The 57,671-nt window shown below is 65.2% G+C and carries 38 protein-coding genes (1 of these 38 running past the window's edge); 20 read left to right on the forward strand and 18 right to left on the reverse strand.

The window, feature by feature from the left end; translation table 11 throughout:
* From ACKTEK_RS12585 to aguB, 3 genes are all read right to left on the reverse strand, one after another.
* Window positions 1-442: the 5' portion of a Crp/Fnr family transcriptional regulator gene (locus ACKTEK_RS12585; protein WP_409165646.1), read on the reverse strand. 230 nt of this gene lie to the left of the window's left edge; 442 of the gene's 672 nt are visible here — the first part of the coding sequence; its start codon is at window positions 440-442; its stop codon lies off the left edge, out of view.
* 43 nt (window positions 443-485) lie between these two features.
* Window positions 486-3,965 carry an indolepyruvate ferredoxin oxidoreductase family protein gene (locus ACKTEK_RS12590; RefSeq protein WP_409165647.1) on the reverse strand — a complete coding sequence of 1,160 codons (3,480 nt, stop codon included), beginning with the start codon at window positions 3,963-3,965 and terminating at the stop codon, window positions 486-488.
* Between the two features lie 139 nt (window positions 3,966-4,104).
* Entirely contained in the window at window positions 4,105-4,980 is an 876-nt protein-coding gene (gene aguB / locus ACKTEK_RS12595) for an N-carbamoylputrescine amidase (protein ID WP_409165648.1), read from the reverse strand.
* Window positions 4,981-5,115: 135 nt separating this feature from the next.
* On the opposite strand from aguB, the gene ACKTEK_RS12600 reads away from it, so the two are divergent.
* Window positions 5,116-6,168, forward strand: a complete 1,053-nt coding sequence (locus ACKTEK_RS12600) for a mechanosensitive ion channel family protein (protein WP_409165649.1) — start codon at window positions 5,116-5,118, stop codon at window positions 6,166-6,168.
* Between the two features lie 6 nt (window positions 6,169-6,174).
* Here the strand turns inward: ACKTEK_RS12600 and ACKTEK_RS12605 are convergent, their stop codons facing one another.
* Window positions 6,175-7,206: an agmatine/peptidylarginine deiminase gene (locus tag ACKTEK_RS12605; protein WP_409165650.1), complete on the reverse strand. Its 1,032-nt coding sequence runs from the start codon at window positions 7,204-7,206 to the stop codon at window positions 6,175-6,177.
* Window positions 7,207-7,442: 236 nt separating this feature from the next.
* Between ACKTEK_RS12605 and ACKTEK_RS12610 the strand changes: the two genes are divergently transcribed.
* From ACKTEK_RS12610 to ACKTEK_RS12625, 4 genes are all read left to right on the forward strand, one after another.
* Entirely contained in the window at window positions 7,443-8,540 is a 1,098-nt protein-coding gene (locus ACKTEK_RS12610; RefSeq protein ID WP_409165651.1) for a TRAP transporter substrate-binding protein, read from the forward strand.
* Window positions 8,541-8,627: 87 nt separating this feature from the next.
* Window positions 8,628-9,632, forward strand: coding sequence for a TRAP transporter small permease subunit (locus tag ACKTEK_RS12615; protein ID WP_409165652.1), 1,005 nt, complete (start codon window positions 8,628-8,630; stop codon window positions 9,630-9,632).
* 24 nt (window positions 9,633-9,656) lie between these two features.
* Window positions 9,657-12,320 carry a TRAP transporter large permease subunit gene (locus tag ACKTEK_RS12620; protein WP_409165653.1) on the forward strand — a complete coding sequence of 888 codons (2,664 nt, stop codon included), beginning with the start codon at window positions 9,657-9,659 and terminating at the stop codon, window positions 12,318-12,320.
* A gap of 93 nt (window positions 12,321-12,413) precedes the next feature.
* Window positions 12,414-13,178 carry a gamma-glutamyl-gamma-aminobutyrate hydrolase family protein gene (locus ACKTEK_RS12625; protein ID WP_409165654.1) on the forward strand — a complete coding sequence of 255 codons (765 nt, stop codon included), beginning with the start codon at window positions 12,414-12,416 and terminating at the stop codon, window positions 13,176-13,178.
* A 12-nt stretch (window positions 13,179-13,190) separates the two neighbouring features.
* Here the strand turns inward: ACKTEK_RS12625 and ACKTEK_RS12630 are convergent, their stop codons facing one another.
* Complete coding sequence (locus ACKTEK_RS12630) at window positions 13,191-13,865, reverse strand: haloacid dehalogenase type II (RefSeq protein ID WP_409165655.1); 675 nt, start codon at window positions 13,863-13,865, stop codon at window positions 13,191-13,193.
* Window positions 13,866-13,962: 97 nt separating this feature from the next.
* Between ACKTEK_RS12630 and nthA the strand changes: the two genes are divergently transcribed.
* Genes nthA through ACKTEK_RS12650 form a run of 4 tightly spaced genes read left to right on the forward strand, consistent with a single transcriptional unit; the run spans window position 13,963 to window position 16,507 of the window.
* Window positions 13,963-14,634 carry a nitrile hydratase subunit alpha gene (nthA, locus tag ACKTEK_RS12635; protein WP_409165656.1) on the forward strand — a complete coding sequence of 224 codons (672 nt, stop codon included), beginning with the start codon at window positions 13,963-13,965 and terminating at the stop codon, window positions 14,632-14,634.
* The gene (gene nthB / locus ACKTEK_RS12640) at window positions 14,631-15,287 is read left to right on the forward strand and encodes a nitrile hydratase subunit beta (protein WP_409165657.1); all 657 of its coding nucleotides are present in this window, start codon (window positions 14,631-14,633) and stop codon (window positions 15,285-15,287) included. The genes nthA and nthB overlap by 4 nt, the downstream gene beginning before the upstream one ends.
* Complete coding sequence (locus ACKTEK_RS12645) at window positions 15,274-15,636, forward strand: nitrile hydratase accessory protein (RefSeq protein ID WP_409165658.1); 363 nt, start codon at window positions 15,274-15,276, stop codon at window positions 15,634-15,636. The genes nthB and ACKTEK_RS12645 overlap by 14 nt, the downstream gene beginning before the upstream one ends.
* Window positions 15,629-16,507: a metallophosphoesterase family protein gene (locus tag ACKTEK_RS12650; protein ID WP_409165659.1), complete on the forward strand. Its 879-nt coding sequence runs from the start codon at window positions 15,629-15,631 to the stop codon at window positions 16,505-16,507. The genes ACKTEK_RS12645 and ACKTEK_RS12650 overlap by 8 nt, the downstream gene beginning before the upstream one ends.
* 25 nt (window positions 16,508-16,532) lie before the next feature.
* Here ACKTEK_RS12650 and ACKTEK_RS12655 read toward each other — a convergent pair whose 3' ends face one another.
* From ACKTEK_RS12655 to ACKTEK_RS12665, 3 genes are all read right to left on the reverse strand, one after another.
* On the reverse strand, window positions 16,533-18,179 hold the full coding sequence (locus ACKTEK_RS12655) for a DUF1007 family protein (RefSeq protein ID WP_409165660.1): 1,647 nt from the start codon (window positions 18,177-18,179) through the stop codon (window positions 16,533-16,535).
* Window positions 18,180-18,227: 48 nt separating this feature from the next.
* Window positions 18,228-20,468 carry a heavy metal translocating P-type ATPase gene (locus ACKTEK_RS12660; protein WP_409165661.1) on the reverse strand — a complete coding sequence of 747 codons (2,241 nt, stop codon included), beginning with the start codon at window positions 20,466-20,468 and terminating at the stop codon, window positions 18,228-18,230.
* 69 nt (window positions 20,469-20,537) lie between these two features.
* Window positions 20,538-21,353: a creatininase family protein gene (locus ACKTEK_RS12665; RefSeq protein WP_409165662.1), complete on the reverse strand. Its 816-nt coding sequence runs from the start codon at window positions 21,351-21,353 to the stop codon at window positions 20,538-20,540.
* Window positions 21,354-21,446: 93 nt separating this feature from the next.
* Here ACKTEK_RS12665 and ACKTEK_RS12670 point away from each other — a divergent pair, with 93 nt between their 5' ends.
* The 3 genes from ACKTEK_RS12670 to ACKTEK_RS12680 all read left to right on the forward strand — a co-directional run bounded on the left by ACKTEK_RS12670 (window position 21,447) and on the right by ACKTEK_RS12680 (window position 23,965).
* On the forward strand, window positions 21,447-22,223 hold the full coding sequence (locus ACKTEK_RS12670; RefSeq protein ID WP_409165663.1) for an ABC transporter ATP-binding protein: 777 nt from the start codon (window positions 21,447-21,449) through the stop codon (window positions 22,221-22,223).
* Window positions 22,224-22,355: 132 nt separating this feature from the next.
* Window positions 22,356-22,769 carry a MarR family winged helix-turn-helix transcriptional regulator gene (locus ACKTEK_RS12675; RefSeq protein ID WP_409165664.1) on the forward strand — a complete coding sequence of 138 codons (414 nt, stop codon included), beginning with the start codon at window positions 22,356-22,358 and terminating at the stop codon, window positions 22,767-22,769.
* A gap of 20 nt (window positions 22,770-22,789) precedes the next feature.
* A complete protein-coding gene (locus ACKTEK_RS12680; protein ID WP_409165665.1) occupies window positions 22,790-23,965 on the forward strand; it encodes a pyridoxal phosphate-dependent aminotransferase in 1,176 nt (391 codons plus the stop codon).
* On the opposite strand, the gene ACKTEK_RS12685 is transcribed toward ACKTEK_RS12680, so the two are convergent.
* The 6 genes from ACKTEK_RS12685 to ACKTEK_RS12710 all read right to left on the reverse strand — a co-directional run bounded on the left by ACKTEK_RS12685 (window position 23,962) and on the right by ACKTEK_RS12710 (window position 31,583).
* Window positions 23,962-24,660 carry a tellurite resistance TerB family protein gene (locus ACKTEK_RS12685; protein ID WP_409165666.1) on the reverse strand — a complete coding sequence of 233 codons (699 nt, stop codon included), beginning with the start codon at window positions 24,658-24,660 and terminating at the stop codon, window positions 23,962-23,964. The genes ACKTEK_RS12680 and ACKTEK_RS12685 overlap by 4 nt on opposite strands.
* 106 nt (window positions 24,661-24,766) lie before the next feature.
* Window positions 24,767-26,377 (reverse strand): TRAP transporter large permease, encoded by a 1,611-nt coding sequence (locus ACKTEK_RS12690; RefSeq protein WP_409165667.1) that lies wholly within the window; start codon window positions 26,375-26,377, stop codon window positions 24,767-24,769.
* A gap of 5 nt (window positions 26,378-26,382) precedes the next feature.
* Window positions 26,383-27,099 (reverse strand): TRAP transporter small permease, encoded by a 717-nt coding sequence (locus ACKTEK_RS12695; protein WP_409165668.1) that lies wholly within the window; start codon window positions 27,097-27,099, stop codon window positions 26,383-26,385.
* 115 nt (window positions 27,100-27,214) lie between these two features.
* Complete coding sequence (locus ACKTEK_RS12700) at window positions 27,215-28,216, reverse strand: DctP family TRAP transporter solute-binding subunit (RefSeq protein WP_409165669.1); 1,002 nt, start codon at window positions 28,214-28,216, stop codon at window positions 27,215-27,217.
* A 224-nt stretch (window positions 28,217-28,440) separates the two neighbouring features.
* The gene (locus tag ACKTEK_RS12705; protein WP_409165670.1) at window positions 28,441-29,799 is read right to left on the reverse strand and encodes a sigma-54-dependent transcriptional regulator; all 1,359 of its coding nucleotides are present in this window, start codon (window positions 29,797-29,799) and stop codon (window positions 28,441-28,443) included.
* Window positions 29,796-31,583 carry an ATP-binding protein gene (locus ACKTEK_RS12710; RefSeq protein ID WP_409165671.1) on the reverse strand — a complete coding sequence of 596 codons (1,788 nt, stop codon included), beginning with the start codon at window positions 31,581-31,583 and terminating at the stop codon, window positions 29,796-29,798. Before ACKTEK_RS12710 ends, ACKTEK_RS12705 begins: the two co-directional genes overlap by 4 nt.
* A gap of 81 nt (window positions 31,584-31,664) precedes the next feature.
* Between ACKTEK_RS12710 and ACKTEK_RS12715 the strand changes: the two genes are divergently transcribed.
* Entirely contained in the window at window positions 31,665-32,291 is a 627-nt protein-coding gene (locus ACKTEK_RS12715) for a class I SAM-dependent methyltransferase (protein WP_409165672.1), read from the forward strand.
* Window position 32,292: 1 nt separating this feature from the next.
* Here the strand turns inward: ACKTEK_RS12715 and ACKTEK_RS12720 are convergent, their stop codons facing one another.
* Complete coding sequence (locus tag ACKTEK_RS12720) at window positions 32,293-35,790, reverse strand: TIR domain-containing protein (protein WP_409165673.1); 3,498 nt, start codon at window positions 35,788-35,790, stop codon at window positions 32,293-32,295.
* Window positions 35,791-35,919: 129 nt separating this feature from the next.
* Here ACKTEK_RS12720 and ACKTEK_RS12725 point away from each other — a divergent pair, with 129 nt between their 5' ends.
* The 6 genes from ACKTEK_RS12725 to ACKTEK_RS12750 all read left to right on the forward strand — a co-directional run bounded on the left by ACKTEK_RS12725 (window position 35,920) and on the right by ACKTEK_RS12750 (window position 41,425).
* Entirely contained in the window at window positions 35,920-36,960 is a 1,041-nt protein-coding gene (locus ACKTEK_RS12725) for a trans-3-hydroxy-L-proline dehydratase (protein ID WP_409165674.1), read from the forward strand.
* A gap of 85 nt (window positions 36,961-37,045) precedes the next feature.
* The gene (locus tag ACKTEK_RS12730) at window positions 37,046-38,194 is read left to right on the forward strand and encodes a trypsin-like peptidase domain-containing protein (protein ID WP_409165675.1); all 1,149 of its coding nucleotides are present in this window, start codon (window positions 37,046-37,048) and stop codon (window positions 38,192-38,194) included.
* A gap of 73 nt (window positions 38,195-38,267) precedes the next feature.
* Window positions 38,268-39,257, forward strand: a complete 990-nt coding sequence (locus ACKTEK_RS12735) for a quinone oxidoreductase family protein (protein WP_409165676.1) — start codon at window positions 38,268-38,270, stop codon at window positions 39,255-39,257.
* A 135-nt stretch (window positions 39,258-39,392) separates the two neighbouring features.
* Entirely contained in the window at window positions 39,393-40,637 is a 1,245-nt protein-coding gene (locus ACKTEK_RS12740; protein ID WP_409165677.1) for a D-amino acid dehydrogenase, read from the forward strand.
* Between the two features lie 109 nt (window positions 40,638-40,746).
* Window positions 40,747-41,100 carry a RidA family protein gene (locus ACKTEK_RS12745; RefSeq protein WP_409165678.1) on the forward strand — a complete coding sequence of 118 codons (354 nt, stop codon included), beginning with the start codon at window positions 40,747-40,749 and terminating at the stop codon, window positions 41,098-41,100.
* A gap of 142 nt (window positions 41,101-41,242) precedes the next feature.
* Window positions 41,243-41,425 (forward strand): DUF3008 family protein, encoded by a 183-nt coding sequence (locus tag ACKTEK_RS12750; protein ID WP_409165679.1) that lies wholly within the window; start codon window positions 41,243-41,245, stop codon window positions 41,423-41,425.
* Window positions 41,426-41,466: 41 nt separating this feature from the next.
* Here ACKTEK_RS12750 and ACKTEK_RS12755 read toward each other — a convergent pair whose 3' ends face one another.
* The gene (locus ACKTEK_RS12755; RefSeq protein WP_409165680.1) at window positions 41,467-41,928 is read right to left on the reverse strand and encodes a VLRF1 family aeRF1-type release factor; all 462 of its coding nucleotides are present in this window, start codon (window positions 41,926-41,928) and stop codon (window positions 41,467-41,469) included.
* Window positions 41,929-42,126: 198 nt separating this feature from the next.
* Here ACKTEK_RS12755 and ACKTEK_RS12760 point away from each other — a divergent pair, with 198 nt between their 5' ends.
* Window positions 42,127-43,122, forward strand: coding sequence for a DNA topoisomerase IB (locus ACKTEK_RS12760; protein WP_409165681.1), 996 nt, complete (start codon window positions 42,127-42,129; stop codon window positions 43,120-43,122).
* Between the two features lie 84 nt (window positions 43,123-43,206).
* Here the strand turns inward: ACKTEK_RS12760 and ACKTEK_RS12765 are convergent, their stop codons facing one another.
* Together ACKTEK_RS12765 and ACKTEK_RS12770 are read right to left on the reverse strand one after the other, a co-directional pair.
* On the reverse strand, window positions 43,207-55,995 hold the full coding sequence (locus tag ACKTEK_RS12765) for a beta strand repeat-containing protein (RefSeq protein ID WP_409166154.1): 12,789 nt from the start codon (window positions 55,993-55,995) through the stop codon (window positions 43,207-43,209).
* The gene (locus tag ACKTEK_RS12770) at window positions 55,889-57,568 is read right to left on the reverse strand and encodes a calcium-binding protein (RefSeq protein WP_409165682.1); all 1,680 of its coding nucleotides are present in this window, start codon (window positions 57,566-57,568) and stop codon (window positions 55,889-55,891) included. Before ACKTEK_RS12770 ends, ACKTEK_RS12765 begins: the two co-directional genes overlap by 107 nt.
* Window positions 57,569-57,671 lie beyond the last annotated feature (103 nt).

The following is a 57,671-nucleotide window of genomic DNA, read 5'->3' on the forward strand; positions in this document are numbered from 1 at the left end:
CATCCAGCATCCGGTCATAGCCGAGCATCCCGATGAACTGCCCGAGCCGCTCGTTGAGCTGCATCACGAGGAAGCGATTGAAGCCGGTCGAATTCTCAAACAGCCAGCGGAAGGTCGCACCGTTCATGAGCGCGACCTCGCTGTCGCGCACGGCGACGATGTCGTACTTGCGCGCCTCGTCCTTGATGATCGAGCCTTCGCCGAACCACCCGCCCGCCGGAACGCCGGAATAGCTGATCGCCTTCCCGTCGGGCGAGATGGTGGACAGCTTGCAGATGCCGCTGACGACGCCGGACCACTGGTCCATCTTGTCGCCGCGATGGCAGACATAGGCCCCGCGCTTGTAGGGGCGCACCGTGATGCCTTGCGCGGCCCGGTCCTTTTCCTCGCGCGTCAGTTGCGACGCCCAGCCCGCGATCCGCTCAAGTTCAGTCGGCGTCATGGCGTTCCAAGTGCTGGCAAGCCTGTTCGCCGTGGTTCATGCCCTACTCCGCTGCCTTCAATCCCGTGTCCGGCGTGGTGCGGAACGCGTCCATCGCCCGTGTCCATGCCGTGCGTGCACCGGCGAGGTTCTCGGCCTTGATGTGCCCGAACCCGCGCACCGCCTGCACCGCACCTGCCGCCGCAACGGCTGAGGAATGATTGCCCGCGGTGAGCGCGGATGCAATCTCGTCGACCATCGTCTCGTACTCGTCGATGAGCGCACGCTCCATGCGACGCTCCTCGGTGTAGCCGAAGACGTCCAGCGCAGTGCCGCGCAGTCCCTTGAAGCGGGCAAGCACACCGAACGCCGACCGCATCCACGGACCGAACTGCATCTTCTTCGGCTCGCCGGTGCTGGGGTCGATGCGCGCCAGTAGCGGCGGCGCGAGGTGATAGGTCAGCTTCAGGTCGCCATCGAACTGCTTGGCGAGCTGCCGTGCGAAATTGCCGTCGGTATAGAGCCGGGCGACCTCGTACTCGTCCTTGTACGACATCACCTTGAACAGCCCGCGCGCGACCGCTTCGCTCAGCGTCGTCGTGCCCGGTGCCGCAGCCTCTTCTGCCGCCCGCACCTTCGCAACACGATCGGTGAAGCGCTTTGCCCAGCCGACATTCTGGTAGGCGGTGAGGAACTCGGCGCGCCGCGCGATCATCTCGTCCAGCGTTTCCGACAGCTGCCGGATCCCGGCCGCCTCGTCGCGCGGGGTAGCCATCACTGCCTCGAAGGCCTTCGGATCGTGCGCGGCAAGGCGGCCGGCCCGGAACGCCTCGATGTTCCTGTCCACGGCCTGACCGTTGAGATGGATCGCTTCCTCCAGCGAGGAACCGGCGACCGGGATCGCCCCGATCTGGTAGGCGAAGCCCAGCATGAAGATGTTCGCCATGATGGAATCGGCGAACAGGCGCGTCGCGATGGCGTGCGCGTCGACCATGTGGACCTTGCCTTCACCGGCGCGCTGGGTGATCGCGCGCTTCAGCCGTTGCGTGGGCAGCGAGAAGTCGGCATTTCGGGTGAAGTCCCCGGGAAGCTGCTCATGGGTGTTGAGCACGACCTCGGTCTGCCCCGGATCGATGGCCGACAGCACCTTCTTGCCGCCGGCAACCACCATGTCGCAGCCAAGGATCAGGTCGGCCCCGCCGGCTGCCACACGAATGGTGGCAATGTCCTCGGGGCGCTTGGCGATGCGCAGGTGCGACATGACCGAGCCGCCTTTCTGCGCAAGACCCGCCATGTCGATGATGCCACAACCCTTGCCCTCGATATGGGACGCCATGCCGATCAGCGCGCCAATGGTGACGACGCCGGTGCCGCCGACACCGGTCACGACCATGGCGAACGGATCATCCAGCGAGGCCTGCTGCGGCTCGGGGACGGACGACACATCGATGCCGTCGAGCGTCTTGGGCGATGCCTTCTTGATCTTTGCACCCGACACGGAGACGAAGCTCGGGCAGAAGCCCTTCAGGCAGGAGAAATCCTTGTTGCACGTCGACTGGTCGATTTGCCGCTTGCGGCCGAACTCGGTTTCCACCGGCACGATGGCGACGCAGTTGGACTTCACGCCGCAATCGCCGCAGCCTTCGCAGACCAGTTCGTTGACGACCACGCGCTTGTCCGGATCGGGGAACGTGCCGCGCTTGCGGCGGCGGCGCTTCTCGGTGGCACAGGTCTGATCATAGATCATGACCGACAGGCCCTGCTCCTCGCGCAGCATCTTCTGGATTTCGTCCAGGTCGTCGCGGTGGCGGATCTGGGTGCCCTCGGGCCAGTGAACGCCGGAGGGGTACTTCTGCGGCTCGTCCGACACGATGATGACGGGCTTTGCGCCTTCTGCTGCAACCTGCGCTGCGATGTCCGGCACCGTCAGCCCGCCTTCGTGGGGCTGGCCGCCGGTCATGGCGACCGCGTCGTTGTAGAGGATCTTGTAGGTGATGTTGACGCCTGAGGCCTTGGCCGCGCGGATCGCCATGTAGCCGGAATGGTTGTAGGTGCCGTCACCGAGGTTCTGGAACACGTGGCCGCGGGTAGAGAACGGCGATTCGCCGATCCAGTTCGCGCCCTCGCCGCCCATGTGGGTGAAGCCCTCGGTCGCCCGGTCCATCCACTGCACCATGTAGCTGCAGCCGATGCCGGCATAGGCGCGGCTGCCGTCCGGCACGTGCGTCGAGGTGTTGTGCGGGCAACCGGCACAGAAATACGGAATGCGCGTCGCGACGTTGTCGGTGTCGGCAAGCGTCTTCTGGAAGGCCTTCAGCGCGGCGACGCGCTCGGCAATCTGCGGGTCGTTCGCGACCTGCAGCACGCGTTCGCCGATGGCGATGGCGATGTCGTTTGAATCCAACGCGCCCTTGGCCGGGAACAGCACGCGCTCGTTCTCGTCGCGCTTGCCCACCACGACCGGGCCGTTGTTGGTGCCGTAGAGCTGCTCCTTGATCTGCGATTCAACGAGCGAGCGCTTCTCTTCCACCACGATGATCTTGTCGAGGCCTTCGGCGAAGGCCTTCACGCCGCGCGGCTCCAGCGGCCACGGGCAACCGATCTTGTAGAGGCGGATGCCGAGGTCGGCGGCCTTCACCTCATCGATGCCGAGATCGGCCAGCGCCTGCAGCGTGTCGAGATAGGACTTGCCGAGCGAAGCAATACCAATGCTCGGCTTCGAACCGCCGCGCCAGATCACGTGGTTGATCGGGTTGGCGCGCAGGAAGGCCTGGATGGCGTCGCGCTTGTAGTCGTGCAGCCGCGCTTCCTGGTCGATGGGGTGGTCGTTCGGGCGGATGTTCAGCCCGCCTTCGGGCATCTCGAAATCGTCGGGAATGTTGAACGACACGCGGTCCAGCGCACCGTCGATGGAGGCGGTGGATTCAACCGTGTCCTTGATGCACTTGAGCGCAGCCCACACACCGGCATAGCGCGACAGCGCGTAGCCGTAGAGGCCGTAGTCGAGGATTTCCTGCACGCCGGCCGGGTTCAGCACCGGGATCATCGCATCGACGAAGGCGAACTCGGACTGGTGCGCGGTCGTGGAGGATTCGCAGGTATGGTCGTCGCCCATCAGCGCCAGCACGCCACCGTTCTTGGAAGAGCCCGCGAAGTTGGAGTGGCGGAAGACGTCGCCGGTCCGGTCAACGCCCGGACCCTTGCCGTACCAGATGCCGAAGACGCCATCGAACTTGCCTTCGCCGCGCATCTCGGCCTGCTGAGCGCCCCACAGGGCGGTCGCGGCGAGGTCCTCGTTGAGACCGGGCTGGAACAGGATGTCGGCGGGCGCAAGCACGTTCCTGGCGCGGGAGAACTGCTGGTCGAGACCGCCGAGCGGCGAGCCGCGATAGCCGGTGACGTAGCCTGCCGTGTTCAGGCCCTTGCGGCGGTCCAGCTCCTTTTGCATCAGGACGAGGCGCACCAGCGCCTGCGTGCCAGATACGAAGATGCGGTCCTTGCCCAGGTCGTACTTGTCGCCAAGGCTGACGTCGTGCTTGCCCATCTGGTTCGCTTCCCTGCCGGCGCGACTGGTCGCGTGGCCGTTGTTTGTTATGCGAACCGGGAGCGTGATCGCGCTCCCGGAACGCGTACTCTACTTAAGTTCTAATCTATCGCACCGGAAATGTCCAGTTAGGTCAGCTTTACTGACCTAACCCGTCCATGCTTGCGATCGGGCCGTAATGTTCCGGCCGGCGGTCGCGGAACAGGCCCCATGCGGCGCGGTGCGCCGCGATTTCGTCTAGGTCGAACTCCGCCGTCAGCACCGCTTCTTCCGTGCGATCTGCTTCCACGATTTTCTGCCCCTGCCAGTCGGCGATGAAGGACGAACCGTAGAAGTTCAGCTCTGTTCCGCGCTTGCCAGGCTCCGTGCCGATCCGGTTGGAGGAGACCAGCGGCATGAGGTTCGCGCCCGCATGACCGCACATCACCGTCTGCCAGTGTTTGGCGGAATCCCAGTTCGGATCGATCAGCTCGGACCCGATGGCCGTCGGGTAGAACAGGATTTCCGCGCCCTTCAGCGCCATGCAGCGCGCGGACTCCGGGAACCACTGGTCCCAGCAGATCGCCGCGCCAAGCCGCCCGAACCCGGTTTCAAACACCATGAAGCCGGTATCGCCGGGACTGAAATAGAATTTCTCCTGGTAGCCGGACCCTTGCGGAATATGGGTCTTGCGGTAGACGCCGAGCATCGACCCGTCGCCATCCACCATGGCGAGCGAATTGAAAAAGGCGTTGTTCGCCTTTTCGAAGAAGGAGACCGGCAACACCACGCCCAGCTCCTTGGCAAGCTCGCGGAACCGGTTCACCGCCGGGTTCTTGGCAACCGGCGTTGCGCGCGTGAAATGCTCCGGCAACTCGTCCTGGCAGAAGTAGTAGCCCTCGAAGAGCTCCTGGATCAGCACGACGTTGGCGCCGCGCGCGGCGGCCTCGTGCACCAGCTTCTCGGCATGTGCAATGTTGTCGTCCACGTCGTCACTGCAGGCCATCTGTGTCGCGGCCACAATTACCTTGCGCATCGTCTCTCCCGATCTGTCGTTCGCGCGTTGATCGCGAGTCGGGAACCAACCCGCGCCATCCGACCTTTACTCTAGCGTCCCCGGCGCGCGCTGCCACAGCCAAGTCGCCTTCCTCCGCACGCAAATGGAGCCGTCTTGGAACCCGTCAAAATTCTGGTCACCCAGCTCAACGCGATGGCCGCCACGACCATCGCCCTGTTGCCGCAGATTGCCATCGCGCTGATCGTCATTTTCGTAACGTGGGCGCTGGCCGCGCTGGCCGCCTCGCTCATGCGGCGCGCCACGTCGCGCATGAAGCTGCGCCCCTCGCTCGCCCGCCTCTTCCGGCTGATGGTGCGCATCGGCATCTGGGTCGTCGGCCTGATGGTGGCGGCCGTCATCATCTTCCCGACCCTGACGCCGGCCAGCATGCTCGCGGGTCTCGGCATCGGCTCGGTCGCCATCGGCTTTGCCTTCAAGGACATCTTCGAGAATTTCCTCGCTGGCATCATAATCCTGCTGCGCCGGGAGATGCGCATCGGCGACTTCATCGAGTGCGACGACATCGATGGCGTCGTGGAAGCGATCCACATCCGCGAAACCCATGTCCGCAAGACCGACGGTCAACTGGTGATCGTGCCCAATGCGACGCTGTTCAAGGAGCCACTCTACATCCTCACCGACCTGCCGCTGCGCCGTGTCACAGTCATCTGCGGCGTCGCCTACGATGAAGACGTCAACCAGTCCCGCGAGGTCATCACCGCCGCCGTGAAGGGATGCGACACCGTCGAGCAGGACAACAAGCCCATCCAGGTCTTCGCGCAGGAATTCGCGGACTCATCAATCAACTTTGAAGTCACGTGGTGGACCGGGTCGAAACCCGTGGACGTGCGCACGTCCCGCGACCAGGTGGTGTCCGCCGTCAAGCGCGCGCTGGACGAGGCGGGCATCGAGATCCCGTTCCCCTACCGCACGCTCACCTTCAAGGAGCCGCTGCCGCTGTCGCGCTCGCCGGAGGAACCCGCGGGGGGCAGCGACGTGGCGGAGGATGCCGCCGCCAGGTCGCCGAAGCAAAAGGCTCCGGCAAAACCGAAGTCCTCATCAGGCGCGAAAACGCGCACGACTGCGCAAGCCAAGTCTGGCGACAAAACCGGATCAGGCGCGACAGGCAAGCCTTCCGCGAAACCGCGCGCGACAAGAAAGAGCTGATCGAGGTCAGACCGCCGGCTGCTGCTGCGTGATGCAGTGCACGCCGCCACCGCTCTCGAAGATGCGCAGCGCGTCCACGCCAACCAGCCTGCGGCCCGGAAGCAGGCGTGACAGTGTATCGGCGGCAACCTCGTCCTGCGGGTCGTCGAACCGGCAGGCAATGATGCCGCCGTTGCAGATGTAGAAATTCACGTAGCTGAGCGACATCGGCTCGCCATCCGCGTCCTGGCGGTCGGCGGGCGCATCGATCACGACGACCTCCAGCGGTTTGCCGTGCGCATCCTTCGCAGCCCGCAGGATCGCGATGTTCTCCGCGGCCGTCTCAAAATCCGGGTGGTCGCGGTCCGGCTGGCCGTGGGCGACGACGACGCCGGGCGAGACAAAGCAGGCGAGCGTGTCGATATGTCCGTCGGTGCCCATCGACCCTTCGTCGGCAACGACCCCGCGCTTGAGCCAGATCGCATGGCGCGTGCCAAGCAGGCGATGGCACTCGGCCTCGACCTCCTGACGGTTCCAGTTTGGATTGCGGTTGACGTTCAGCTGAACGGATTCCGTCAGCAGCAATGTCCCTTCACCGTCGACATGAATGCCGCCGCCTTCGTTGACGAGGCGCGACGCAAACCGCGCCGCACCCGCCTGCTCCGCAACGAACCGCGCAACCAGCGCATCGTCGCGGGCTTCGGGAAAGGTGCGCCCGCCCCAGCCGTTGAACGTCCAGTCCACCGCGCCGAGCTTGCCCTGCGACGTGACGAAGGTCGGACCGCTGTCGCGGATCCAGCTGTCGCCGAGCGGGTGCTCGACGATATCGACCGCGTCATCGAGGTATTCGCGCGCCTGTGCTGCCTTGCCCGGCGGCGCGATCATCGTCACCGGTTCGAACTGCGACACCGCGTTCGCGGTCGCCGACCAGGCTCCGAACGCGCCAACGGGATCGTGATCGATGACGAACGGGTTGCAGGGCCACGCCATCCAGGTGCGCGCATGTGACGCCCATTCCGGCGGCATCGCGAAGCCCGTCCCAGTCGCCGAATTGCTCATCCAAAAGCCCTCCTGCACATCGTTGTGCGCCGCATCATGCTTGTTTCAAGGTCATTTCCGCAACATTGCACGAGTTGCAGGCACCGTCGCTGGAATGCTTGCGGAATTCTATGGCCACCGATAAGTTTCGGCTTCCCGCTGCACATTACCCCGGAACAAACCGGTGAATTCGCGGGGACGATCCCTCTGAATAGGGAGGGGACCGGTTGGATACACATCCATACAGAGGTGGAGAAATGAAAAGACGTGATTTTCTGAAGGGCGCTGCCGTTACGGCTTCCGCCGTTGGTGCGACGACGCTCGCCGCCCCTGCCATTGCGCAGGGCACGACCGAGATGGCGATCGTTTCGACTTGGCCGCGCGACTTCCCGGGCCTCGGCACCAGCGCCCAGCGCGCCGCCGCCCGCATCGCGGAGCTTTCCGAAGGCCGCATCAACGTGACCTACTTCGCCGCCGGCGAGAAGGTCGGTGCGTTCGACTCGCTCGACGAAGTGGCCGCCGGCAACAGCCAAGCCTATATCGGCGCCGACTATTACTGGAAGGGCAAGCACCCGGCCTGGGCATACTTCACCGCCGTGCCGTTCGGCCTCACCTACGCCGAAATTGACGCGTGGATGAAGTTCGGCGGCGGCAAGGAGCTGCACGAGGAAGTGGCCGGCCAGTTCGGCATTCACCCCATCCAGGTCGGCAATACCGGCGTGCAGATGGGCGGCTGGTTCAACAAGGAAATCGAGACCGCTGACGACCTGAAGGGTCTGAAGATGCGTATTCCGGGCCTCGGCGGCGACGTTCTCGCCAAGCTCGGTGCTTCGCCGGTTTCGCTGCCGGGCGGCCAGATCTACGAAAACCTGGTTTCCGGCTCCATCGACGCCACCGAGTGGGTCGGCCCGTGGAACGACTACTTCCTGAAGTTCTACGAAGCCGCGAAGTACTACTACTATCCGGGCATGCACGAGCCGGGCTCTCAGCTCACCATGGGCATCAATGCCGATTGGTGGGGCGGTCTGTCCAAGGCAGACCAGAACCTCATCACCGCGGCCTGCATGGAAGAAAACGCCATGCAGATGGCCGAGACCAATGCCCGCAACGGTGAGTACCTCACAAAGCTCATCGACGAGCACGGCGTTGAGCTGAAGCAGTTCAGCGACGAGGTCTACGACGCCTTCTACGAAGCTGCCGAGGAAGTCTTCGACGAGACCCGCCAGCACAGCGAACTGGCCGCGAAGGTGCACGACAACTTCGTGAACTTCCGTGCCGACGTTGGCCGCTGGATGCTCGCCGCCGAGGCGACCTACCTGCGCCAGCGCAACCGCGTTTCCGGTGTCAAGCTCTAAGAAAAGTTCGAAAAAGAACGAAGACATACGGGACGGGGCCGGCAGGCCCCGTCCCATCAGTACAATGGAGTTGGGGGGAGCACGCTCGTGACAGCGCTTGACGCGTCGGCGGATACAACGCCGTCCGGTTCCGACATGACGCCACTGGTGACCCGGCTTTTCGGCTGGATCATGCTGGCCGTCATGGTCGCTTTTGTTGCCAATGCCTATCTCACCTACTGGCTTGACCTGCCGGGCGCAAACAACGCGCTGACCGGCAACGGCGGTGCCATGGCCTTTCTCCAGGTCGGCATCTACGTGGCCATGGCCATCTTCGGCGCGCTTTACGTCATGAGCACGCGCTCGCGCACGCTGCGCGAGGATTCGGCACGCATCTCCAACATAAACGTCGTCTTCATCCGTGCCGCCTTCTGGGCCGTGCTTCTGGTGGGGCTGGCGGATGCCTTCATCTCGTTCCTGCGCGTCGAGGGCCTTCTGGAAAGCGTCTTCGGCAGCGACCTCGCCAGTGCGTTCGGGCGCTCGAACTTCCGCGGCACGTTCGTACACATGCCGCTCATCGGCATCTCGATAATCATCGCCTTCTTCACGCGCACGCTCGGCTTCTACTGGCTCGCGCTGCTCGTCGTGATGGCCGAGTTGATCATCGTCATCGGCCGCTTCATCTTTTCCTACGAGCAGGCCTTCATGGCCGACCTGGTGCGCTTCTGGTACGCAGCGCTCTTCCTCTTCGCCAGCGCCTACACTTTGCTGGAAGAAGGCCATGTGCGGGTCGACGTCTTCTATGCCGGCCTCGCCAGCCGTACCAAGGGGTGGCTGAATGCCACCGGGACCCTGATCTTCGGTATTCCGCTTTGCTGGGTCATCCTGATGATCGGCGCCGGCTCGAAGCAGTCGATCATCATCAGCCCGCTGCTCTCCTTCGAGGTGACGCAGGCCGGGTTCGGGATGTACGTCAAATACATGATGGCAGGCTTCCTCGCCGTCTTCGCCATCTCCATGCTCATTCAATTCGTGAGTTACCTGCTGGACGCGGTCGCCGACATCCGCGGCGAACCCGGCGGGCGTGACCACGAAAGCCACGCGACCGCTTAACGCGCCAGCCCGTCAGGATCTTTCATGGAACTTTTCTTCATCCTGGTTCTGATCGTAACGATGGCCTACGCGCTCGGCTCCGGCTATCCGGTCGCCTTCGCGCTTCCAGGCTCTGCGATCCTAACTATCGCGCTGGCCTCGCTGGTCGGCTATTTCGCCACCGGCAGCGTCGACGCCTATTTCACCCATGGCGGACCCGGCCAGTGGCTGAGCGCCGGCGTGACCAACTTCCGCGGCATCTACTGGGAAGCCGAACGCGATACGCTGATCGCCATTCCGCTCTTCGTGTTCATGGGCATCATGCTCCAGCGCTCGAAGATCGCCGAAGACCTTCTCGTCACCATGGCGCAGCTCTTCGGCCCGATCCCCGGTGGCCTTGGCATCTCGGTCGTCTTCGTGGGCGCGCTGCTGGCAGCCACCACCGGCATCGTCGGCGCAACGGTCGTGGCCATGGGCCTGATCTCGCTGCCGGCCATGCTGCGCAACCGCTACTCGCCCGCGCTTGCAACCGGCACCATCGCCGCATCCGGCACGCTCGGGCAGATCATCCCGCCCTCCATCGTGCTCATCATCCTGGCTGACCAGCTCGCCAGCGCCGTCGACCAGGCGAGCACCACCCGGCAGGCGCTCTACAAGGCATCCACCGGCGAAATCTCCATGCCCGCCGACTTCGCGCTGACATCCACCAGCGCGGGCGAAATGTTCCTCGGCGCTCTCGTGCCCGGCCTGCTTCTCGTTGGCCTCTACATGCTGTTCATCCTCGGTTTCGCGCTACTGAAGCCGCACATGGCACCAACCGTGCCGCGCGAAGGCGCCTATGACCGCCGCTTCGCCTGGCAGGTCTTCATCACGCTGGTGCCGCCGCTGGCGCTGATCTTCCTCGTCCTCGGCTCCATCATCATGGGCATCGCGACCGTGAACCAGGCCGGTGCCATCGGTGCCATCGGCGCCATGATCATGGCCGGCTATCGCCTGCGCGACGGCGAGAAGGGGGCCTATACGCCCGCCATCCTCGCCATCATCGCGCTGCTCGCGGTGGGCGTCGTCGTCAGCTTCCACGCCGTCAACATCAAGCGCATCACCACCAGCACCGACGTGCTGGCCCTCGTGGTCGCGCTGATCGCCGTTTCGCTGCTCCTCATCGCGATCTTCTGGAGCGGCTGGCGCACCATGAAGATCGAGGACACGCTGCGCGGCGTGATGATCGAGACCGCGAAGACGACCTCGCTGGTCTTCATCATCCTCATCGGTGCCGCCATGCTGACGGCTGCCTTCCGTGCCTTCGGCGGCGAGGACCTCGTGCGCGAGTTCCTGCAGTCGATGCCCGGCGGCTTCTGGTCGCAATTCGTCATCGTGATGCTGGTGATCTTCATCCTCGGCTTCTTCCTCGACTTCATCGAGATCGCCGTGGTCGTGGTGCCCATCGTCGCGCCGATCCTGCTGGCCGACCCGAGCGCCAACGTCACGGCCGTGTGGCTCGGCGTCATGATCGGCCTGAACATCCAGACCTCGTTCCTGACGCCGCCGTTCGGCTTCGCACTGTTCTATCTTCGCGGCGTCGCGCCCGCGACGGTGCGTACGATCGCGATGTACAAGGGCGTCATCGCCTTCATCGGCCTGCAGTTGATGGCACTCACCATTGTCGGCCTCAACCCGGCGCTGGTGAACTACCTGCCCAACCGCGTCTCTCTGCTGTCGGAAACCGCTCCGCCGCCGAAGAACCCGCGCCTGCAGGTCTGCATGGAAGAGTTCGCGGCCGAGGAATATGCCGAGAACGGCGACGAGATCGCCGCTGCCATCGAGCGCGCCCGTGCACTCGACCTCTCGCTGCTGCCCGAAGACCTCGCCGAAGATCTCACGGAGAGCTTCGACACCGCCGCCGAGGCCATCCCGCAGATGGAGGAAATCCTCGCAGCGCAGCGGGCCATCGACGACGCGACCTACGAGTACAAGCCGCTGCACCGCCAGGTTCGCGGCATCGAGCGTGACGTGCGCCGGCTGGATGCGCGTATCGAGGACCTCGAACTCGTCGTCGTGCGCTCCGGCCCCACTGGCATCTATTCCGCCGAACAGGGCGAGAATGCCAAGGAGCGGATCGCAGACCTGACCGCCCAGAAGGAAGAGCTGGAAGCTGGCATCCCGCCGGAGTGGGATGAAGCCGCCAAGCAGTTCAAGACGCTCCAGCAGGCAGACCAGCGGGCCCGCCTCGCCTATCGCCGTACCACCGACCAGGCGTACGAGCCGGTCGTGGAAGTGCTGCAGGTGATCCGTGCCGGCGATGCGCTCAAGGCACTGCGCAATGACATCGAGGCCCTTCAGGAAGCCCTCGACAAGGACACCGCCGAAGAGTTCGTCGAGAAGGTCTCGGCCGTCCGCTCGATGGTCGGTGACGTGCCCGGCGCAGGTGACGTTCGTGACCCGATCAACGAGGCCCGCAAGGCCATGCGCAGCAGCACGCCGGACAAGGAAACGGCGCGCACGGAACTGGCCAACGCTATGCAGGCGCTCGAGCGCGAGATCGCATGGCGAGAACAGGCCAGCACGGAACTGCTACCGCAGCTCGAGGTCTACAACGCAGCCATTCGCGACACGATCGGCCTGCGTGGGCTCGACCGCCTGCCGCGTGAACAGGCGCTCTACGTCGCCGGCTGCTCCTCGCATCACCGCGATGTCTCGCTGAGCTTCTAACGCAGACCTCATCCGCGTGCCCGCCGCTTGAAATGGCGGCGGGCACGCGCACATAGTCGGCGCCAGATACGCACGCACCGGGTAACCCCATCCATGACGCAAAAGCCGCTCGTCCTCGTTTCAACCGACGTCAAGGACATCGATGGCTACACGTGGCACGCAGCCCCGGTGACCTACATCTCGGCGCTCGCAGGCCAGGCTGCCGTGATGCCGCTGCTGGTGCCTTCGCTCGGCGCATCCGCCGATCTTGAATCGGCCATCGCCTGCTGTGACGGCGTGTTGCTGACAGGCTCGCGCTCCAACGTGCATCCGCCGCTCTACGGCGAGGAGGCGAGCGAAAAGCACGAGCCCTTCGACCGCGACCGCGACGCGACGACTTTCCCGCTGGCGAAGCTCGCCCTTGAAAAGGGCGTGCCGCTCTTCGCCATCTGTCGCGGCCACCAGGAGCTAAATGTGATTCTCGGCGGCACCATTGCCGGCGAGATCCAGGAGCAGGAAGGGCGCATGGACCACCGAGCGCCCCAGTCCACCGACAACGACGAGCGCTTCCGCATTGCCCATCCCGTGCGGACATGCGTCGGCGGCATGCTCCACGACATTCTCGGCACCGAAGAAGTGCGCGTGAACTCACTCCACCGGCAGGCCATCGACAAGCTGGCACCGGGGCTCGAGGTCGAGGCCACCGCCGAGGACGGCACCATCGAGGCGACCAGCGTAAAGGGCGCAAAGGCATTCGCGATGTCCGTCCAGTGGCATCCGGAATACTGGGCCGGCAGCGACGACGTTTCGCGCAAGCTGTTCGAGGCCTTCGGCGATGCGTGCCGCAAGTACCGCGCAGCCCGCATGCTGCGCGACTAGGCAAGGCTCAGCTCAACACTTCAGGAAATCGGCAACGTCGGCCAGTTGCTCGCCGCGCGCTGCGAAGCTGCCGGGCAGGCGCTCGTCCGGCTGACCGGTGCGGTTGAGCCAGATCACGTTGAATCCGAAATGCGCCGCCGCGTGCGCATCCCAGCCGTTGGAGGAGACGAACAGCACGTTGTCCGGCTTCACGTCCATCTGTTCGCGGACCATCTCGTAGACGCTGTTATGCGGCTTGTTGACCTTGATCGCGTCGACCGAAATCACGTGGTCGAGATGCGGTCCCAGGCCCGACGCCTGAACGCCGGAGGAGAGCATCGGCGTGCAGCCGTTCGACAGGATCGCCGTCGCGCGCCCGCTGGCCTTCAGCCGCTGCAACGTGTCCACCGCGTCCGGGTAGGCGTCGATGTTGTTGTAGAGGTCGAGGAGCCGCGAACGCAGGTCGGCATCCTTCATGCCGTTGGCTTCCATCGCGAAATCCAGCGCATCCGCCGTCACCTCGCGGAAGTCCTTGTAGGCGCCCATCAGGCTGCGCAGCCAAGTGTAATTCAACTGCTTGTCGCGCCACGTCTGCGAGAAGGCCGGCCACTTGTCGCCGATTTCATCGGCAAACCGCCGCGCCGGCCCGTTCACGTCGAACAGCGTGCCATATGCGTCGAACACGCAAGCCCTGATATCCAGTGTCATCGGTTCCCCCTTCCCTTCACATTGTTTTGCGCAGGGTTCCAAATCCGCAGCGTTGGAGCAACTATGCAGGGGGCAAGACGCACATGACGAGGCAAGAATGAGCGACCACGATCACGATGCGGCGAGCGCCGGGCATCACCATCATCACGGCCACGACCACTCCGAACTCGACGAGATGGAGCTGCGCGTGCGCACGCTCGAATCCCTGCTGTTCGAGAAGGGTTATGTCGACCCGCCCGCGCTGGACGCGCTGATCGAGACCTACGAGACCAAGGTCGGCCCGCGCAACGGCGCTGCCGTCGTTGCCCGCGCCTGGGCTGAACCCGAGTTTATGGAACAGCTTCGCACCGACGCGACCGCGGCCATCTCGTCCATGGGCTTCACCGGGCGGCAGGGGGAACACATGGTCGCGGTCGAGAACACCCCCGACACCCACAACATGGTCGTGTGCACGCTTTGCTCCTGCTACCCGTGGACGGTGCTGGGCCTGCCGCCTGTCTGGTACAAGACGCCGGCCTACCGCTCCCGCGCCATTTCGCAGCCGCGCGACGTTCTCGGCGAATTCGGCGTCACCCTGCCTGAGGCCACCAAGGTGCGCGTCTGGGATTCAACCGCAGAGACCCGCTACCTCGTCGTGCCGATGCGCCCCGACGGCACCGATGGCATGAGCGCGGACGACCTCGCCTGCCTCGTGACCCGTGATTCCATGATCGGCACGGGGCTGGCGCTGACACCGGATGAAGCCCGCGCCCAGGGACGGCTCGCATGAACGGCCCGCATGATCTCGGCGGTGCGGACGGCTTCGGCCCGCTGCCGCTGGAAGACAACGAACCGCTGTTCCACGGCGAATGGGAAAAGCGCGTTCTCGCGCTGACGCTCGCCATGGGCGCGACCGGGGCCTGGAATCTCGACATGTCGCGCCACGCGCGCGAGCGCACCCCGCCGGCGCAATATCTCTCCTCCAGCTACTACCAGATCTGGTTCGAGGGCCTGACCCGGCTGATGCGCGAGCGTGGGCTGGCGACACCCGAGGAACTCGCGACCGGAAAGGCCAGTCAACCGCCTGCGCAGCTCAAGCGCGTGCTGAAAGCCGATGACGTCGCCCGCGTGCTGGCCGCAGGCGGTCCGTGCGACCGCGAGACGAGCACGAGGCCTGTCTACGCCGTCGGCGATATCGTTCGCGCAGCCCTCGTCAATCCGAAGGGGCACACCCGCCTGCCGCGCTATGTGCGCGGACATACAGGCGTCATCGAACGCGTGCATGGATGCCACGTCTTTCCCGATGCCAATGCCCACGGCGAAGGCGAACAGCCGCAATGGCTCTACGGCGTCAGCTTCGATGCCGGGGCGATCTTCGGTCCCGGGCGGGCCGGCGACACGATCCACGTGGACATGTGGGAGCCCTATCTTGAGCGCGCCTGAAGAGAGCATCAGCCAAAGCCCCGGCATCGCCCGCGATGCGGACGGGCCGGTCTTCGCCGAACCGTGGGAGGCGAAGGCCTTCGCGCTGGCCGTGACCTGCCACGAGCGCGGACTGTTCGACTGGCCGACCTGGGCGCAGACGCTGGGCGCGACCATCAAGGCTCAGCCGGACCTGCCCTACTACCGGCAATGGCTGGCTGCGCTGGAAACCCTGCTGGCGGAGACCGGCACCATTGGCGTGGACGAGCGGCTGGAGCGCATCGACGCGTGGGACCGCGCCGCCCGCGCCACGCCGCACGGCGAACCCATCGAGCTTGGCCGCGATCTCCTCGAGAGCCACCATGACTGAGCCTGCCCTCGAAACCCGTGACCTCGGCTCGGTTGCTGAACCGCTGCTCGTCTTCGGGGGCGTCTATTCCAACCTCGAAGCCTTCGAGGCAATCGAGAAGGTCGCCCGCGAACGCGGCATCCCCGCTTCGCACATGGTCCACACCGGCGACATCATCGCCTATGGCGCGGACCCGGCTGAATGCGCGGGCAAGCTGCATGATCTCGGCTGCCCCGCGATCAAGGGCAATGTCGAGCAGCAATTGTTCGATGGCGCGATCGACTGCGGCTGCGGCTTTGACGAGGGCACCGGCTGCGACCTGCTGTCGGTGCAATGGTACGCTTTCGCGAAGTCACGCGTCAGCGACGCGCTGTGCCGCTGGATGGGCACCCTGCCCGATCACCTGACCCTGTCTATGGGCGGCGTCTCGATCCGCGTCGTCCACGGCACCCCGTCACAGGTGAACCGCTTCCTCTATGGACCGGAGCCGGAGGCCGAGTTCACCGGCGAACTGGACAACGTGACCGAGGACCTCATCATCGGCGGGCACAGCGGCTTCCCGTTCTTTCGCCGGTTCGGCGCACGCGGCTGGCTCAACACGGGGGCGGCGGGCATCCCCGCTGACGATGGCACGGCGCGCGGCTGGTACGCGGTACTGACGCCTGCGGACGGCGGCGTGGAGATCGCGCTTCACGGCCTCGAATACGACCATGAACAAACCATCGCGAAGCTGCGGGCGGCAGGCCTGCCGGAACCTTATGCCGTCGCCATGCAAGGCGGGCCGGTACCCAACCGGGACACGCTGCCGCAAGCCTTGCAGGCCCGCGCCGGCAAGCGGCTGGATTTTGCTGTCGAGAAAATGAAGGCGCGGACGCTGGCATCGGCCTCCTGAACGATTGCCGTCCTGAAGTCGGGGCTTAAACCAGCCCGTTGCGCACCAGCGCCCCGGCGAAGAACACCAGCCCGAACAGCAGCACGAAGGCACCGGCACCAAGCTCGATGGCAAACGCGATCGTCGCCGCCGTTTCCGGTGAACGCGACAGGCGCTCGACGAGATTGCGCGCGCCGAGCGCAGACGTAGCGATGGCCGCCGTGATGCCGCCGGTGCCGACCGCCATAGCCACAGTCCCTGCGATGCCGAGCGCGAACATGCCCTGCGCAAAGCAGAACACGAGCAGGATCAGCGCGCCGCTGCATGGCCTGATGCCGACCGCCATGATCGCGCCCCATGCCGCCTTCCAGCTCAGGGGCTGCGCCATGTCATCGATGTCGGGCGCATGGGTGTGGCCGCAACAGGACCCGTCAGCCAAGTGCACGTGGTCATGCCCGTGGTGAGGCACCGGCCCGCCCGCACCTGCGGTCGCCATGACGGCCTGCGGGCGCAGGCCAACGGCGCGCCACACGAGCCACGCGCCGATGGCGATGATGAGCACGTAGCTCAGCAGTTCGAGGATGCCGCTTGCCCGCGTCATGCTGGCGCTCGTCATGCGCAGGATCAACGTCATCACGCCGACAATGGTGATGGCTGACACGGCCTGCAGCATGGCCGCGAGGAAAGCGATCAGCGCACCGCGCCGCGCCGTCTCCCGGTTGGCCAGTACGTAGGACGAGATCACCGCCTTGCCGTGCCCAGGGCCTGCGGCATGGAGCACACCGTAGATGAAGGCGAAGGCCAGCACCGTGAAGGCTGCCATGGGGTTGGTGCGGGTCTCGGTCACCGCCGCAGTCACCATCTGGTAAAACCGCGATTGCTGCGCCGCGACCCAGCCGAGGAAGCCGGAGAACAGACCGCCTTCGTTCGGGTTGAACCCCTGCTCGACAGGCGCAACGCCGAACGGCGTGCCGCTTGGCTTGATCTCGCGCGGCGCGGGCGCGGCGGTCGCGACCACCGTGCCGCAGGTGACGATCAGCTTGTTCTCGATGTCGGACACCAGGCCCAGATATTCTTCCGGCAGGTCCCGCATCTCGGCGGGAAGCTCGGACAGCTTGGCCTGCGCCTCGGCATCCATGGGCTTGGGCCGCTGCACCTTCAGGGAGCAATCGTCCGGCGCGTTGATCAGCTCGGCGGTGTTCGTCTCCGCCAGCTTGAAGGCGACGAAATATTCCGGGTCGTAGATGTCGATATCGACGCGCTTGTTGCGCGCGTCGTAGGGCGTTTCCAGCGGCAGCGTGTAGTGCAGCGTCAGTTCGCCGTTGACCGAGCGTTCGAGGTGGTAGTCCTTCGGCGCGGCATAGGGCGGCTCGTCGTTGCCGGAAAAGACGAAGGTGAAGAAGTCGAATTCCTTCAGGGATTCCGCGTTGACCTTCGCAAGCGGCTGCAGTTCCTCGTCCGAGTACCGCCCGTCACCGTTCGCATCGAGCCCTTCGACAGCATAGATGCTGAACGGCAGGTCGAACTCCCACACATGGCGGATTTCCGTGATCGCGCCATCGCCGTTGAAGACGATCTGGCTCTTCGACGTCACGAAGACATGCGGATGCGCCAGCGCGGTCCCCACCGTGGCGACGACCGCCAGCAGGGCTGCGAAAACCAGAAACCGAACCGATCCGTGCCGCTTCATCATGGCGCGCACGTTACCCTGATTTGCGCCGGAATGAAGGCATCCGAAGTTCTATTCTTCGAGTTTCGGCTTCCAGCGCGACAGCAGCGCCGCATTCGACACGACCGACACCGAACTCATCGCCATCGCCGCCCCGGCAACCGCAGGTGTCAGCAGCCCGAGTGCTGCCAGCGGAATGCCGACCACGTTGTAGACGAAGGCCCAGAACAGGTTCTGCCGGATCTTCGACAGCGTCCGCTTCGCGATGTCGCAGGTCGCCGGCACCAGCCGCAGGTCGGAGCGCATCAGCGCGATGTCGGCGGTTTCCAGCGCAACGTCACTGCCCGATCCCATGGCGATCCCGACATCCGCTGTCGCCAGCGCCGGGGCGTCGTTGATCCCGTCGCCGACCATCGCAACCGTCTTCCCCTCGCCCTGCAGGCGGGCGATCTCGCGCGACTTGCCGTCGGGCTTCATCCGGGCGGCGAAGTCCGCAACGCCGGTTTCCGACGCGACGATCCGCGCGGCGTCCTCTAGGTCGCCGGTCAGCATCCTTGTGCGGATGTTGCGCGCCGCCAGTTGCGCCATGGCGCTTGCAGCTTCCGCGCGCGGCTGGTCCCGCAAACCGATCAGGCCGATGAAGACACCATCCCGCGCCACGGCGACCGGCGTTGCAGCCGGATCGTTCAGCCGGGATGCCACACCCGGTATGCCGCGTTCGACGAGGAAATCCGGCTGTCCGGCAATGATCGCCTGCCCCCCGACGCGGCCTTCGACACCCTTGCCGGGGGCAGCCGAGACATCGCTTGCTTCTGCAAGGCCCAGTCCGCGTGCCTCGGCTTCGTCCAGAAGTCCGCGTGCCAGCGGGTGCGCATTGCCCTGCTGGATGGCTGCCGCCAGCCCGACGAGGTCGTCCTCGCTGACGCCGCTCGGCTGAATGGTCGCCACGCGCGGCTCGCCGAGCGTCAGGGTGCCGGTCTTGTCGAAGACGAACGTGTCGGCACGCGCCACGGCTTCCAGCGCCTCGATGTCGCGCACGAGGATGCCCGAACGCGCCGCAGCGCCGGTACCGGCCAACAGCGCCGTGGGTGCCGCAAGGCCGAGCGCGCAGGGGCACGCGATGACGAGGACGGAGACGGCGGCAACCAGTGCCGTCTCGAATGTGCCGCCGACGATCAGCCAACCGGCAAACGTGATGACGGCCAGCACGAGAACGGCGGGCACGAACACGCCCGCTATCCGGTCCACCAGCTTCTGGACCGGTGCCTTGCCCGATTGCGCGGCCTCGACCATGCGCAACATGCGCGCGATCGTCGTGTCTTCGCCGGTGGCGGTTACGTCGATCACCAGCCGCCCGTTGCCGTTGACCGTGCCTTCCACGACGCGCGCGCCGGTTTCCTTGAGGACGGGGTGGCTCTCGCCGGTGACGAGCGACTCGTCGACCTCCGAAACGCCGGACGACACGACACCGTCGACGGGAATGCGCGCGCCCGGCGCGACCGCGACCTGCATGCCGGTGACGAGATCGCCGACCGCGACCTCGCGCTCGTGGCCGTTTTCGATCACGCGCGCACTCTGCGGGCGCAGCGAGGCAAGCGCGCGAATGGCATCACCCGCTCTCGCCTTGGCTCGCGTTTCCAGAACCTTGCCGAAAAGCACCAGCGTCAGGATGACGGCCGCCCCCTCGAAATAGAGGTGGCCGCGCGCGCCCGCGCCCTGCATGACAACCAGCACGAGGCTGTAGCCCCACGCGGCGGTGGTCCCCACCGCGACGAGCGTGTCCATGGTGAAGCTGCCGGTCTTCAGCGCCTTCCATGCGCCGCGATAGAAGCGCGCGCCAACGGCAAACTGAACGATGGTACCGAGTACCGCTTCCACGAAAACCGGCAGGTGCCACGCCTGCCCGGCAACCATGCCGATCATCGGCACCACCAGCGGCAGGGTCAGCAGCGTGGCGATGACCAGCAGCACGACTTCGCGGCGCATCTTGCCACGCGCTTCCGTCTCGGCGCGCTCACGTGCCCGGGCGCGCTCAGCCGCGTCCTTGCTGCGGGGCCGGGCGGTATAGCCGGCCTCCTGAACCGCTTGCGCCAGTGCGTCACCGGCATCGCTGCGGTCGCCCGCGTAGCGAATGTCGGCGCGCGCCAGCGCGAGGTTGATGTTGGCTTCCTGCACGCCGGGAACGGCGGCAAGCGCCTTTTCCACCCGCGAGACGCAGCCCGCGCAGCTCATGCCGTCCACGTCGAGCGTGATCTGGCGTGTGGCGTCCGCCGATGTGCCTTGGGGGGTCGCGATTGTTTCGTCGCGCTTCATCGATCTGGCTCCTGATCTGCCTGTTGGACGACAGATAGGGCTTCCAGTAACTGGAAGGTCAAGAGGTGGTCAGTCGGTGAGGCGGTCGAGATCGAAGGTGGAGATTTCGGCGATCAGTGTCGCGAGCCGTTTCGCCTGGTGGTCGGCGATGGCCGCGCCCTTCTCCGCCGTCGCGGCTGCCGCGTTTCCCACCGCGCCGCTGGCGTTGAGGTCGCCCGTCGCCCAGGCGAACCCGGTCGGCCCGTTGCCGCGAAGAATCTCGAACTCGCTCTCCATGGCTTGTGCCGAGGACATGAAGTTGTCCGCCGCGTCCATGTTCACGAGGTCCGGGCGCAGGTGCAGCATCAGCGACGTCTCGATGTCGCCGCCATGGATGCCGAAGCGCGCTTCATCCGGGTCGATCACCCCGTCCGGCAAACCCATCCGCATGAAGCTCGTCGGCACGACGAACATGTCCGCATCCATGCGCAATTGCCGCGCGGCGATGCCCATGCTTTCCGAGTTGCCGCCGTGGGAGGACAGGATCAGCAGCCGGCGGATACCCGATGCCGCGATCCCGTGACCGATCTCGACCAGCGTGTCGGTGAGCGTGCGTGCGTCGAGCGACAATGTGCCCGCGAAACGCTCGTGCTCGTCGCTCTTGCCAACCGGCAGGCAGGGACACGACAGCACGTCACACGCCCCGCCCCACAGGGCCTGAACCCGGTCGAGCAGCATGTCGTTGAGGATCAGGTCCGTGCCGAACGGCAGGTGCGGGCCATGCTGCTCCACCGCCGCGACCGGCAGGATCGCGACCGCCGAGGCAAGGTCGATCCGCTCAAGGTCCGCGCGTCCCGTCTCGCTCCACCGGCGCCACTTGCCGCGCTTCTGACCGTCTGTGCTCATGTCTCTTCCGGCTTTCCTCGCCAATGTCGGGCGCACGCTACCGGCGGCACCGCGTCTCTGGCAATCCTTCACCGCCCGGTTTACCTGTTGAGGATGAACGCCCCACCGCCACCCGCGCGCGCCGACGCAGGCCAGACGGCCCTTCGCCTCGATGATGTCGAGGTGACGTTCGACGGCGAGGTGACCGCACTGAAGCACCTCGACCTGACCGTGCGGACCGGCGAATTCCTCACGCTCCTGGGCGCATCGGGAACAGGCAAGTCCACCATCCTGCGGCTGATGGCGGGCCTGCTGGCTCCGACTTCCGGCACCATCGAACGCGACGCGGACATTTCCCGGCGCGGCGGCACGGCGATGGTCTTCCAGGATGCCGCCCTGATGGACTGGGCAAGCGTGCGCGACAATGTCTGGCTACCGCTGCGCTTTGCCGGTGTCTCTCGCCGCGATGCGACGCCAGAGATCGATGCCGCGCTGGAAACGGTCGGGCTGTCGAACCGTGCCGACGCGCTGCCGAAAGAGCTTTCCGGCGGCATGGCGATGCGCGTCTCCATTGCCCGCGCACTCGTCACCCGCCCCCGCCTGTTGCTGCTGGACGAACCCTTCGGCGCGCTGGACGAGATGACGCGTTTCCGCCTCAACGATGAGATCCTCGACCTGTGGCAGACGCGCGGACTGACGGTGGTCCTCGTCACGCATTCCGTGTTCGAGGCCGCCTTCATGTCGCAGCGCGTCGCGATCCTGTCCGGCAGCCCGGCAAACGTCAGCACCACCATCGATTTGCCGGACGTGGTCCGCGACGCGACCTATCGGGAAAGCGCCGAATACCTGAATGTTGCGCGAAAACTGTCCCAAACACTCGCAAATCCGTGACGATCTCAAGTTTTTGACCGTTACGGTATTTGACCCGAGGGGCTGAACAGTCCACACTTTACGTGTCGGCATTCAAGGTCCGGCTGACCCGAGGGGGACGGGGCTGCCATGAAGAGCTGGTACGAGGACTCTTTGAGTTATCAGCTGTTGCGCGCTGCACGGCTGCACCGTACGCGCGCGGCAAGTTACCTGGCCGAAATCGGCATCCATCCCGGACAGGAAACGGTTCTGCTGTCGCTGGCCGACAATGACGGCCAGTCCATGACGGCCTTGTCCGTTGCACTTGGCGTCAAGCCGCCGACCATCACCAAGATGATCGCCCGCATGGGAACGCAAGGGTTGCTGACGCGCTCGACCGCCGAACAGGACAAGCGCAGCTTCACCGTCACGCTCACCGACCTTGGCCGCGAGAAGGCAACCAGCCTCAAGAAGCTGTGGAAGCGGCTCGAAAAGGAAGCTATGAGCGGTCTGGAAGAACGTGACCGCAAACGGTTTTCGAAGCTGCTCGGCCAGGTGTCGACAAATCTGGCCGCGCCCGAAGCCTGAAGGCCCTGGAGCTGCATCAATTGCTCGACACGATCGACGGTTTCGACCGCATCGGCGATGAGAACGCCTTTGCCGTCCTCGCCCGCGCAACCGCCCTTGGCGACAAGGGCATGGACATCATCAATCTCGGCATCGGCCAGCCGGATTTCCCGACCCCGCCGCACATCGTCGAGGCCGCCGTCCGCTCGCTGCGCGACGGCCACCACGGTTACACGGCCGCCAACGGCATCGCACCGCTGCGCGCCGCCGTCTGCGCCGACCTGCACCGGCGGCTGTCTGTCGAGGTTGACCCCGACAACGTGATGATCGTGCCGGGCGGCAAGGTGACGATGTTCGCCGCGATCCTGATGTTCGGCCAGCCCGGCGTCGAGATCATGTATCCAGACCCCGGCTTCCCGATCTATCGCTCGATGATCGAGTTCACCGGCGCAAAGCCCGTCCCGATCCCCATGCGCGAGGAAAGCGGCTTCGCGTTTTCGGCGGATGAAACCCTGTCGCTCATCACGAACAAGACCCGGCTGATCATCCTGAACTCGCCGGCAAACCCCACCGGCGGTGTCACGCCGCCGGAAGAAATCGACGCGCTCGTTGCCGGGCTTGAGGCGCACCCGAACGTTGCTATCCTGTCCGACGAGATCTACGGCCAGATGACCTATGACGGGCTGGAACACCGCAGCCTGCTGACCTATCCGCAGCTGCGCGACCGGCTGATCCTGCTCGACGGCTGGTCCAAGACCTACGCGATGACAGGCTGGCGGCTCGGCTATTCGGTCTGGCCGGATGCACTGGCCGACAAGGCGCGCAAGCTGGCGGTCAACTCGTGGTCCTGCGTGAACGCCACCGCCCAGCACGGCGGGTTGGCCGCGCTGGAAGGCCCGCAGGACTGCGTGTCGGAAATGATGGCAGCGTTCGAGCGCCGCCGTGCGCTCGTCGTCGAGCGGCTTAACGCCTTGCCGGGCGTCACCTGTGCCACGCCGGGCGGCGCGTTCTATGCGTTCCCCAACGTCTCGGCACTGGGAACACCCGCCAAGCGGCTGGCATCCGACCTGCTGGAAAAGACCGGCGTTGCGACAATCGGCGGCCCGGATTTCGGCACGCTGGGCGAAGGCTACCTGCGGGTCTCCTACGCCAACTCCGAAAGCCGGATCGCCGAGGCCATGGACCGGTTCGAGGCTTTCCTGAACGAACGCGGCTAGACGGTCTCGCGCGCCGCGCCGATCGTCTCGTCGAGGCTCTCTTTCAGGGCCGGGTCGATGTTGAGCCGGGCGGCCAGCATGTCGAGATAGGCGCGCTCCGCCGGATGGTCGATGTCCACCGCCACGCTGGAGGCGGTGTAGAGCTCCATCGCGACTTCCGGGCTGGTGGCGGCCTTCACGACCTTGTCCACGTCGAGCGGCGCGCGGATTTCCCGGATGACGAATTCCAGCTCCTCCTCGCCGAGGCCGAGCGTATCGACCTTGCCGATGATGCGGGAGCGTTCCTCGTCATCGATGTGCCCGTCGGCCTTGGCGGCCTGGATCATCGCGACGATGAGCGACTGCGCACGATCCTGCTCGTGGCCGCGATCCGGGATGAAGTCAGTGTCTTCCGGCGGCAGCATCACCGGCTCTCCGCCGGGGCGCTGATTGCCGTTCTGCTTGGCCTGCCAGTCCTGGTAGGCCTTGTAGGCAAGGCCCGCGACGGCGGCCATGCCGCCATATTTCAGCGCCTTGCCGCCCAGCTTGCGGCCCGTCTTGGTGCCCAGCAGCAGCGAGGCGATGCCGCCTGCGATGGCCGTTGCGGCGAGCGGGTTGTTCTGCGCGCGCGTCTTGAGGTCGTTGGCGTGACGCTCCACGCGCTGCGAGGTGTCCGCTCCCAGGTACTGGTCGAGCAGGGCCTTGGCATCGATCATTGTCGCAATCCTGACGTTGCATGGCTGAAGGTCGAAGTGACCTTCAGCTATGTGTGCAACGCCCCCATAACAAGGGTCATGGGCCTGCGATGGTTGACGATTTTCCTCAGCGCGTGACGAGTTCCGGTCCCATCAGCGCGTAGGGCAGCGTGATGGAGATGGCCGGGACGTAGGTCACCAGGATCAGGAACACGAACAGCACCGCCACGAAGGGCGCCGCGGCCCGCACGACCTGAACGAGGCTCATGCCGGTGATGCCCGATGTCACGAACAGGTTCAGCCCGATCGGCGGGGTGATCATGCCGATTTCCATGTTCACCACCATGATGATGCCAAGGTGGACCGGGTCGACGCCGAGCTGCATGGCGATGGGGAACACCACCGGCGCAACGATCAGCAGTAGGCCCGACGGCTCCATGAACTGCCCGCCGAGCAGCAGCAGCACGTTGACGGCGATCAGGAACGTGAACCAGTTGAAACCGTAGTCGAGCATCAGCGCGGTGATGGCGTCCGGGATGCGCTCCGAGGTCAGCACGTGGGCAAACAGCAGCGCGTTGACGATGATGAACATCAGCATCAGCGTCGTCTTGGCCGCGTCCACCAGCACCTTGCGGGTTTCGTCGTGGAAGAAGGTGCGGAAGGAATTGCGCCCCATCAGGCCGAGGTTGCGCCACCAGATCGGAAAGCCCGACGACAGGTACCCGAGCAGGTTGCCGCCGTCACCGCGCCACAGGGCGTAGGCGATCATGATGCCGAGCGACAGCACGAGGCCGACCAGCGCGCGCGAGGTCGCCGTCACGTTTTCCCAGTCCGCCGTGACGAAGAAGGTCAAGATCATCCACACGAAGAAGAACGAGATGGCATAGACCGTCGCGGAGAACCCGACGCGGGCACGCCGGCTGTCGGTGTCCTCTACCCACGCGATGCCCTTCATCGGGCCCATGTCGCGGTAGACGAACAGCGACACGAGGAAGGCATATACAGCCGCCACGGCAGCGGCTTCCGTCGGCGTGAAGACGCCGCCATAGATGCCGCCGATGATGATGATGATGAGGAAGAGACCCCAGCCGGCCTGCTTGCCGCCCTCGATGATCTCGTGGAAGCCCTTCCACTCCTCGGCCGGCAGGTTGCGGCGGCGCGCGATGATGTAGATCGCGCCCATCAGCATGGCACCGGCAACGATGCCCGGCACGACACCGGCGAGGAACATGCGCCCGACCGAAACGTCGGTCGCTGCCGAGTACACGACCATCACGATGGACGGCGGGATCAGGATGCCGAGCGTGCCGGCATTGGCGATGATGCCGGCCGCGAAATCCTTGCTGTACCCGACCTGCCGCATGCCGGCGATTGCAATTGTGCCGATGGCGACCACGGTTGCGGGCGAAGAGCCGGAGAGGGCTGCGAACATCATGCAGGCGAGCACGCTCGCCATGGCGAGGCCGCCACGGAAATGCCCGACGGTCGCGATGGCGAACCGGATGATGCGCCGTGCCACGCCGCCCGTCGACATGAAGGCCGAGGCCAGGATGAAGAACGGGATCGCCAGCAGGGTGTAGTTCTGCGAGGCGGTGAACAGCTGCAACGCCACCGACGACATGGAGTCGTTGGAGAAGTACGCGATCACCATGATGGAGGACAGGCCGAGCGACACGGCCACCGGTGCGCCGAGGAACAGAAGCCCCAGCACCATTCCGAAAAGGACTGCGATTTCCATGGGACTTAAGCCTTCATCTCGTCGCCGAGATCGTCCTTGTGTTCGGCCACAAGGTCTTCGGCTTCATGTCCGGCGATCACCAGCTCGCGCTCGCCCTTCCAGATTGCCACGATCGCCTGCAGGCTGCGGAACACCAGCAGCGCAAGCCCGATCGGCAGCATGAGATAGGCAACCCAGCGCTGGACCCGTTCCTGGCCCGTGAGAGGTTGCAGGAATTCCGGCCACTTCAGTTCGTCGAGGCCGGTACCCCGCTCGAACATGAACGTCCAGTAGCCGACAGCGCCGGTCTGCCGCCAGTTGGTCGACAGGTCCGCGCCGAAGAGGTTCAGCCAGGATGCGTTGAGCAGGATCGCCGCGTAGAGGAACACCGCGATTGCGCCGATCAGCGCGACCCCGCGGAACACGGTGGCGGGCAGCAGGCGGATAACGGCATCGACGCCGAGATGCGAGCCGATCTTGATGCCGTAGCTCATCCCGAACAGGATCAGCCAGGCGAAGGCGACACGCTGGAATTCGAGGGCACCCTGCATGCCGGTGTTGAAACCGTAGCGCAGGATGACCTGCACGAAGGCAACGAGGGTAATGATCGCCAGCAGGGCGGCAACCACGGTCTCCTCGAACTTGGCGACAGCCTCGGGGCGCTTGCGCTCCCAGGCCCACAAGCCAAGGACGATGAGGAGCAGAGCCAGGTATGGCCAGATGATGGCCCAGTTGATCGACATCGAAATCCCCCCGGATTCCGGGCTCCTCCGGCGCGCGTGAGCCCCGCCGCGGTCCCGTTATGGATCCGGGCAGCGCACCGCGCCACCCGGACCGGTCGTCTCGATTAAAGCAGGATCAGTTGGTGCCGTTTGCAGAAACGGCCGCGTCGATCAGGTCCTTGCCGATGTCGCCTTCGAACTGGCTCCAGACCGGCTTCATCGCGGAGACCCACGCTTCGCGCTGGCTGGCATCGAGTTCACGGATCTCGCCGCCGGCGTCCAGGATGTTCTGGCGGTTCTTGGATTCGGTCTCGCCCACGGCGTCGTTCGCGGCCTGCGTGACTTCGTCGACGATCGTCACAAACTGATCGCGAACCGCCGGCTCAAGCCCGTCCAGCCACTCCTTGGAGGTGACGAGCAGGTAAGCGAGAACCTGGTGGTTTGTCTCGGTGATGCCGTCCTGAACTTCGAAGAACTTCTGGGTGTAGATGTTCGACCAGGTGTTCTCCTGTCCGTCGACAACGCCGGTCTGCAGCGCGCCGTAGACTTCCTTGAAGGCGAGCTTCTGAGCGGACGCGCCCATCGCCTCGATCATCGCGACCGCGACGTCGGAGGTCTGCACGCGGAACTTCAGGCCGTTGGCATCTTCAGGCACCAGCAGCGGCTTCTTGGCCGAGAACTGCTTCAGGCCCGACAGCCAGTAACCAAGGCCAGTATAGCCTTCGCCTTCCATGGCCTTGAGCATGCCCTTGCCGGAGTCGGAGTTGTTGAAGGTGTTGACCGCGCCGAGGCTGGAGAACAGGAACGGCAGGTCGAACAGACGATACTTGAGCGTATACGCCTCGAACTTCGACAGCGACGGAGCGGCAAGCTGCACGTCGCCGAGCAGCAGGGCTTCCAGCACCTTGTCGTCGTCATACAGCGTGGAGTTCGCGAAGACCTCCATGCAGGCGGTGCCGTTCATTTCCTCGTTCACGCGCTCGGCGAGCATCGTTGCGGCATCACCCTTGGGGTGGCCGGTCGCGGCGACAACGTGACTGAACTTGATGACCATCTCGCCGTCGTCGCAATTCGCGAGGGCAGACGAGGCAGAGAAGGTGAGCGCGACCGCAGCAGCGGCCCCGAGAATCCGTTTCATAGATGTTCCTCCCAATCAGGACGATACCCGGCTGATCCGGGTCATTCATTGCGGCGCACGTATGGGGGCGCCGCGTGGGAGGGATTCTAACACGGGCGCAAGGGCAGCCGGATACGGCGTAAAATCCACTGTTTTAACAAAAGCTTAACGCCGAAAACGCGCCCCGCACTCGCGGTCGAATGTGTCGAAATCCCTACACGATCATGGCCGAAATGTGTGGAAACCTACACATCGCCCGGATCGTCCGCGGAGATGCCGTGCTTGCGCATCTTGTCGTAGAGCGTCTTTCGAGACACCCGCAGCGCCTCGTAAGTCGGCTTGATACGGCCTTCATTGGCCGACAGCGACCGGGCGATGACGGCACGCTCGAACGCACCGACCTGCTCGGCAAGGGTGCCGTCGCCGAAGAAGCGTTCCGCGTCTCCCTCGCCGGCGAGGTCTTCCGGTTTCAGGACACCAAGCACCAGCCTGTCGGCGATGTTGCGCAACTCGCGCACGTTGCCCGGCCAGTCCGCCGCCGACAGCGCCGTCAGCACCGCCGGCGGGATATCGGGAATCTCGCGGCGGTAGCGGGCGCGGGCCTTGCGCATCAGGTGGTGCAGCAGCAGGGGGATGTCGCCGCGCCGCGCCGAGAGCGGCGGCACCGCGATCGTCACCACGTTCAGCCGGTAGTAGAGGTCTTCGCGAAATCCGCCCGCCTCGCTCAGCTTCTGCAGGTCTGCCTTGGACGCGGCAAGAAAGCGCAGGTCCAGCGCGACGGTCTTGTTGGAGCCGAGCTTTTCCAGCGAACGGGTCTCGATTACCCGCAGCAGCTTCGCCTGCAGGTCGAGCGGCATGGAGTCGATTTCATCCAGCAGCACCGTGCCGCCATTTGCGTGTTCGAGCTTGCCGATGCGCATCTCGCGCGCGCCGTTGAAGGCCCCGGCGAGATGCCCGAACAGTTCCGATTCGATGAGCTGCGCCGGCAATGCCGCACAGTTGAGCGCCACGAACGGCTTGGCGGCACGCGGCCCCGTATCGTGCAGCGCGCGCGCGACGACATCCTTGCCGACGCCCGTTTCGCCAAGGATCAGCACGTCCGCGTCACTCGCCGCCACCATGGACACCTGCTTGCGCAGGTCCACCGCGATGGGCGAGCGCCCGACGATCCGCTCCTCCAGCCCAGTGACGCCGGAAAGCTGTTCGCGCAGCGTCCTGTTCTCCAGCATCAGCCTGCGCCGCTCCAGCGCGCGGGCGACCACTGCTTCCAGTTCCGACGTCGGGAAAGGCTTCTCGATGAAGTCGTAGGCACCCGCCTTCATGGACTCGACCGCCAGCGACACGTCGCCATGCCCGGTGATGAGCACGACGGGTATCGACGCATCGATCTCCAGGGCAGCCTTCATCACCGCACTGCCGTCCATGCCGGGCAGGCGAATGTCGCTGATGAGCGCGCCGGCAAAACCCGGCGTGATGTGTTCGAGCGCCGGCTCGCCCCGGTTGAAGGCTGCGACCCGGAAACCTGCAAGTTCCAGCCCCTGCGCCAGCGTCAGCCGCAGGTCGTCATCATCGTCCACCAGCAGGATTTCCGGATCGCTGCTCATTGCGCTGCCTCGCTCACCGCATCGGCCAGCGGCACGCGCACCGTAAAGCACGCACCGCCTTCAGGCGGGTTCATGACAGCGATGGAGCCGGAGAAATCCTTGATGATGTTGAAGGTGATGGAAAGCCCCAGGCCAAGGCCTTCGCCGCCTTCCTTGGTGGTCACGAACGGATCGAACACGGCTTCCATCGGCGCAACGGAAACGCCAGAGCCATTGTCGCGCACGGTGAGCAACCCGTCGCCACCCTCGTCGCGGATGTCCACCTCCACGTGACCGCCGCCTTCGGGGTGCGCGGCGAGCGCCGCATCAATGGCATTGGAGACGAGGTTCACCACCACCTGTTCCATGCGCACCATCCCGGCGAGCAGCACGGGGTCGCTCGGGCCATGGCTGACGCGAACATCGACGCCGCTCTCGCGCCTGCGCGGCTGCAGAACCATGAGGGCCGCATCGACGGCAGCCCGCAGGCTGGTCGGCTGCAGCCGCACGCGCGGCTTGCGGGCAAACGTCTTCAGCGCACGCGAGATGCCGCCGAGACGCTCCACCAGGCCGCGAATCCGTTTCAGGTTGTCGAGCGCCTGCTCCCCTTGCCCGCGCGAAATCAGTGTTTCGGCATTGTCGGCATTGGAGAGGATCGCCGCCAGCGGCTGGTTGAACTCATGCGCGATGGAGGCCGACATCTGACCCAGCGCCGCCAGCTTGGAGGCCTGCAGCAATTCGGTGTGCGCCTGTTGCAGGTCGCGGGTCCGCTCCCGCACGAGGCGCTCCAGCCGCAACGCACCGGCACGGTCGTCGCGCAGCTTCTGGAACAGGTTCTGCCGCCGCTGCAGGAAGAACAGCGATCCGAGCGCCAGCGACAGCGCGGCAAGTCCGGCCAGCCCGCCGGTCGCGACCGCGCGCTGCATGATCGGACCGGCATCGACAAGATCGATCATCGTCCATTCGAGCGGAGCCACCACCCGGCGCGTCATCACGTAGGTTCCGGCGAGGGCCTCGTCGGCGATCTCCACCACGCCCTGGCGTCTGTATCGCAGCACGCCGAGGCCTGGATTGTCGCCACCGCCCGTCAGCCGCTTCAACCGAAGATCGTCGCGGTTGGACAGAACGATCAGCCCGTCCGGCTGGAACGCCATCACGACATCGCGCGTCAGCACCCATGGCTGCTCGAGCCGCTCGATATCCACCGCGACGCTGACGACGCCGTAGATCGCACCGGCCTGCCGCACGGCGCTGGAGAAGACGTAGAGCCGCCGCCCGCTGTCGGAGACGATGGTTTCGCGCCCGAGCCGCCCCTCGGTTGCCACCTGGAAATGCGTGTCGCGGGACATGTCGAAGCCGACCGCCAGCGCCGGCAGTTCGGAATTGCTCGACGCGATGATGCGGCCATTGGTGTTGGCGACGGCAATGGCATAGGCACCCGTCAGCGCGGCGTGCTCGCTCAGCAGGTTTTCCGAAAGCCGCGCGGCGAACGCATCCGGCTCCGCGAAGGCTGCCCCGCCGATCATGGCGCGCACCTGCGTCCGCCGCGCCATCAGCGCGGGAAGGATGCGATACTTGTCGAGCGCGCCCTGGAAGGCTTCCGCGTGGAAGTTGAGCACCGCGCGTCCGCGTTGGGAGGCATCGTCGACGAGGTAGCGATAGGTCGAAACCGTCGCGACGATGGCGACTGCAACCGCCGCCAGCACGAAGGCAGCCGTCACCAGCCGCCAGCGGGCAAGGCTCATCGGCCGGCGCAGGCGAGCCTCGCCGGGCTCGACCATCACCGGTTCGGGCCTCTGCAACATGGCAGATCAATAACCCGAAATCGCTTGCCTTCGCCATGCCCGCCCGCAACCCTGCGCGCCAGCACCGACAAGGACCGACCGATGGCCGACGCCAGCGCAGGACAGAAAGGCAAGGACTGGGACGTGCGCTACCGCGAAAGTGCGGGCGCGCTGTTCGGTGATGCGCCCAACGATTACCTGCGCATGGTCAGCGCCCGGGAAGGCTTTGCGCCCGTATCCGCGCTACTCATTGCCGATGGCGACGGGCGCAACGGCACGTGGCTCGCAACACGCGGACTCGCCGTCACCGCCCTCGACCTGTCGGAGGAAGCGACCCGGCTGGCGCGTGCCCGCGATGCGGCTTCCGGCGTGACGGTCGAACGCGTCTGCGCCGACGTCACCATTTGGACCCCTCAGGACCGAGCGTGGGACGCTGCCTTCGTCTTCTACCTGCAAGGGCCGTCAGCGCTGCGCCGCGCTGGGGTCGAGACAGCCCGCGCCGCGCTGAAACCCGGCGGATGGCTTGTGCTGGAAGGCTTCGCCTCCGGCGGCGACCTGAACATCGGGCCCTCGACCACGGCCAAACGCTATGACCTCGCCGAATTGCGGACGTGGTGCGAAGGGCTGGAGATCGTCGAACTGGTCAGCGGTGAAGTGCTGCTCGATGAAGGCGCGCGCCACAATGGCCCGGCCCATGTTGTGCGGCTGCTGGCTCGGCGTTCCGCCTGACTTACTGCGCCGTCGTACCACTCACGGCGGAGAGTTGTTGAAGTGCCGCCGTCGCGTCCGGGTGCCCCGCCTTCGCGGCCCGTTCCAGCCACTGGCGCGCGGCCTGCGGATCGGCTGCCACGCCGGTCCCGTCCCGGTACATCAATCCGAGCTTCAGCATCGCTTCGGGATCATTCATCGAGGCGGCGGTCCGGTAGTGCGTCAGCGCCTTGTCCATGTCGGCCGGCACGACCTCGCCCTCGGCGTGTATATCACCGAGCTTCACATGAGCCGCCGACAGTCCGTTGTCGGCAGCCTGCTGGAAATAGGCTAGGCCGGCGAGTGCATCCGGCTCGACGCCGATGCCCTCCATGTGCACGCGCCCGAGATTGTACATGCCTTGCGCGACGCCGGCTTCCGCCGCCTTGCCGTACCAGTGGATCGCGGCGTCGATATCCTGCTCCACGCCCTCGCCGCGCTCCAACAGCCAGCCCAGCGAATTGTAGGCGAAGGTGTTGCCGCCCTCGGCCGCCTGCTTCGACAGTTCCGCGACGCGGACGAGATCCTTCTCGCCGCCGCGCCCGTCGTAATACATGCCGGCGAGATTCATCATCGCGTAGACTTGTCCCGCGTCCGCCGCCTGCTGGTAGATGCGGCGTGCCTGGGCAAAGTCCTGCGGCACGGCAACGCCGTTCTCGTAGAACGTGGCGACGGAGTTCAGCCCGTCCGCGTTGCCGAGATCCGCTGACTGGCGGTAGTGCTCCAGCGCGCGTTCGTGGTCGACCTCAACGCCAAGCCCGTTCTGGTAGATCCAGCCGACATTGTTCATGGCGTAGTCGCTGCCCTGCTCTGCGGCAGCCTGCGACCACTCGAGCGCCTTTGCGTAATCCTTCTCCAGCCCGAAGCCCTGGATGTAGCTGTCGGCGAGGTTGTTCATCGCCTTGATGTTGCCCTTGCGCGCGCCTTGCTCGAACAGCGCGCGCGCCTTCGCCTCGTCAGCCTCCACGCCATGGCCGTGGCGGTACACCCAGCCAAGTCCGTTCATGGCATCGCTGTTGCCGGCCTCGACGCCGCGCTCGTAGTAGGAGATCGCAAGCGCAGGGTCGGCCTCGCCGCCATGCTCGTTCAGCACCATGTCGGCAAGGTTCGCCCACGATGCCGGGTTGCCGGCTTCCGCCGATTGCAGGTAGAGCGCGCGGGCCTTTGCAAAGTCCTGCTCGACGCCGCGCCCTGTCTGGTAGAGCTCGGCAAGGCCCGCCATGGCCAGCGGATCGCCCTGGTCGGCGCCGATCTGGAACAGTTCCGCCGAGCGCGCGTCGTCCGTGCCCGCGCCGCCTTCCCCCTTGGCCAGCATCGCCTCCATCACGGCGGCGCGCGCATGGCCCATGTTGCGGGCCTCTTCCAGCAGTGCAGCGGACTTCTCGTTGTCGCCGCTGGCGCTCGCCATCATGCCTTCCCAGAACAGCTTGTCGGCGGATGCCGTGCGGTACAGCCCGTAGATCTGCCAGGCCCCGATTCCCATGACGAGGGCTGCCGCCACTGACCCGCCGGCGATCATCCGGTAGAGGCGGCGCTCCTTTTTCAACCGGTTCGTTTCCGCCTCGCGGCGTTCGGTTTCAGCCCGCCTCGCGGCATCGAGATAGTCGCGCTCCGTTTCGCTGAGGAGACCAGCAAGGTCCGGACGCGCCGAGGCAGTCTCTGCCGCCTCCAGCCGCCCGCCGGTATGGGCAAGCCACGCCGCGTCACGGTCATTGGCCTGCCATTCGCGCGCGGCAGTCCGCAGGATGTCGAGAGCGCCCAGCGACCATGAATCTTCCTCAAGCCATGTCTGCAGCAGGCCCCACTGGCGCAGCAGCGCTTCGTGTGCCGGCTCGATGGTCGTCTCGCCGCTGTCGCGGGCGATGTCGGTTGCCAGCAGGCGCTGGTCGACGAGAAGTTGCAGCAGCGGGCGCACGTCTTTGGGGATTTCCGCGAGGCGCGCCACGCGGCGGCGCGGCGTGCCGGTCTCCGGGTCGATGCCAGCAAGCCACGGGATCATGCCGCGCCGAAGCAGGGCGTATCGCTCCGCCTCACCGCGCGGAATATCCGGGTTGGTGTCGGCGGCCTTCATGGCCTGTTTCACCGCCGCCTCGATGGACCCCGCGACGCCGCCGAGGTCTTCGTATTCCTCCAACTTGAGATCGCCGTCGCCGCCATGTTCGCGGTAGAGGCGCTCCAGCGTGAAGGCGAGCAGCGGCAGCGCGTCCTTTCCGCGTCCCTGGTCGATATCGGCCAGCAGCCGCTCGACCAGTTGCTCCTCGATGCGCAACGCCCGGTCCGTGCCTTCGAGCCGCCGCGCCGGACCGACGATCACGTCGGAATAGGTGCCGCGCGGCATCGGCGGCAGGTCGAATGCGACGCGCCGCACGCCCTCCAGTTCCGCAGCCGATTGCAGCGCCTCGAAGCTCTCCGAGCGGATTGTGAAGAGCGCAATCATCGGCACGCTGTCATCGCTCAACAGTTCGCGCAGCAGCGTCAGGAATTCGTGCGCTTCCTCCGCACCGTCGGCGGCAAAGAGTTCCTCGCCCTGGTCGATGGGCAAGACCAGTGTCGGGCGGTCTTCATCCGCGCCAAACTCGCCAATGCGTTTCAGCAGGGCCGCCGTCTCGGTGGCTCCGGCTTCGATGGCCTTGCGTATCTCGGCGCGCGTCGGGCGTGGGCTCGCCTTCGAAAGGCCCTCTTCAAGAACAGCGATCAGGCCTTCCTCGCCGGTGATCGCGGCACGCTCCGGCCGAAGCGGCGGTAATGGCAGGAAGTGGCGATCCTCGCGCGTCAGCCTTGGCAAAAGTCCGGCCCGCATGAAGGAGGACTTGCCCGCGCCCGATGCGCCGAGAATGGCCATCAGCCTTGGAGACGCCGCTTCGCGCAGGCCCCGCATCGCGTCCATGCCGAGCACGATCTGCCCGTCGCGCCCGAAGAAGATGCCGGCATCTTCCGCCGCCAGCGCCTTGAGACCGCGATAGGGCGAGCGGTCGGGATCGTCCGCCGGGGGCCACGCGAAGTGCCGCGCGTCGAGACCGGCTTCCGCAAGGCCGATGCGCAGACGCTTCAGCCCGTCCGAGGACAGCTTGACCTCGACGCTTTCGTCGCCCGGCGGCGGGCGCACGGTCGACACGTGGTCGCGCGCACCAGCGGTGAGATCCACAAGTTGCCATTCGGCGGTGAGTTCGCTCGGCAGGTCGGAAAGGTCCACCGGTTCGATGATGGCGGCAGCGATGCGCTTGTTCATCTGCTTGGCAAGCAGGAACTCCGCCACGCACCACTTCGAGTCGTGCCAAGCCGGCGAGACGAGGAACAGCACGAGCTGGCAGCGTTCGGCGGCGTGTTTCAGCGCTTCCTGCCAGCGCTCGCCCGCCTTCAATCCGCGATGCGGGTCGAGGTCGAGGAACAGGTCGTTCCAACCCTGCTCGGCGAGCCACTCGCTCACCGCCATCGCGGCGGCGTTGTCGCGGCTGGAATGGGATATGAAAATGCGCGCCATTGTCTGCCCGTCGGCTGATTTTCACTTTGCGTCAGCTTAGAGATCGCGCGCGGGCCTGTCTTCACCCGCTTGCGTCAAATGCTCTGCGCCAAGACAATCAACAAAAAATGCTGGAATGAAGGCTTCTCCATGCGCGCCACCAAGACAGTTCACGTCATCTCCTGCCACGCGGAAGGCGAGGTTGGCGACGTCATCGTCGGCGGGGTCGCGCCGCCACCCGGCGAAACGCTGTGGGCGCAGCGCGATTTCATCGCCCGCGACGGCACATTGCGCAACTTCGTGCTGAACGAGCCGCGCGGCGGTGTCTTTCGCCATGTGAACCTGCTGGTTCCGCCCAAGCACCCGGACGCGCAGATGGGTTTCATCATCATGGAACCGGAGGATACGCCGCCGATGTCCGGCTCGAACTCGATCTGCGTTGCGACCGTGCTGCTTGACGCAGGCATCGTGGAAATGCACGAACCCGTGACCGAACTGACCCTGGAAGCTCCCGGCGGGCTGATCCGCATTTCTGCTCGCTGCGAGGGTGGCAAGGCGAAGTCGATCACCGTTCGCAATGTCGCATCCTTTGCGGGCAAGCTGGATCAGGCACTTGAGGTGCCGGGCGTCGGCACGCTCAACGTCGATACGGCCTTCGGCGGCGACAGCTTCGTGGTGGTCGATGCGGCAGCGACGGGCTTCTCCATTATCGCAGACGAAGCCCGCGCCATCGCAGAAACCGGCGTGAAGATCACCAATGCCGCCAACGAACAGCTTGGCTTCACCCATCCCGAGAACGCCGATTGGCGGCATATTTCGTTCTGCCTGTTCAAGGGGCCGCTGGAGGAAACCGCCGAGGGACTTGCAGTCCGCCACGCGGTCGCGATCCAACCCGGCAAGGTTGACCGCTCACCGACCGGGACGGCGCTCAGTGCGCACATGGCGTTGCTTCATGCGCGCGGGCGCATGGAGGCAGGCGACACGCTCACCGCGCGTTCGATCATCGGTTCGCGCTTCGACGGGCGCATCGCGGAAGAGACAATGCTCGGAAGCACGCCCGCCATCGTACCGGAAATCACCGGCCGCGCGTGGATCACCGGCATCCACCAGCACATGCTCGACCCCGAAGACCCCTGGCCCGGCGGCTACAAGCTGAAGGACACTTGGGGCATAGATACATCGGGCATCTGACCACCCCGCGCACCGGTTTGTGAGTTGCAATCGCCGCGATTGACTGCGAGTCTTCCTGCTCCGGAACGAATTCACGGACATCCCAATGCTCACAGCCGCTTGCAGAATGCTCGGGTTGTGTCTCGTGGTGCTTTGCGCTGCGACGGCGGCGCATGCCGATGTCATCGACGAGGACGACCGGGTGGAGGTGCCGCAGGAGTACCGCCGGCTCGCCGAGGGTGTCGGCCTTCTCTACAACACCAATGCCTCCTTCGCCTGCACCGCCTTCTGCGTCGCGCGCGACGTGATCGCCACCAATGCCCATTGCCTCATCCGGCAGCGGGTCGACGCGAAGCCGGTGATGTCGAAAGACTTCCGATTTTCCTTACACGGGCCGCTGGCCGGATACGAGGAATCGCGCCTGACCTTGCGCGCGGTCAGCGACGACCAGCCGCGCCTGTCGTTTGCCGCGGGCGGGTTTTCCAACGGTGCCTCGATTTCCAGCCAGGCGGGTGACTGGGCCTTTGCCAAGCTGCAATTCGGCATCTGCGAAAAGCGCGAGCTCAAGATCGGCGAAGCCGATATCGACGAGTTGACGAAGGCAGGCCGCGACAAGCGCCTGTTCATGATCGGCTACCACGGCGACAAGATGCTGGTGGAGAAATGGCTCTCCCCGGACTGCACGGTGCGCTCTCCGGAAGACCGGAAATACTTCCTCCCGAGCCAGCGCCGCGAGATGCGCCGCGCAGGCGTCCAGCTGCCGCACACCTGCGACATGACCGAGGGTGCATCCGGTTCGCCGATCTTCCTCAAGGAACCCGAAAGCGAGGACTACAGCGTCGTCGCCATCAACTCCGGCAGCGTCGGCCACGTGCGCTACCGCGAGAGCGCCAATGGCCGGAGCCGCAAGGTGCTGGCCCGCAACGTCACGAACCTCTCCGTCATGTCCACTGCCTTCGCCCGCCAGCTTGAGCGCTTCTCCGGCGAGGACCTGCTGCATGACATCGAGGACTTCCGCCAGTTGCAGGCGCTCCTGAAGGAGAAGGGCTACTACCGCAGCAAGATCGACGGGCTATACGGCCCCGGCACGCGGGCGGCAATCGTCGCGCGCGAAAAGGAACTGGGCCTGGTCTCGCTCGGCATGCCGACACTCAGCCTGCTGCGCGACCTCGAACTGGAATTGCGGCCCCGCTACATCCTGCCCATCGACCCGGAAGCGGCTTCCGCGCGGTTCGACACCTCTCCGCACCCTTGAACGACCGCGGGCTTGCCCCGCGCCGCAACTCCCGCTCCAATCGCGCGAAGGAACAGCGGGGAGGAAAGCGGCCATGAACAAGGCACAGGTGATCCACGAACTCGGCGGCCCGGATGCCATGCGCTGGGAGGACTGGCCGGTGCCTGACCCCGCCCCCGGTGAAGTCCGCCTGCGCCACACCGCCGTCGGCGTGAATTTCGCCGACACATACCATCGCGGCGGCATCTCGCACCCCTGGCCGGTTCCGCCCTGCCCTGTCGTGATCGGGTTCGAGGGCGTCGGCATCGTGACCGGCATCGGTGACGGCGTGACGGACTTCGCCGAAGGCGACCGCGTTGCCTACGGCATCCCGCCGCTCGGCAGCTATTCGCAGGAGCGCAACTACCCGGCAGACAAGCTGCTTCACCTGCCCGATGGCCTCGACGAGAAGACGGTCGCCGCACTGCTGATGAAGGGCATGACCGCCCACTACCTCCTTCACCGCACCTACAAGGTGCAGCCGGGCGACACCATCGTCGTTCACGCCGCCGCCGGTGGCATGGGCCTGATCCTGTGCCAGTGGGCGAAGGCGCTGGGCGCCACCATCGTCGGAACGGTCAGCACGCCGGAAAAGGCTGAGGCCGCCCGTGCCGCCGGCTGCCACTATCCGGTCGTTCGCAGCGAGGAAGACTTCGCCGACAAGGTGCGCGAGGTGACGGATGGGGAAGGCGCTGCCGTTGTCTACGAGGCCATCGGCAAGGACACGCTGCAACGCTCGCTGGACTGTCTCCGGTTGATGGGCGTCTGCGCGGCCTACGGCCATGTCTCCGGCCCGCCGGACCCGGTGGACATCATCCAGGACCTCGGCCGCCGCGGCTCGCTGTTCATCACGCGGCCCGCGATCATGCACTACGTCGCCAGGCGCGCCGACCTGGAATGGACGGCCCGCGACCTGTTCAAGGCCATCGGCGACGGCATCCTCGATCCCAACATCAACTACGAGTACCCGCTCGAAGACGCGGTTGCCGCGCACACGGCCATCGAGAGCGGCAAGACGCTCGGCGCCACCGTGCTCATTCCCTGACCGCTCAGACGCCGGGCACCCCTGCATGGCGCGCACAGGGCCGATGCTTCCCCGTCATTGCGCCCAGGCCCCTTGCTGTGCACCATTGCCGTAGAGGCGGTTTCGCTCTTGCAGCCGCCTGACGAGGGACGCTGAATGCGGATCGCTATCCTCGGCGGTGGCGTTGTCGGGATCACCGCCGCCTACGAACTGCAAAAGGATGGCCACGATGTCGTGGTCATCGACAAGAATGACTCGGTGGGAACCGAAACGAGTTGGGGCAATGCCGGGCTGATCGCGCCGGGCCATTCCTTCACGTGGTCATCGCCCGCAGCGCCCATGATCATGCTGAAATCGCTGTTCATGGCCGACCAGTCGATCCGCTTCAGGCCGACTGCGAACCCGGCGCAATATGTCTACGCGCTGCAATTCCTCGCCCAGTGCACGGCGGCCCGGTCTGCCCGCAACACGGCGCGCAAATACGCACTGGCCTCCTATTCGCAGAAGGTGATGCACGAGACGATCAAAACCACCGGCGTCGAGTTCGACCGCATCGACCGGGGCATCCTCTATTTCTACCGCAACGCCGACAAGTTCCGCGCCGGTGCCGAACACATGAAGATCATGCGCGACCTCGGCCACACGGTGGACGTGCTCGACCGCGACCGCGTGCTGGAGTTGGAACCGGCGCTGGAATCGGTGGCGGGTGAAATCGCCGGCGGCGTCTATTGCCCGAGCGACGAGAGCGGAAGCTGCTTCAAGTTCACGACGAACCTTGCCGCCCATGTCGCACGCAACGGCGGCGAGATCAGAACCGGCGAGACGATCCGCGCCATCGAGGCGAGCGGCGACGAAGTGACCGGCGTGACCACCGACAAGGGCACCGTGAAGGCTGATGTCTATGTCATGGCGCTCGGCTGCCAGAGCCCGATCCTGTCGCGCGGCTTGGGCGAGACGCTGCGCGTCTACCCCATCAAGGGCTATTCCCTGACGATCCCCGTCGGCAACAATCCGCAACCGCCAACCGTCGGCTCCGTGGACGAGGAAAACCTCGTCGCGATCTCGCGCTTCGGCGAGAATGTCCGGGTAACGGCCACCGCCGAGATCGCCGGCTACGACACGGGACACAGCCCGGCAGATTTCGATTTCATGGCCTCGGTGGCGAAGGAACTCTACCCGCAAGGGGCCGACCATGACCGCCCGCAGATGTGGGCCGGACTGCGCCCCATGACGCCCACCAACCTGCCCATCATCGGACGCCGCCGACACAGGAACCTTTACTACGACACCGGCCACGGCCATATCGGCTGGACCATGTCGCACGGCTCCGCGCGCATCCTCGCCGATGTGATCGCGGGACTACCGCCCGCAATCGCGCTCGGCGAAATCAACGATAACTGAACCACACACGCGCAGTCCCGTTGGCACATGAGGCTGGCGGACGACTGTTCCCTCACGCGGGCCGACACACCCGCCACCCCCTTACGAGTTCAACCAGAGGAGACTTCCCATGTCAGACGTCAAACGCATCGAGGTCGGCGACCGCATGAGCCAGGCCGTTGTTCACAACGGCACGGTCACGACCGCAGGCCAGGTCGCGCTGCGCGCGCCGGGCGAATCCGTCGCCGACCAGACACGCGACATTCTCGCCAAGATCGACGAGCTTCTCGCCGCCGCCGGCACGTCCAAGGAAAAGGCCATCAGCGCCTATATCTGGCTGTCGGACATCTCGACCTTCAACGAGATGAACGAGGTCTGGGATGCCTGGGTCGCCAAGGGCGAAGCGCCGGTTCGAGCCTGCGTGGAATCCAAGCTCGCGGCCCCGCAGTTCACCGTGGAAATACAGGTCATCGCAGCGGTCTGATCGCGCGACGACTTTCACGCATGAAAAAACGGAGCGGCGCATGTTGCGCCGCTCCGTCCATGATTGAGCCAATGTTCGATCTGGAACCGGTCCTCTCCGCCGGTCGTTTCTAAATCCAGAAACCCAGGAAAGGAGAACGCCAATGCCCGCCCAGTCAAAAGCCCAGCAGAAGGCCGCCGGTGCGGCCCTGTCCGCCAAGCGCGGCGAGACCAAGGTCTCCGAACTCCAGGGCGCGTCGAAGGACATGTACGAGTCGATGAGCGAATCCGAACTGGAAGATTTTGCATCCACCGAGCGCAAGGGCCTTCCCGACAAGAAGGACTGACAACCTGGGCCGTCAGCTCGCCTTGACGGGACGGCTGGCCCTTAGCGGTCCGGCGTCGCCAGAACCAGCTTCTCGATCTCGTCGACCGGGTGGTTGGTCAGGTCCTTGTCGACCTCGGCAATCACCTTGTCGGCGACTTCCTTGTGCAGTTCCTTGCGCAGGTCGCCCAGCACGGCGGGCGCCGCCACCAGCACGATCTCGTTGAACTTGTGCTTGTGGGCTTGCTTGTAGAGCGTCTCGGCCAGGTCCTTCGCGAAGCGCTCCTCGGCCAGTTGGTGCCAGTCCGTGTCGTCCATGGCGCTCTTGTGCGGTCCGGTTCCGTCCTGCATCCGGCCCGGCCGGTTCGCGGCCTGCTCGCGCGTCGGCGGATTGTCCTGCTCTTCCTCGCGGAAGACATGCAGGTTCGGGAATTTCTCGTCGCCCTCGTTGCGCAGGAAGAGCGCCTTCGCGCCGTCCGCGACCACGACCCAGCCGTCATGTTTGAGATGGATGTCGCTGCTCATCTTGGGGCTCCTTTTCAAAGGCTTGGATGCCGGCATTCACGCAGCGAAGCTCAGCCGCTCCGCGATCGACCGGTGAGTCGTCCAACACCCGTGCCGCTTGAAGGTTCCACGCATCCGCGGCCGCCGTGACGCAGCCGGGTGAGCGGAACCGCGCGAACCCGATGCGCGTTTGGCATAAGTTGTGTCGAGGACCCGCGTATGCTTGCCAAACCGCTCGTCTATTCCGGTGATGACCAGCCCGGCTATTCCCGCCGCCGCTGCGGCACCGGATTCAGCTATCGCCGCGCCAATGGCGGTCCCGTCACCGAGGAAGAGCGGACGCGGCTTGAATCGCTGGCGATCCCGCCTGCATGGCGCGACGTGTGGATCTGCGCCGATCCCAACGGCCACATTCAGGCGACCGGCATCGATGCACGCGGCCGCAAGCAATATCGCTATCACCCGCTGTGGCGTGAGACGCGCGACCAGCACAAGTTCGAATTGCTGTGCGGCTTTGCCGAGTTGCTGCCGCGCATTCGCCGCCGCTTCGCCCGCGACATTGAGAATGAACCCGGCACGCCGGAATTCGCGCTCGCAGCCGTCGGCCTGCTGCTCGATACCGTGCCGATGCGTATCGGCAACTCGATCTACGCAAGCGAGAACGGCAGCTACGGCGCGTCCACTCTGCGCAAGAACCACGTCAAGTTTCTCGATGGTGCGGTTCGCTTTTCCTTCCGCGCCAAGGGCGGCAAGCGCGTGCAGCGCACGGTCCGCGACAGGCGCCTGCACAAGATCATGGAGAAGGTCGCGGACCTGCCCGGCCGCCACCTGTTCTCCTATATCGGCCGGGATGGCATCGTTCACCCGGTGCGCTCCGATGCGTTCAACGCCTATCTCGCGGAAGCCGCCGGAAGCGAGGATGTCTCCGCCAAGATGTTCCGCACCTGGGCCGGGTCGCTCGCCGCGTTCGATGCCGCCGGAAAGGACGTCTTTGCCGGTGCGCGCCCGACCATCAAGGCCATGTGCGAAGCCGCAGCCGACGTGCTGTCGAACACGCCGGCAATCGCCCGCAAGAGCTACGTGCATCCCGGCATCTTCGGCCTGAGCGAGTGCGAGCCGGATATGTCGCTCGGCTTCTTCGACTGCCCGCCTGCCCACCGCCGCCTCACGGCGATGGAGACGCGGCTGGAAGCCTATCTCGCCAGGACGGCCTGACGATCCTTTTGTGCGGACCTGCCAAAAAGAACGCCGGCGCGAAGTGCGCCGGCGTCTGGTCTTGCTGGAGGTCGTCTCGGTCGATCAGACGAAGAAGTAGTCTTCGCCTTCGGTGATGGTCATGGCGGCACCACCCTCAACGGTGGCTGACGACAGGTTGCCGAAGCCGTCATCGATCACGATCACGAAGTCGGCACCCACGTCACCGGCGAAGTTCACGTTGCCGCTCGTGTAGCCAACGAAGTTCATGCGGTCGAGCCCGTCCTCGAAGTCGGTGATGCGGTCGGCCCCGAACAGCCCGGTAAAGTTGAAGCTGTCCTGAACACCGTCGGTACCGCCACCCGAGAGAATGTCGTCGGCCTGGTCGCCGGCACCGCCGTTGATGGTGTCAGCACCCGTTCCGCCGAAGAGCGTATCGGCCGCACCGCCACCGTTCAGCGTATCGCTGCCGGCACCACCGCTCAGCGTGTTGCTGAGCGCACCGCCGCTGAGCGTATCGTTGCCCGACCCGCCGACGGCATTCTCGAAGCCGCTCAGCGTGTCCGTCCCGATATCGGCACCGGAAGCGTTGTTGAAGCCGAGCTGCACGTTCACGCCGGAGGTGGAAGCGGAATAGTCGAGGGTATCTATCCCGCCGCCGCCATTGAGCGTGTCGTTGCCGAGCGCGTCGCCGGCAAACACCGTGTCGTTGCCAAGCCCGGTATTGATGACGTTGACCGAGTCCGAAGCCGTGACCTGGTCGTCGCCCGCACCGGTGGTGACATTCTCCACGTCACTCATGGTGTCACTGCCGGTGACCGAGGAGGACGCCGTCTGCGTGGCTCCCGACAGGTCGACCGTCGCATCCTGCCCTGCGAGCAGGAAGCTGAGATCAAGCGTGTCGACATTGCCACCGGCATCGAACGTGTCGTCGCCGGCGCCGGAGCGGAACGTATCGTTGCCCGCACCGGTGGAAGCCTGCACCGAGGTCCCCGACGACGTCAGCAGCGTGGCGTCGATCATGTCGTTGCCGCCGCCGGTCGTGGCACCGGTCACCGGATCGACACTGCCGATGGCAATCGTGTTGACGCCCACGCTTGCGAAGTCGCCGGTCATGGTGACATTGTCGCCGGACGAACCGAGGCGATAGTCCAGCGTCTCGACGTTCTGCGCCGCGACGCTGCTCGCCCCCGACCCGAAGTCGAGATCGGCCTCGCCGTTCAGCGTGTCGGCCACCATGGCGACCGACATGGCCCCACCGGCGAAGTTCGCCGCCAGCAGGGTGTCGCTGTCACCGCCGCCATCCACCGTGTCGGTGCCATCGACACCGGCGATGTGGAAGATAGTGTCGTCGCCGTCCCCACCGTTGACGGTGTCGTCGCCGAGCCCGGCATAGATCAGGTCGTTGCCCGCACCACCGTTGATGATGTCGGCACCGTCGCCGCCGACGATGTAGTCGCCGCCTGCCGTGCCGGTGATGGTGTCCACGCCGTCGCGGCCGATGATGGTCGCATCCCAGTTGGTGACCGCCGGGGTGTCGAGACCGTTGTTGGCCGCCACACCGGAGACGTCCACCGTTCCGCCGACCTCGTCAACGAAGAGCGTCGCGAAGTCGGACGTGTTGGCAACATCGCCGTCCAGCGTGACGTTGGAGATGACCAGATTGCCGGTGATGTCGGCATAGTCCTGCAGGGCAAGCAGGCCCTTGGCGTGGTCGCCGTCGACATCGACATTGGTCAGCGAGAGCGGTGCCGTCGGCGTGCCGTCCGCACCGGTGACGTTAATGCCGTAGTCGGCATCCGCGCCGGTGGTGTTGACGATCAGGTCGGCCAGCGTGATTGCGCCGAGGACGGCGGCCACATTGATGCCGATACCCGAACCGCTCGTCACCGTGCCGTAGCCGGTCACGCTCGAGTTGGTCATCGTGAAGGTCGCGACATTGCCGCCGTTCTGGACGTCCACGCCGCGCCGCCCGGTGTTCTGGACGGTCAGGCCGGTGAGAACGGCGTTGCCGCCGGTCACCGCGATGCCCGTGTCGAGGGTGTCTTCAACCGTCAGGTTGGAGACGTTGACCGTGTCGGCCCCGCCGGCACCGATGGTGATGCCGGTGAGTGCCCCGGACCCGACGCTGACCGCACCGGAACCCGCAACGTCGACGCCGTGGCCGATGGTGACGGCTTCGGCATAGTTGCCTTCATCCACCAGCACGAGGTTCGCGAGGCTGCCGGCGGTGGTCGCCGCCGAGAGGTCGATGCCGTCTTGGATGGTGGCAAGCTCCGTGCCGTCGCCGTCGCCGGAAACGAGGATCACGTTGCGATCCGCGAACTGCAAAACCTCGACGCCCGAGAGCGTGTCGGACCCGTCCGCACCGGACACCGTCGCCGTGCCATCGCCATTGAAGTTGATGGTGTAGTCGCCCGCGTTGCCGGTGAAGACGACCGTGTCCGTCTCGCCACCCGCGTCGATCGTGTCGTCGCTCGAGCCACCGGTGATGGTGTTGGCAAGGGCATTGCCCGTGACCTCCACCGGTGCCTGAGAGGCCGACGCGTCGAGGTTGACCTGTGTATCGGACAGCACGACCTCGACGGTCCCACCGGTTGCCGGGTCGGTCGCGTTGTCCACGTCCGTTTCGGTCGCACCGGTGATCGTCACGTCTGTCAGAAGCACGTCCGGCCCGTTGTTGTCCTTGCCCGGTTCGCCAACACGCACACCCGTCGAGGTGCCGTCGATGGTGAGACCGTCGAAGGTGATCTGGCCGGTGAAGTCCGCCGGAACGCTGTCGTAGGACGGGCCGTCGTCACGGATCTTGATGCCGATGGCCGCACCGAAGTCACCCGGCGATGCCGCGCCATCCTGGTCCGAGTGGCCGGAGTTCGTGATCGTCGTGTTGGTGAAGGTGACGTCCGAATAGGTCTCGAACTTCAGGTTGATGTCGATGGCCTGACCGAACTCGCCCTGCGTGCCGCCGAAGGGCGGCGAGATGCGGCCGAAATTGCCCACGTCCTCGAAGGTGTTGCCGTCGAGATCGGCGTCGGACAGCTGCTCGAAATACATGCCCTTCTCGGACATTTGCGAGAAGCTGTTGTCGTTCATGGTCACGCCGTCAAACGAACCTGAGCCATCATCCTTGGCATAGATCGTCATGCCGTGGATTCCCTGGGTGAAATCGTTCCCCGAGATCTCGATGCCCGTGACCTGGCTTTCCTCCCCCTTGTGGATACCGGTGACGTTGTCGACGAAGGTGGTGCCCGTGATCGAGGCCCCGTCGGTATTGCCGAGCGCAATGCCGTTCGAGAAACCCGTCACGGTCAACCCGCTGATCGAGACATTGTCGGCACCGATGGTTAGGCCGATTGATTTGGAATAGGCCGGGTTGTTGGCCTCGAAGTAGTCGTTCAGCGGTGTGCCGTTGGGGATCCCGAGATCGCTCGGCAGCGTGCCCTGGATGGTCGCACCCGGTTCACCGATGATAGTGACCTGCTTGTCGATGGTCACGCCGCCGGAATAGCTGCCCGGCGTGAGCCAGATCTCGTCACCGTCGGCAGCTTCGCCATTGGCCGGGTTGCCGTCGAAGAGCTGGGCGAGCGACGTCACGTCGCCGCCGTCGTCGTTGACGATCCAGACCTTCTGGTCGGCGAACTGCAACACCCCGACATCGGACACGGTGTCCGTGCCGTCGGTCGCCGTGCCGCCGTTGGAGGTGACGGTCGCCTCGCCGGTCGTCTCGTTCCAGCTCAGCGTGTAGTCGGCACGGTTGCCGGTGAAGCCCGCCGTGTCGAGGCCCGCACCACCATCGATGGTGTCGTCGCCGCCAAGCCCGCTCAGCGTGTCGTCGCCCGCACCGCCGAGGAGTTCGTCGGTGCCCTCGGTGCCGTCCTGCGTCACCGCGACCTGCGGGTTCTCCAGGTGCAGGTTCACGTCGTTGTTGGTGTAGGTGTTGGAGTTGATGGTGGGCTGGCCACCGTCGGTATCGCTGATGATGGCCTGCGAGAAGCCGTCGACCGTGTTGCCGGTGATCTCGGACCCATCAGCATCCTGATAGGCGTAGATGCCCGATGCAGAAAGTACGTCGCCGCCCGACAGTGCCTCGCCCGGCGCCGTCACCACGTTGTTGGTGATCGCGACGTCCGAACCGAAGGTCAGGATGCCCGCCGACGTGGCGTCGTTGTTGGACCCGGTGTCGACATAGCCGACCTCGGACACGTCGTTGTCGTCGATGGTGCCGGTCAACGAACCGACAGTGACGATGCCGTTCTGTGCGTTGGTGGGCGTGGCGCCGTTGCCGGTCAGCTCGTTGCCGCTCACCGTCACATCAAGGCCCGCACCGCGCAGGTCGATGCCGTTCTTCTGGAAGTCGTCCACAGTGTTGTCGGTGATGGACAGGAGTCGCGGCGCACCGTCCTGGTTGTTGGCGTAGATGCCGCGGCCCTGCTGTGCCCCGGACACGTTGCCGTTGATGTCGAGGTCCATGCGGACGCCAGTCACCGTGACACCGTCCACGCTGCCGCCGGCATTGATGTAGGCGATCCCGTGGTAGTCGCCACTGCCGGAGGCGAGGTCATCGCCACGGCCCGCACCGTCGACCTGCACATCCTTGATCGTGACGGTGGCATCCTCGACCGTGATGACCGAAGACCGCGCACCCGCCACCGTGGACGTGATGTCGATGTCGCCCGCAGGCGGGGTGATGATCGTCGCATCGCCCTGGCCGACCAGCGTGATGTCCTTGTCGTCGATCACGACGAGCTCTTCGTAAACGCCCGCGCCGATCACGATGGTGTCGCCATCGGCTGCCGCGTTCACAGCGTCCTGGATCGTGGCGAAGCCGCCCTGACCGACCATCAGGAAGCGGTCGCCATTGCCGTCCTCGACGATCTCGACCTCCGTCAGCGTGTCGGTGCCACCGCTCGCGGTGGTGATCGACCAGCCATCGGCGGTCTCCGAGAAGTCGCCCGCCCCGATGGCGTCGACCAGGATGAAGGTATCGCCGTCCGTTTCGCCGGTCTCGCCGCCGGTGAAGGTGTCGTCGCCGGCGCCGCCGGTGAAAGTGTCGTCGCCACCTTCGCCTGCGACGGTGTTGGCGCCGTTATTGCCGACCACGTTGTTGTCGGCGGCATCGCCCGTGACGTCGATTGGCGCGTTACCGTCCAGCGTCACATTCGCAACGCCGTCGAGCTGGAGTTCGATACCCGTCGCATCCGACGGACCACGGAACGTGAGGTTCTCCACGTCCACCGTGACCGGGCCTTCGCCGGAGTAGTCGCCAGTGGCGATATCGATGATGTCGCCGGGGACAGCATTGTCCTCGGCATCCTGGATCGTCGGATGGCTGGAAACGATGGTGTTGCCCTGGAAGATCTGCACCGGATTGGTGTCGATCGTCTGCAGGGTCACGTTGTCGATGTTCAGGCCACCGGTCACGTCCATCGCGGTGAACCACATGTAGCGGTTGCCCCCGGCTTCCGTGCCGACCTCGTCGGCCGTGCTGGTGCGTACCTCCGAGAAGACCCAGTTGCCCGCCGCGTCATACACGTTCATCGCGACTTCAAGGTCGCCGAGCGCATTCTCGTAGAACTTGTGCTCGAACGTATACCAGCCGGACGAGCCGATCTCGGCATGGTTGCCGTTCTCGATCAATTCGGACGGAGCGTTGCCCGCGTTGTTGTCACCGCCCACGAGCAGTTCACCCGTCGAGCTGTCCTTGGTCACGTGGAAGACGAAATCGCGCTGGTGTGCGCCGTCGCTGCCGTTGGCTGCGACCGAAAGCTCGAAGCCTTCGCCTGCCGCCCAGTTGGTGTCGAGATAGATGTCGACGGACGTGACGACACCGCCCGACAGGTCGTTGCGGTAGCCGTCGAAGCGGCTGAAGACGCTGGCCCCGCCATCGCTGTCGGTGATGAGACCGTGCGAGGAACCGGACGCCGACGGCACGCCGTTGTCGCCCGAGTTCACGACACTGACCGTGCCGTTCAGGTAGTCGTTGAAGCCGGTGGTCGAACCTTCAAAGGTCTCGCTGTAGCGCGTGAATGCGCTCGAGAAATCGACCGAGTTGGAGTCCAGCTCGATATCGCGGTCGGCAAAGCGCAGCGTCTCGATGCCGGTCAGTGTGTCGGTGCCTTCGTCGTCGCCCGTCACGTTCGTCTCGGTGACGGTGTAGGTGTTCACGCCCGTCTGGGTGATCGTGTAGTCGTCCCGGTTGCCGGCATAGATGGCGACATCGTCGTCGCCGCCCTCGCCGCGCTGGTTGGTGTCGCTCTCGCCGGCGATCACGTCATCGCCGCCGCGACCTTCGAAGGTGTCGTCGTTCTCTTCACCCGAGAGGTCGTCGGCCAGGGCCGCGCCTTCGATGACATTGACGCCCGCACCGGCATCCCACACGACGTCGCCGCCGGTGCCGCCGATGTTCTCGATGCCGTCGACGGTTGCATCGCCGACCACCCGTACGCCCGCATCCCCCGAATCATGCGTGAAGGTGTTGCCCGTCCCGAAGGTGACGTCGCTGGTGTCGCTGTCGTCGAACCCGACATAGACGCCGGTCGTGTTGCCATCGAACGTATTGTCTGTGAAGTCGGCCGTGGTGCCGGCCCCGAAGAATGTCGAGACGAGAACGCCGGCAGAGGTGGAGCCGTCAGATGCGGCAACGCCGGTGTTTCCGCTGATCACGTTGTTCGCAACCGTGACGTTTGCGCCTGCGGAAATTTCCACCGCGTAGTCGAGCCAGTCGCCGTCGCCCTTGCCGGTATACGTGTTGCCCTGGAAGGTGCCGGAAACTTCGGCACCGAAATACGTCACGCCGATGCGACCGATATCGGTGAAGGTCGATCCGATGACATCGACATTCTGCCCGGGGCCGCCGCTGAACACGGCAATCGCCGTGCCGGCATAGGGCTGACCGCTTTCGCTGTACTCGATGTCATCGAAGGTCACGTTCTCGAACGTGCCCGAACCCTTGTGCCGGAAGCCCTGCCAGATCGAGTTGCCGTTGCCGGAGATCGTCACGTCGGCCACGTCCAGCGTCACGCCGTTGTTCACCAGGAACATGCCGCGTGCATCGCCGCCAGTCGCCGTATCGGCCACCGCGTTGATCTGCGAGAAGGCTTCGCCGGTGCCGGTGATGGTCAGGTCCTTGTCGATGACGACCTGGCCGTCCGCGCTGCCCGCGCTTTCAAGGTCAACCATGCCGGTGACGAGAATGACATCGCCGGCGCTCGCGGCGGAAACCGCAGCCTCGAGGCTGTCGTATCCGCCATTGCCGACCACGCGCACCGTCGTGTCGGAGAAGACGATGTTCTCGACGTCGCTGAACGTGTCCGTTCCGTCCGCCGTGGTGATCGTTGCATCCGACGTGAAGTCGAACTTGGAGATGTCGTAGGTGTCGCCGATGACGATGGTATCGCCGGAGCTCTCGCCGCCTTCACCACCGATGAACGTGTCGTCGCCCGCGCCGGAGATGAACGTGTCGTCGCCTTCGCCGCCGTCGAACACCACCGAAACGGGCTTGGCCGCGTCGATCGCATCGGCATCCACGGTGTCATTGCCGGTACCACCGGTAACCGTGATGGTGCTGGTCGAAAGCGACGTCCCGTCGAGCGGCGTCGTGATGGTCACGGTGTCGCCGCCATTGCCCAGCGTGATCTCGATATCTTCGATCCCGTCCAGCGTGACGTCGGCGGCACCGCCGTCCTCGTCGATCTCGATCTGGTTCGGGCCGTTCCTTGAGATCGTGAAGGTGGTTGCGGTCGAAGAAGGCGTATCGGTTGCCGGGTCCGCATTGATGAGCTGGAAGGTGTCCTCCTCGCCGGTGCCGGTATTCGCACCGCCATCGACCGTGTCGGTTCCCTCGCCGACGTAGCGGATGATCGTGTCCGCGCCATCCCCGGCATCGACCATATCGTCACCGCCGCTGGTGTAGACGATGTCGTCACCACCGCCGGAATTGATGACATCGTTGCCATCCGCCGTGGCGTAGAAGTCGTTGCCATCCGATCCGGTCTGGACGATCGGTGTCGTCAGGCCCGGGTTGAGTTCGAGGTAGTGGTTGTACGCGGTGACATTGGCATACGAGTTCGCGTCTGCACCGGTGTGCGTCACGGTGTTCTGGACCGTGATCGCACCGGCATCGATGATGCCGTATTCGGCCGTGTCGATGCTGTTGCTTTCGAGCGTGTTGCCGTTCGAATCGTAGAGATAGATTCCGTACTGAGTCGACGTGATGTCGTTGTCGGAGATAGTGCCGTTTGTGACACCGCTGGCAAAGATGCCGAGCGATCCGGGAATCGCGGCACCGGTGATGATGTTGCCGGTGATCACCGGGCTGTCGGCCCCGTAGACGAGAATGCTGGAACCGACAACGGTTGCGGGCGTGTAGGCAATGCCCGAGATCGTGTTGTCGGTCACCGAACCGGTGGATCCGCTCGAAAGCTGGATGCCATTTTGCGCTGTTATGGCCGTCGCGCCTTCGCCGGTTATGGTGTTGTTGTCGATATCGACGCTCGTGTTGCGTGCGACAATGCCGCTCTTCTGGAAGTTCTCGACCGTCGAGTTCGTCAGCGTCAGGCCGTTGGTCGCCCCGCCCGTTGTCGCGTTCGTTGCAAGGACCGCGGTCCCGTGCTGCGCACCGTTGAACGATGCGTCCTGCACGCCGGTGACAGTCACGCCGTCAAAGCTCGCCTCCGCGTCCATGACGAGGATGCCGGCGAAGTCGCCCGCACCATTCAGAATCGCTTGGCTACCCTGGTTGTCACCGTCGATTGTGATGCCGCTGATCGAAACGCCGGTCGCATTCTTCACCGTCACGACGCCGGCCACGTCGCGGCCAGCACCACCGTTGGCAAAGCCGTCCGTGCCGGTGATTGCGAGGCCGCTGTCCGGCGCTTCAATGATGACCCCCGGCTCGACGGCCTGGATCGTCAGGTTGTCGAGACCGTCGACGACGAGCTGCCCTTCATAAGTCCCTGCCGCAACGAGGATCGTGTCGCCGGCATCAGCCTCGTTGATGGCATCCTGGATCGTTTCGTAGCCGCCATTGCCGACGAGCCGGAAGACCTGCCCGTCCGCGACGATGGTCTCGATTTCCTCCAGCGTGTCTGTGCCGGAATCCGCCGTCACGCTCCAGCCGCCTGTGCCATTGACCGTGATGTCGCTGGCATCCACGCCATCCGCTGCGTCATAGACCGCGACGTCGCCGTCACCGGCCACCACCGTGGTCGGGACGGATTCCGAGTCCGGGCCGCCGATGAGTATGTCGGCGCCGGCCCCGCCCTGCAGGGTGTCGTTACCGTCACCGCCCACCAGCGTGTTGGCGTCGGCATTGCCGGTCAGCGTGTCGTCGCCGCCGGTGCCGGTCACGTTCTCGAAGTTCGTCATGGTGATATTGGCGCCACCCGACGTGAGCTGGTTCGCGCCGTTGGTGAGATCGACCGTGACAGGCCCGGCGATGCCGGAAAGATCCGCCGTATCGCCGCCCGTCTCGCCATTTTCGCCCGCATCGACCGTGAAGGTGTCGGTCGCGTTGAAGGTGACGGAATCGTCCCCTTCGCCCATCACGGCATCGATGGTGAGAGCGCTGCCATTGGTCAGGCCGCCGGCATCCAGCGTGTCGTCGCCGTCGCCACCGTCCATGTTGAACGCGAGCAGGCCTTCACCCTCCAGATCGCCTTCCAGCGTCACGGTGTCGCCACCGTCGCCCGCCGTGTAGCCGATCTCCTCGATGCCCTGCGCGGAGACGTTGGCGCTGGCATTGTCGTCGGTATCGACGAGGATCGATCCGCCACCGGCGCTGATGCGCACGTCGGCAGAGGCCGCGTTGCGCACACCGGCGCCATCGACATTGGTGAAGTTGGAATTGATCGCTTCCGGGTCGACGTTGAAGAGCTGCAGTGCATCGCCCTGCGCGCCATGGGTGCCGCCGGTCACGGTTTCAGCCGCACCGTCCCCGGCATCGCCGAGCACATGCAGGAACAGGTCGTCGCCCGAGCCGCCCACCAGCGTGTCGTCGCCGGTGAAGCCGCGGATGCGGTCATCGCCATTGCTGCCGATGATCGTGTCCGCCTGGGTCGTGCCTTCCACTTCGGTGTCGACCGTGCGCCCGTCCGGCTGGGCGTAGGGGGTCGCGTCGTTGACGATGGAGACGTTCGTCAGGTCCACGGACCCGTCGGCGCTCGTGTCGTCGAAGAAGGACGCGTCGTCACCCGGCGTGCCTGCCGTGCCGGTGGGGAACTCGTCAGCCATCGCATCGATGATGAGCTGCTTGCCCCATGACGTGTCGGTGTCGATGACCGTTCCGCCGCCGAGGAACGAGAGTTCCGACAGGTCGGTATAGCCCTGCACGTAGACGCCGAGCTTTTTGTAGGTGCCGGACACGCTGACATCGTCGAAGGTGACCGTGCCGATGGGCGAGGTCACGTCGTAGGTCGTCGCATCGCGCCCGTTGATCTGGATCGCCATGTCTGGACGGCCGTTGCTGCCAAGCGTGGTCGGCAGGGAATTGCCGACGGTCAGGCCGCTCAGGACCGCATCGCCGTCGAAAGAGAACAGCACGATGTCGCCGGTGCCGTTGCCCGCGCTGTGGCCGTTGCCGTCGAAGACGGAGTCTGTGATGACGATGGCCTGAACGCCCGACTGGTCGAAGCCGCCGGAGCCGCTGCGGCCTTCGGCATAGACGCCCTGGTCGCCGTTGCCGGAAATGCGCGCGTCGACGATTTCCAGGCGCGCCAGCGTCTCGGCATCGCCCGCGTCGATACCCGCGCCGTTGGCGTTGGTGATGGCGAGGTTCTCGAAGCGAACCGTACCCGTGGAGTCCGCCGGCAGGTCGATGGTGAAGCCGTTGGCCGAACCCGTCGCGTCGATGATCGTCTCGGTGCTGTCGTCGGTACCGTTGCCGAATCCGGCGATGGTCACCGCCTTGCTCACCGTCACGTTCTCGTTGCCGGCGCCCGAATAGGTGCCCGGCTTGATGATGATCGTGTCGCCGTCCACCGTGTTGCCGTCGTCGATGGCATCCTGGATCGTCGAGAAGGTACCGCGCAGCACGCCTGCGCCGTCATAGACGTGGATGTCCTGCGACACGTCGATGATCTGGTCGGCGAACTGAAGTATTTCGACGTCGTTCAGCGTATCGGTGCCGTCCGCGCCGCTGCCGCCGGTGTGGTCGACGCCGGAAAAGCCCGTGACGACCTCGATGGGCCCGCTGTCGAGGGTTAGCGTCTCGGTCGCGAAAGAGACGTCGTACTCGGCACGCGCGCTCGAATAGTTCGCCGTGTCGACCCCGTCACCGCCGTCGATGGTGTCGTCGCCGCCATTGCCGGTGATGCTGTCCGCACCGTCATTGCCGGAGATGGTGTCGTCGCGGTTGGCGCCCTCGAACGTGTCGAGGCCCGAGCCGCCGGTTGCATCGGAAACGTCCGCCGCCATGTCGATGGTGGTGACCGCCGGTGCCGACGTCTGGCCGTCCGCATCGGTCACGGTCACGGAGATCGAGCGGTCGTTGGCGTTGAAGTCGAAGCTCTGGTCCGGGTTCTGGTAGCTGATGGCCTGGAACAGGTTCTGCGCCTGGCTTGCGGTCAGCGGGTCTCCATTGGCCGTGATCGTCACGGTGTCGCCGGTATTGGTGATGGTGACGTCCATCAGGTTCTCGATATAGGTCTCGAACGCCGCGTTGCCGCCGAAAACCAGCAGGCCTTCGCCCGCATCAAGTATGGCATCCGCCGTCTGGTCCGGTTGGACCACGGCGAGCGTGAACGTGATCTGCGCGATCTCGTTTTCCTCGTCCGTGATGGTGGCGCTGTCCGCCACCGCAGCCGCCGCATCGCCCGACGTGTAGGCGGCCAGCGCGTTGTTCATGGCAATTGTCGGAACACCCGAGGTGCCATTGATGGTCACCGTCAGGTTTGCACTCGCGGTCCCGCCGTTCCCGTCGGAAATCGAATAGCTGAACGTGTCGGTCAGCGTCTCGCCGGCACCCAGCGCCTGCACGGCGGGCGCGCCATTGTTCAGCGTGTAGGTGTAGTTGCCGTTGGCATCGATGGTCACCGAACCATGGCTGCCAGCCTGCGCGCCGGTGGTGGTGACAGCGAGTGCATCACCGTCCGGGTCGCTGTCGGCTGTGCCGTCGGTCAGCACGTTGCCCGTTGCGCTCGTCTGGGTGTCCTCGGTAACGCTCGCCGTGTTGGCGGTCGCCACCGGCTGGTCGTTGGTGCCGTTGATGGTCACGGTCAGCGTCGACTGCGCCGACTGCGACGGCGCGCCTTCATCGGCGGCCGTGTAGGTGAAGACCTTGACCAGCGTTTCGCCGACGCCAAGCGCCTGCACGCTCGCGGACCCGTTGTTCACCGTGTAGGTGAACGCGCCGGTCTCGGCATTCACACTCAGCGTGCCGTCGGCATCGGTCACAGTGATGGTGCCGGAGGACGGCAGGTTGCCATCCACGTCGGCGACGTCGAGATCCTGCGTCACGCTGGCATCGCCATCGTCGTCATTGGCAAGCAGGTTGCCAGATGCAGTCGAACCCGCGCCCGCATCTTCCGTGGCGGACGCCGTATCGGCCGTGAGGACCGGCGTCTCGTTGACATTGTTCACGGTCACGGCGATGGACTGCGTGGCGCTGCCGCCCACTCCGTCGGACACCGATACATCCACGTTGTAGACGTTGTTGGTCCCGGCATCGCCGGGGGCTTCGAAGTCCGGCGCGCTGACGAAGCTCAGTTCACCCGTCGTTGCGTTGATGTCGAACAGGCTCGCATCCGCGCCGCCGCTGATCGACCATGTGGCCGTCGCACCCGCATCGGGATCATCGGCCGTCAGCGTCGCGACCGCCGTCGTGTTCTCGTCCACGTTGAACGTCGCATCGGAGGTGATCGTCGGATCGTCGTTCGCACCGTTGACCGTCACGGTCACGGTGGCGGTGTTGCCGTCCACCGTTCAGAAGGTCGGCACCGGTGCCGCCCGATAGCACGTCGTCGCCGGTTTCCCCGACAACCGTGTCATCGCCCTCCTGCCCGTACAGGACGTCGTTGCCGCGCCCGCCATAGACCAGGTCGTTGCCAGTACCGCCGAAGATCAGGTCATGGCCGGCGCCTCCACCAAGTTGGTCATCGCCCTCATCGCCGGTGATGGTGTCGTTTCCCTCGCCACCGTCGATCAGGTCACGCCCTTCGTGACCGAACAGCCGGTCGTCGCCTTCCGCCCCGAGGATTGTGTCCGCGCCGGAATACCCGGCAATAACGTTCGAACCCGCATTGCCGAAAATGTCGTTGTCGAGCGAATTTCCCGCAATCGAAATCGAACCATCACCAAGGATATTGAGCGCCTGCAGCAGGCCGCCGGGCTGACCCATGATCAGGAACAGAGCGTGGGAAGCGGGCATGAAAAGTGTAGTTGCCTCCCCCCGCAGGAAGACGGTTTCCGTCCCCTGTGCATATCGCGCCCCATCGACCACGATCGTCGCGTAATCGCCCGCCTTGTCGACAGCTGACTGAACCGAAGTCGCATTGAAACCCGCCGCCGGTCCACCGGACACAAGTACCGGCAATGCATCACTCTCGGCGGACACCAGCGTGACCGAAACAGCCAGCCCGTCCGGCAGGCCCGGCACCTGAAGCCCGACTGCAAGGGTGATCGTTGGGAAAGCCTCCGTCGACGAGGCCTGCAGGGCTTGCAGCAGCGTTTCGACCTGGGAGGCACTGGTCCCCGACACGAATTCCAGCACCAGGTCGTCGCCGCCCACTCCACTGGACTGGACCGTCGCCACGGCGACGCCGTTCACCGCGACGACCTCGGCATCGGAGAAGAATGCATCGCCCCCCGACAGCACGCCGGAAGCCAGGGAGTAGGTCACCGCTCCGCCGGACAATCGGCTGACGGTGAGCGTCGCCCCGCCGAAGTCGCCGACATTGCTGTCGAGACCAGCCGATATGCCCTGATCAATCATCACGGGCTGACCGTCAGCCCGCACAACGCCGATATCTCCGCCGAGATCGCTGATCTGCGGAGGCGAGACAACATCGACATCGACGATGGCCGTATTGGACTGCTCGCCGACCGCATCTGTCGCGACCACCGCAAGCTGGCGCAGGCCAGCTGTCGCGCCTTCAATGCCGGTGTTCACATAGGTGATGGCGCGCACCAGGGCGGCAACCGCGGTTTCATTGGCATTGCCGCTCAACCGGACGACAAGCGGGTCACCGCTGGCACCACCCAAATAGGTGCCCAGTTGAATCCCTTCGAAGGACACGACGCCGTTGGCCGCTGCGATCTGGCCGGGACCGGAACCGGTGTCCTGGATTCCGATCCGGTCTTCCTCGGACACTTCGCCGGAGAGAAAGGAGATGGTCAGCGAACCGCCATTGAAGGCGAGGAAATCGCCATCGCTGGCCGATGCCGAAGCGCCCTGGTCCAGCGTCACGGCGCCGTCGCCATGCTGGTAGGTGACGCTATCACCGTCCAGCCCGGTGATCTGCGGGGCGGCCATCAGGCATGACCCCGCGTATCAAGCAAAACGGATGGAAACTGTTGAACCAGACGCATTCCGCACTTCCTCAACGCGCTGTTCCGCAAGCTGTCGGAACGGCAAA

The sequence above is a fragment of the Tepidamorphus sp. 3E244 genome (genome assembly GCF_046159835.1).
Lineage (GTDB): Bacteria > Pseudomonadota > Alphaproteobacteria > Rhizobiales > Tepidamorphaceae > JACKJK01.

Excerpts from the sequence above, each read along its gene's own strand:
- ACKTEK_RS12590 (WP_409165647.1), bottom strand. The coding sequence starts at position 3,965 with ATGGGCAAGCACGACGTCAGCCTTGGCGACAAGTACGACCTGGGCAAG.
- aguB (WP_409165648.1), bottom strand. The coding sequence starts at position 4,980 with ATGCGCAAGGTAATTGTGGCCGCGACACAGATGGCCTGCAGTGACGAC.
- ACKTEK_RS12605 (WP_409165650.1), bottom strand. The coding sequence starts at position 7,206 with ATGAGCAATTCGGCGACTGGGACGGGCTTCGCGATGCCGCCGGAATGG.
- ACKTEK_RS12610 (WP_409165651.1), top strand. The coding sequence starts at position 7,443 with ATGAAAAGACGTGATTTTCTGAAGGGCGCTGCCGTTACGGCTTCCGCC.
- ACKTEK_RS12620 (WP_409165653.1), top strand. The coding sequence starts at position 9,657 with ATGGAACTTTTCTTCATCCTGGTTCTGATCGTAACGATGGCCTACGCG.
- ACKTEK_RS12625 (WP_409165654.1), top strand. The coding sequence starts at position 12,414 with ATGACGCAAAAGCCGCTCGTCCTCGTTTCAACCGACGTCAAGGACATC.
- ACKTEK_RS12630 (WP_409165655.1), bottom strand. The coding sequence starts at position 13,865 with ATGACACTGGATATCAGGGCTTGCGTGTTCGACGCATATGGCACGCTG.
- nthA (WP_409165656.1), top strand. The coding sequence starts at position 13,963 with ATGAGCGACCACGATCACGATGCGGCGAGCGCCGGGCATCACCATCAT.
- nthB (WP_409165657.1), top strand. The coding sequence starts at position 14,631 with ATGAACGGCCCGCATGATCTCGGCGGTGCGGACGGCTTCGGCCCGCTG.
- ACKTEK_RS12650 (WP_409165659.1), top strand. The coding sequence starts at position 15,629 with ATGACTGAGCCTGCCCTCGAAACCCGTGACCTCGGCTCGGTTGCTGAA.
- ACKTEK_RS12655 (WP_409165660.1), bottom strand. The coding sequence starts at position 18,179 with ATGATGAAGCGGCACGGATCGGTTCGGTTTCTGGTTTTCGCAGCCCTG.
- ACKTEK_RS12660 (WP_409165661.1), bottom strand. The coding sequence starts at position 20,468 with ATGAAGCGCGACGAAACAATCGCGACCCCCCAAGGCACATCGGCGGAC.
- ACKTEK_RS12665 (WP_409165662.1), bottom strand. The coding sequence starts at position 21,353 with ATGAGCACAGACGGTCAGAAGCGCGGCAAGTGGCGCCGGTGGAGCGAG.
- ACKTEK_RS12670 (WP_409165663.1), top strand. The coding sequence starts at position 21,447 with ATGAACGCCCCACCGCCACCCGCGCGCGCCGACGCAGGCCAGACGGCC.
- ACKTEK_RS12685 (WP_409165666.1), bottom strand. The coding sequence starts at position 24,660 with ATGATCGATGCCAAGGCCCTGCTCGACCAGTACCTGGGAGCGGACACC.
- ACKTEK_RS12690 (WP_409165667.1), bottom strand. The coding sequence starts at position 26,377 with ATGGAAATCGCAGTCCTTTTCGGAATGGTGCTGGGGCTTCTGTTCCTC.
- ACKTEK_RS12695 (WP_409165668.1), bottom strand. The coding sequence starts at position 27,099 with ATGTCGATCAACTGGGCCATCATCTGGCCATACCTGGCTCTGCTCCTC.
- ACKTEK_RS12700 (WP_409165669.1), bottom strand. The coding sequence starts at position 28,216 with ATGAAACGGATTCTCGGGGCCGCTGCTGCGGTCGCGCTCACCTTCTCT.
- ACKTEK_RS12705 (WP_409165670.1), bottom strand. The coding sequence starts at position 29,799 with ATGAGCAGCGATCCGGAAATCCTGCTGGTGGACGATGATGACGACCTG.
- ACKTEK_RS12710 (WP_409165671.1), bottom strand. The coding sequence starts at position 31,583 with ATGTTGCAGAGGCCCGAACCGGTGATGGTCGAGCCCGGCGAGGCTCGC.
- ACKTEK_RS12715 (WP_409165672.1), top strand. The coding sequence starts at position 31,665 with ATGGCCGACGCCAGCGCAGGACAGAAAGGCAAGGACTGGGACGTGCGC.
- ACKTEK_RS12720 (WP_409165673.1), bottom strand. The coding sequence starts at position 35,790 with ATGGCGCGCATTTTCATATCCCATTCCAGCCGCGACAACGCCGCCGCG.
- ACKTEK_RS12725 (WP_409165674.1), top strand. The coding sequence starts at position 35,920 with ATGCGCGCCACCAAGACAGTTCACGTCATCTCCTGCCACGCGGAAGGC.
- ACKTEK_RS12730 (WP_409165675.1), top strand. The coding sequence starts at position 37,046 with ATGCTCACAGCCGCTTGCAGAATGCTCGGGTTGTGTCTCGTGGTGCTT.
- ACKTEK_RS12735 (WP_409165676.1), top strand. The coding sequence starts at position 38,268 with ATGAACAAGGCACAGGTGATCCACGAACTCGGCGGCCCGGATGCCATG.
- ACKTEK_RS12740 (WP_409165677.1), top strand. The coding sequence starts at position 39,393 with ATGCGGATCGCTATCCTCGGCGGTGGCGTTGTCGGGATCACCGCCGCC.
- ACKTEK_RS12745 (WP_409165678.1), top strand. The coding sequence starts at position 40,747 with ATGTCAGACGTCAAACGCATCGAGGTCGGCGACCGCATGAGCCAGGCC.
- ACKTEK_RS12750 (WP_409165679.1), top strand. The coding sequence starts at position 41,243 with ATGCCCGCCCAGTCAAAAGCCCAGCAGAAGGCCGCCGGTGCGGCCCTG.
- ACKTEK_RS12755 (WP_409165680.1), bottom strand. The coding sequence starts at position 41,928 with ATGAGCAGCGACATCCATCTCAAACATGACGGCTGGGTCGTGGTCGCG.
- ACKTEK_RS12760 (WP_409165681.1), top strand. The coding sequence starts at position 42,127 with ATGCTTGCCAAACCGCTCGTCTATTCCGGTGATGACCAGCCCGGCTAT.
- ACKTEK_RS12770 (WP_409165682.1), bottom strand. The coding sequence starts at position 57,568 with ATGGCCGCCCCGCAGATCACCGGGCTGGACGGTGATAGCGTCACCTAC.